Here is a 50314-nt window from a genome sequence, read left to right as displayed (position 1 = left end):
TCCGGCTGGGTAAACCGCCCGGTCACCGGGTCATAATAACGGAAAAGATTGTAGTGCAGCCCGGTTTCTCTGTCCAGATACTGTCCCTGAAAGCGCAGATTCTGCGGCACCACCAGCTTAGCGGTATGGCTTTCATACAGGGTCCCGCCCCAGCTGCTGAAACGTCCCTGCCACACCACTTCACCGTGTTCGTCGGTCAGTCGTTCCGGCAAACCGTTCAGTTCGCTGTGATACCAGCGGATCTGCCGGCTGTCACCGGTGATATCCACCCGCGCCAGCGGCTCCCAGCTGCCTTCACTGTACAGATAGCGCACGCTGCGATCCGGCGTGCGGCTGCTCTGCTCGCCCACCATCTGCAGACCCTGCCAGTGGAAAGTAATCACTTCAGCGTCAGATTCTGCCTGCCCGTGGCGATACAGTATTTTATGCGTGCGCCGGCCCAGTACATCATAGCGGTACTGTACCCGCTGGTATTCCGGGTGCCCGCTCAGCCGCACTCCGGTGACCTGATGCTCCGCGTTATAACTGAAGTGCTGTTCCGGTGCGCCCTGTTCAGCCCTGCGCCACAGCAGACGACCAAAGCCATCATACTGCTGGCGCGCGCCTTTCAGCCTGCGCAGCAGGTTATGCCACACCACCTCACCGGCGGTGTCGGTACGGTTACCCGCCGGGTCGTAATAACAACGCTCTTCCAGCCCGTCTGCAATGCGGTGAGTCAGCTGCCCCGCCGCATCATAACCAAAGCGCTGCTGACTGAAGGCTGGCGCAGGATCTCCCGGTGCCAGCGACATCAGCATCTGCTGCGCCACCTGATCGAGACGATCCCACTGATAACGGCGTTCCAGCACCGCATTCCGGCGCATTACAATACGGCCTGCCGGATCGTAGCGCGTTTCCAGCGTCAGCGGCCCCTGACTGCGACTGATTTCACGATGCAGACGGTCACGGCCATAAGCGGCAATTTCAGCCTGCTGCCCGCCATGCTGCCAGTTGTGCTGCAACAGATGCCCGCTGCCGTAACGCAGGAAACTCTGCGTGCTGCCGTCCGGCCCCTGACTTTGCTGCAGATTGCCCAGCGCATCGTACTGATACTGCCAGCTGCCGCTGTGGTTCTGCTCACTCTGCAGACTGCCCAGCGCATCCGCCGTCAGGCTCAGCTGCTCATCCCACTCCGGCTCCACGGCCTGCTGCTGCGCCGCCTGCCATTCAGCCTGCGTGGTGCGCTGAATGGTGACGCTGCGCCCGGCATACTGATAGCGGGTGACACTCTCCGCGTTGCTTTTTGTCGCCAGCCGGCCCGACAGATCATATTCCAGCCGCGAAACCAGCGGCGCCTGCGGTTCACCGTTCTGCGCCAGCGGCTGCTGTGTCACCGAGGTGACCTGACCACGCGCATTATAGCCATAACTTTCCCGCCGTCCGGCGTAATCGGTCTGCGCCAGCAGGCGTTCGCCGCTGTCCCAGGCAAAATGCCAGCTGTCATTGTTCGGGTTAATCAGCCGGGTCAGGCGGCCAAAACGATCATAATCAAAACGGGTGTGATGACCCGCCGGATCGGTCTGGCAAATCACCTGTCCGCGCACGTTGCGCCGTACTCTGCGTTCGGAAAAACCGTCAGTATTCTCACCGACCAGCTGTCCGTGCATATCGTATTCGTAGCGGGTTTCGCGGTTATCCGCACGTATAATCGCCTGAATACGCCCGGCGGCGCTCCGGCGACAGGAGGTGGTGTTGCCTTCCGCATCGGTGGTACTCAGCAGCCTGCCCGTTGCGTCATACTGCGAATGGCTGCGGTAGCCTGAACAGTCCTCAGCGCTGATCATCTGGCCGCGCTGGTTCCAGCCGAAACGGCGCGTATTGCCCGCCGCATCGGTTTCGGTAATCAAATCCCCCTGCGGGTTCCATTCCAGGCGCGTAACGCCACCCAGCGGATCGGTTACCGCCACCACATCGCCCAGTGCGTTATGCTGATAACGCCAGCAGGCGCCGCCGGCCAGCACTTCCTGTTGCGGCAGTGACCAGACCGGATGCCAGACCGTCAGCCGGGCTTCCCCCAGCGGATTATGCATGGCAGTCAGATTGCCGCGCTCATCATAGTCATATTCCCAGCGCCCGCCGTCGGGAGCGGTGACCGCCTGCAGCAGCTCGCCCTGATCCGCCCACTGATAGCGCCACTCCGCGCCATACATATCTGTCCAGGCGGTAATACGATGCTGCGCATCCCACTGATGGTGGCTGCTGCCACCGGAAAGACAGGTCACCGTCGCGTTACGCGCCAGCTCATCGCTGTCAATGATCCAGCTTTCCAGCGTCTGCTGCCGGTCGTCCACCACCTGATAACCGGTCACCCGCCAGCAGCTGCCATCCGCTGCCGGTCGCCACTGGTAATTTACTGTCAGGCCGGTCACATAGCGGTGGCTGGCCAGCATATCGCTGGCGCGATCCCAGCTGAAACGTCGGGTGGTGACGTCATCAGCGTCGGTGACGCTGACCAGCTGTCCCTGCTCATTATAGCCGTAACGTACCAGCGGATAACGCTGCCCCTGAACCCGCTGATGCACCGCCGCCAGGCGGCCATGCACCGGTTCATAGCTGAGCTCTGCCACCATTGCCTCATTATCACCGGCGACAGCAATCAGCTGGCCCGCTTCATTCCAGCTCAGATGCTGGCAGTTGTCGTGACGGTCATAGATGCGGGCAATGCGCCATTCGCCCTCACGTGTCGGATCCGGTTCATACAGCTGATGCTCACCTTCACTGGTCTGTAACACCACCACGCCCTCAGACGTGCAGTAAAGCGTCAGGCCGTCCTCAGCGAACTGAATCACATCCCCCGCACGCACCGCCCCCATCTCCAGCTCGCGACCCGCCATATCCCGCCAGCGAAAATGCAGTTCCCCGCTGGCCGCACGATAGCGAATCAGCCGGCTTTCAAACGGCAGCATCCACCCCTGGCCCAGCATTCCGGTCGCCGGATTACGGCTGTGGTAAACACGCTGCCAGTAAAGCGGGATACGATCTTCCAGTACAAAATCAAGATCTTCAGCGCCGGCAAGGATCTTGGCGCCGGTGGCGATACTGACCGGATGGAGGGTTTGCACCGCACGGGCGGCAATGCCGCCTGCCGCTTCGCCCGCCGCGGCGGAAAAGATCGGGCAGGGAATACTGCGCAGCAGCCTGCGCACCATCACCCGGTCAAAAGCGCGGCCCGCCAGTTGCAGCAGCTGTTTCAGCTCACCGCCGCCAGCCATCCCGCCGATAAACCAGGCCAGAAAGTTTTTACCGCTGCGAATATCCCGGACCACAATGCTGTCGCCACCGATACGCACCCGCGGATCGTCGCCGACCTCGATTTTTGCCTCGCAGGTGCTGCGGTCGCCATTGCGCGCGGCGGGATGACCATTAATCAGTACCTTTTTAGATCCTTCGGCGAGGAAAATCCGGCTGCTGTCCCTGTGCTTTTTGCATGACACGGTATCCCTGTCGGCTGGCGTACTCTCAGGGCTGGCAGCGGCGACCATCGGCTGAGAAAGGTCTGTCCACAGCGTGCTGAAGAAGTCAGCGACATCCGCTGCGGCGGCCTGGCTGATTTTCTCCCCCAGCGCGCTGAAAAAAGCGCCCGGGCGGGCGACGGTCGCGGCGATACCCGCCGCCATGCCGACAGCAATTTCCCATGCGGAAGGCCCCTGCTCCTGTTCAGCACCGGCGGGCGCATTAAGAAAGGCATGATCGACGGTGCCGGCGGCGCGCGCCGCCAGCCTGCCCTTAATACGCACATTGCCGGAACCACTGGTGATCACCGCATCCGGTGGCCCGGTCAGACCCAGTGCGCCGATAAGGCGCTCCACCGCCCCGCCGGCGGCATTGCCCCAGCGTTCAGGAAAACCAGTAGCGATGGCGCCAATGGTCAGGCCAATTCCCAGCGCAATACCCACGCCGCCCGCCACCATGGCGGTACTGGCAAGAAAAATCCCGGCGTAGATGGCTCCTTCCACCACCCCGCTGACAAAGTCACTCAGTAGTGAGCTGTGGATCAACGGATCATCGATTCTCGCGGCGACCTTATCTGCCATCAGTCAGACTTCCGCCATACCGGGAATAAACGCCTGCCGAATCGCCTGCCAGGCCAGACGCTGCTGCGCAGTAAACTGACCCGCGGTGCTGAAGGTTAATGCCAGTAAATGATCCTGCGCCCAGGCCACCAGCAGCTGTTGTTCCACTACCACACCCTGATTTTCAAAGCGCATCGCCACCTGCTGCGCGGGTAGCGGGCCCAGCGTGCTCTCTTCGGGTAACTGCGCGCTAAACTTTTTCATCTTGCGCTTCACTTTTTGCAATTGCTGCTGCAAAAAGGCATCCATCTGATCGGCCGTTACCTGCCAGTCGCGGGTAACCACCAGCGTTGCGCATAAACCGGCAAGACGCAGGACGGTGATACTCTGATCCTGGACGACGGCGGGCAGATGCAGCGAGCCCTCAGATAAGACATATTGCACGGGCAGGTTCATTTGCTCCCCCCGGCATCTTTACTGGCGAACACCCTGCGGACTTCTGCGGCAATTTCCTCCGGCGTTGGCGCCGGCGCCGGCGCCGCGGCTGGCTGATTGATATTCAGATCGAGTGTGCCGCCGGTGTTGATTTCACCCTGCCCGGAAGCATTGATCTGGAAGTTTCTGCACTGTAATGAAATGGTGCCATTGGGGTTCATGACCAGCAGGCTGTCACCGGTGACAAAGGTGATGCCGCTGCTGGCCGCCAGCATAACGTTGCTGTTCGATTTCAATATATAGTCAGTGCCGACCAGCTCGCTGCGGGCGTATTGCGTCTGCTGGGCGTACTGGCCGCTGACTTTGCTGGCAAAGCTTTTCTCAATGCTGATGGAGTGATTACCGCCGACAGCATGGGTTTCATCATTCTTCACCCGGGTATCCATATTGCGCTCAGCCTGCAGCCACAGCTGTTCCGCACCGCGTTTATCTTCAAAACGCAGCGCATTGGCATTGTCCGCCGTGCCGTTTTTACTGCGGCTGATAAAGCCCATCTGGGTGGCGGCGGCTGGTAATGTCCACGGCGGCATACTGGCTTCGTTATACAACCGACCGGTGATAATCGGCCGATCCGGGTCACCGTTAATAAAATCGATCACCACCTCATCACCGACGCGCGGGATCTGTACGCCGCCGAAACCCTGACCGGCCCAGGCGCTGGAGACGCGCAGCCAGCAGGAGCTGGTGTCGTCGCCTTTTGCCAGCCGGTCCCAGTGGAACTTCACCTTTACCCGGCCATATTTATCCGTCCAGATAGACTCCCCCTGCGGCCCCACCACCCGCGCGGTTTGCGGGCCGCAGGTGCGCGGCCACTCGCTGCCCTGCAGCGGACGGAAGGTGACATCCGCCGGGATCACCATAAAGTTGATCTGATAAACGCGGCTGCCATCATCACCACTGGCGTAGCTGTTCTCTTCCAGTTCGTAACTGGCGCTCACCACCAGATAGTCATCACTGTCGCTGGCAAAGGGCGGATTGCTGAGCGTAAAAGTGTACCCCGGCGCCACCCCGGGGGCGTTGCCCCGCGCATCAATGCGCTGATACTGCGTCTGCCATGCCTGCTGGCGGATACGGGCATAGTATTCGCCCTGGGCATGGTGCACGAAACGCCCCGGCCATTCGTAGTAGTCAATCTGCCCCGGCGCGGTGGACGCCGGATTCTGTCGTGCCTGAAACAGCCAGGCGTTTGGCTGGCGGAAGTCGTAGTCATCAAGGCTGTAGAGACCCGGCGTCACCTGCTCGCTGATCGCCCACTGCGTAATGCCCTCTTCCCCGATGCGGCCTGCGGACGGGGTGGCGTAATAAGGGATAACCTCATAGCCGCTGAATGGCTGCCGGGATGCGGAGTCCATCAGCACCAGCGTATGCCTGTCGGCTTCATGACGGAAAAAATAGAAAATCCCTTCCAGCTCCATTAGCCGCGAAATAAAGTTATAGCTGCTCTCCTGATACTGTACGCAGTATTCCCAGCAACGATATTCGCCGGTCAGATGGTCTTCGACCGCAACGCTATATTCGCCCAGTACGGTTTTAATAATATCCGGCACCCGCTGTTGCTGAAAAATACGCTGATTGCGATCGCGCTGCAGTGGCCATAAGTCCGACTCCATACACAGGCTATATACCGTATAACGTGTCCCGCTCAGTTCAGTGCTCTGCACATTCACCGCGGTGATTTTACCGTTAAGGTAGCGTGACGCGGCCAGCACCGGCTGGGTGGGGAGGGTCAGAGTGATCGGTTGCCCGAGCAGTGTTTTGCGATCAAGGTCCGCATTGCTGCTCAGCAGGCAGACATTCAGCGTAAACGGGCGGGACAACTCCTCGGTACCGGACAGTTTCCAGAAAAGAAGTCCTTCGGCAGGTAATTGCACAGAAATACGTTCAGGCATAGGATTCCATCCCGATAATAATTAATTCCGTTTTATTTATATGGCATATTGTTTATATATAAAAAATTAATTCAAAATATAACTATTCGCCGGAAAGTTAATTCTATTAATATTCACACCTCCGGCCACGGCACTCTTTTTATCATATTCCCCGATAAAAACGTATCACTTTATCAGCGGTTATTTTAAATACTGACAGCGGCATTCCCGCAGAGGGGTGGCGGAGTTACATCGGCCGGTCTGATCAGACCGGCCGCTGGCGGAACTAATTTTGCGTGGTCGCCAGATAAGAGAACGCACTCAGCAGACTCACAATCGTCGCCATCTTATCGGCGCGATAACCTACCGTAACAGCATCAATCCGTGTAACTGCCGGGATCAGGCAGAACAGATCGCCCAGCAGCGGTTTCGCCACCATCAGTTCCAGCTGATAAGGCGCAGCAATCCGGCGGGTTGCCGCCGCAGGCGCCTGACGCACCGCGCTGGCAGCCGCCTGACGAATGGCCTCACACGCCATTGCCGGGCTTAATGATTCGGCGCAGGTCTGGGAAATCGCCCGCTTGACGCAAACGTAATTGACCGACGGGTAGTGCTCTGCCATCCACGTCTGCAAAGTATCATCACCGCTGACCAGCCACAGCGGCGTCCCCTGCTCAGCACCGGCGGCAGCGTAAATATCGCTCTCCCCCATCACCTTGCCGTTAATCTTCACCCGGTAGAAAGCACGCCCGTTAATGGTATGCGCCAGCACGCCAGACTCTCCAGCCGCGCTGTGATAGCCAATAAACATCATGCCGTCATACTGCTGCTGCTCCAGACCTTCCACCATCGACAGAGCGCGTGGCTTGCCCTGCACCAGCCGGGCACGGCCATCAATATTTTCAGCGCGCAGATTGGTCATCGCCGCATGACTGTCGGCCACCACCACCTCAGTCGCGCCGCCGGCAAAGGCGCCATCAATGGCGGCATTGACTTCCTGCTCCATCAGTCCGCGCGCCAGCTGATACTCAGCGGTGCCCGGGCTGCACTGTTCCGGGCGCATCACCCCGGCAATACCTTCAATATCAGCAGAGATAAAAATTTTCATCGTTGATTCCTTCAGGAGAGGCGATCGAGGATATCGCGCAGCGCCGGGCGGAAGTGACCGCGGAAACCGGTCACCGCTTCAGCGCTGAGCAGAGCATCCAGCACCGCATGTTCGGTGGCATCCGCCGCTGCCGCCAGCAGCGGTTCCAGCGCGGCGTCCGCCAGCGACGCCGGTTGCGGCCGGGTGGAAAACGCCACGGCAATATCACCCGAACCGTGTCCCCAGTAGCTGCCCAGTCGCCCTAAACCGGCCCCGGCACGTTTCGCAATACGCGTTAACTGGCGTGCATCAAGCGGCGCATCGGTCGCCATAATAATGATAATTGAGCCGGCATCGCGCTGCGGCGTCAGTTCCGGCAGCAGCGGTTCAATGGCGGCGCCAAAGCGTACGCCGTCCAGCGTCAGCGCATTCAGGGCGCCAAAGTTCGCCAGCACCAGTACGCCAAGGGTGGCATCCAGCGTCGGGATCAGGCGCGAGGCGCTGCCAATCCCGCCTTTCAGGCTGAAACAGCTCATGCCGCGTCCGGCGCCGACGCTGCCGCGGGCAAATTCCGCGCTCGCCGTCTGCAACGCCTGTTGCGCCATCTCATCGCTGACCGCCAGCGCCTGAATATCATTCAGCCAGCCGTCATTGCACTCCAGCGCCAGCGGGTTCACCGTCGGTAAACTGCGTCCCAGCTCCGGATTACGGCTGATGGCATCACGCACCAGTGCGGTAAACAGGGTACCGACCGCCAGCGTGTTGCTAAGCAGAATCGGCGTCTGCAACAGACCTAATTCTGCGATCTGCACCAGCCCCACCGGCTTGGCAAAACCATTCAGTACCGCAGCGCCACACGGGAGCGGCTGACTGAACAGATTTTCACCCGGCGGCACAATGGCGGTAACGCCGGTCTGCACTTCGCCCGCATCCAGCGTGCTGTGACCAACCCGCACCCCAGGCACATCGGCCAGCGTATTCGCCGGGCCGCAGGCCATCCGCGGCTGACCGAGAGTGCGGGTTTCGCGCCAGCGTTGCAGCAGCAGATCGCGCTGCATCTGTTGAAAATCCATGACTTTTCTCAGCTATTTAATTTGGGATCGAGGGTATCACGCAGGGCATCGCCCAGCAGGTTGAAGGCCAGTACCGTCAGGAAAATCGCCGCGCCCGGAAAAACGCTGACATGCCATAACCCGGCCATCATCATATTGCGACTCATCGCCAGAATATTGCCCCACTCCGGCACGTCAGGTTCCGGCCCGAGGCCGATAAAACTCAGGCCCGCCGCGGTCAGAATGCTGGTGCCAATACGCATGGTGAAATAGACAATCACGCTCGACAGCGTACCGGGAAGAATATGGCGCAGCAGAATCACCCGATCGGGCGCCCCGGCGCAGCGTACGGCTTCCACATAGGCCGCCTGTTTTAACGACAGCGTCGAGGCGCGCACGATACGGGCAAATACCGGTACGCTGAATACCGCCACCGCAATAATCACATTATTCAGCCCCGGACCGAGGATCGCCACCACCGCAATCGCCAGCAGCATCCCCGGAAAGGCAAACAGCACATCGGAGGCGCGCATAATCAGCATATCGACCCAGCGCCCGTAATACCCCGCCAGCAGGCCAAGCACAATACCGACCAGCATACCAAGGGTTACCGACAGTACGCCGATATACAGCGAGATGCGCGCGCCATAAATAATCCGGCTCAGCACATCGCGACCGAGATCATCGGTGCCCATCCAGTGGCTGGCGGACGGAGGCGACGAGAGCGCCATCCAGTCAGGTTCCATCGGGTTCCACGGCGCCAGCCACGGCGCAAACACCGCCACCAGCAGCAGCAACAACACAAAACCCCCGGCGACCAGCGCCAGCGGATTGCGCAGCAGCGCGTGGAGAAAATCGCGTCCTGGCGAGCGAATAGCGCTCTCCCCGGTTACTGCCGGGATCACGGATTTAGTTGGCATCGTCATCATCGCTCCTGGCGCAGTCGAATCGCCGGGTTGACCACCGCATACAGCAGATCCACCAGCAGGTTAATCACAATAAACTCGAAAACAAACAGCATCACCAGCGCCTGAATCACCGGCTGGTCCTGCGACTTGATCGATTCAATCAGCAGCCAGCCCAGACCGGGCCAGTTAAATACACTCTCCACTACAATGGAGCCACCGAGCAAAAAGCCAAACTGCAGGCCAAGCATGGTGATAACCGGGATCAGCGCATTACGCATCACGTGTTTCCAGGTGACCAGTCGGTTGCGCAGCCCCTTGGCTTTGGCGGTACGCACATAGTCTTCCTGCGCCACTTCAAGAAATGCCGAGCGGGTGAAACGCGCCATTACCGCCGCCACCGATGCCCCGAGCGTCAGCGCCGGCAGAATAATATCGCTGGCTTTGTTAAAACCGCTGACCGAGAACAGACCAAAGGGCATAGCGACAAACTGCACCAGCAGCAGTCCGAGCCAGAATGGCGGCATCGAGATACCGCCAACGGCGATACTCATCAGCGTCCAGTCCTGCCATTTGCCCCGTTTGAGCGCCGCAATCACCCCGATAATCAGCCCGAGGATCACCGACCAGGCGAAACCGGCCAGCGCCAGCAGCATGGTCGGCATAAAGCCCTGGGCGATCACCTGGGTTACCGGCTGTTGCGTGCGGAAGGTAACCCCTAAGTCGCCGCGAAACAGGCCCGCCAGCCAGTGAAGATATTGTTGCGGTAACGGATCATTTAGCCCGAGGTGCACGCGCGCCGCGGCTATCGCCTCAATGCCCGCATCCGGCCCGGCGTAGATTCGCGCCGGATCGCCCGGCAATAATTTAATAAAACCAAACACCAACAGCGAGACCACCAGCAGTACCGGGATCATTTCCAACAGACGTCGGATAATATAAGCAAACATGGTGATTTCTCGTCAGCTAAACAGGGTATTGATTGTCAGGGCGACAGACATGCCGCCCGTTAACTGGCAATTATTTAAACTCCGCCTGAGTAAACAGCAGATTGCCGTCAGCCAGCATGGAGACGCCGCTCAGGTTTTTGCTTTTGCCCACCAGATTATCCGGCGTGCCGAGGAAGGCGATTGGCGCGTCTTTCCACAGCAGCTTCTGGGCTTCGGCATAGGCCAGCGCACGTTTCGCCGGATCGGCGGTTTCCAGGCCGGCGGCAATCGCTTTGTCAACCGCCGCATTGCTGTAGTAGGAGACGTTATACGAGGTTGGCACCCAGGATTCGGTGGCAAACAGTGGCCGCAACGCCCAGTCAGCATCGCCGGTAGAGGTAGACCAGCCGCCGTAATAGAGGTCGAATTCCGCCTGTTTCGGATCCTTCACGCCCCACAGTTTGGCGTTACGCGAACCGGAGTCCATTGGCGTCACGGTGACGCGAATGCCGACAGCGCCAAGCTGCTGCTTCAGGAACTGCGCCACGCGCACGGCAACGGTGGTATTAGTGCTCCACAGTTTCAGATCCAGACCGTCGCCATAACCGGCCTCTTTCAGCAGTGCCTTCGCTTTCTCCGGGTTGTAGCTGTAATCCACCTCCGTCTGTTTCTGATAGAACTGCACGCCGGACGGGATCGCCGACGTGGCTGGCGTGCCCATCCCGGCAAAACCGACCTTCAGGAACAGATCGCGATTAACCGCATAGTTCAGCGCCTGACGAACGCGGACATCGGCCAGCGGCTTATGCTGGGTATTCAGCGCCATATAATAGAGGTAGATACTCGGGTCGCGCTGGATCGCCAGCTTGCTGTCGCTCTGCACCGTGGCAATCAGATCGGCAGGCAGCGGGTAGATGGCATCAACCTGGCCTGATTTCAGCGCGGCGACGCGGGTGGCATCTTCCGGGCTTGGCGTGATGGTGACGCTATCCACTTTCGGCCAGCCCTGTTTCCAGTATTTGTCGTTTTTAATCAGCTTCACCAGTTTACCTGGCTGCCACTCAACAAATTTGAATGGACCGGTGCCCACCGGATGCAAACGCAACTGCGCCTCATCCGGATACTGTGCCAGTACCGCCGGGCTCCACATCACCGCCGACGGGTGCGCCAGGGTGTTAATAAAGGCGCCAAAAGACTGGTTAAGCTCGACTTTTAGCTGGGTTGGCGAAACCACGGTAACGGTTTTAATCATTTTATACAGACTGTTGCGCTTCAGACCTTTGGTCTGATCGGCCAGCCGATCGAGGTTAACTTTTACTGCGGCGGCATCAAATGGCGTGCCGTCCTGGAAAGTCACGCCGCTGCGCAGATTAAGCACAAATTCGGTGGCAGTTTCGTTGCTGGTGTAATCGGTGGCCAGCCATGGCGTCAGTTTCATCTGGCTGTCGAACTGGAACAGACGCTCAAAAACGCCACTCTGCACCGAGTAGCTGGCGTTATCTGAGGTATCGTGCGGATCCATCCCGGTAATATCGACATAGGCCGAAATACGCAAATCCTGTGCCTGGGCAACAGCCGCCAGACACAATGACAGCCCGAGGGCAACGGCGGTACGGCGAAGTATTGGCTTCATGGTGTCTCTCCAGAGTGTAAAGTTATGCTTGCGAAAATTCGCCTTCGGCAACCCAGTGATGCGCGGCCACCTGGCGATAACGGGTTTTGTTCACCTCAGTGCCCACTTTGCGCAGCGGTGAAGGGATTTCACTGTCATCGAAAGTGCGCAACGTACGCTTGCGCGGGTCGGCAATCGGTACCGATGACAGCAGACGTCGGGTATAAGGGTGTTGTGGGTTATTAAATACCGACTGACGCGGGCCGATTTCGACAATCTGCCCGAGGTACATCACCGCCACACGGTTGGCGATACGTTCCACCACCGCCATATCATGGGAGATAAAAATCCATGCCACGCCGGTGCTTTGCTGCAAATCCATCATCAAATTGACCACCTGCGCCTGAATCGACACATCCAGCGCGGAGACCGCCTCATCGGCGATAATCACTTGCGGCTGCAATGCCATGGCGCGGGCAATGGCGATACGCTGGCGCTGACCACCGGAAAACTCGTGCGGATAGCGCTGCGCGTGTTCCGGCAGCAGGCCAACGCTTTTCAGCAACGCCTGTACCTGCGGCGTCGCCTCTGCCAGTGACTTCACCAGTCCGTGCAGCAACAGCGGCTCGGCAATGGTAAAGCCGACGGTTAAACGCGGATTCAGTGAAGCGTAGGGGTCCTGAAACACCATCTGCATGGCGCGGCGCAATGGCTGAAACGCCTGCTCCTTGAGATGGGAAATTTCATCTCCCTGGAACAGGATGCTCTCCGCCTGGCTGTCGATTAACCGCAGCAGGGCACGTCCGGTAGTCGATTTGCCGCAGCCGCTCTCGCCGACAATCGCCAGCGTTTCGCCCGGCCACAGGCTGAAATCAATCTGTTCCACCGCATGTACCCGGTGGGTCAGTGCTGAGAACACGCCGCTGCGCACCGGGTAGTAAACGCGTAGCCCACGAATATCGAGTAACGGCGGCTGGTCATAACGGGCGGTGATCTGCTGATCCTGCTGGCTGTCGTTCTGCTGGCCCGGTAACGGGAATCGCTTCGGCCAGCGGTTGTCGCGCATATCGCCGAGACGCGGCACCGCCGCCAGCAGCGATTGGGTATAGGCATGCTGTGGCGCGGTAAAAATTTGCTCTACGCTGCCCTGCTCCACCACCTCGCCGCGGTACATCACCACCACCCGGTCAGCAACTTCCGCCACCACCCCCATATCGTGGGTGATAAACATCACCGCCATATTGGTCTGCTGCTGCAGGTCGCGCAGAATTTGCAGAATGCGCGCCTGCACGGTGACGTCCAGCGCCGTGGTAGGTTCATCGGCAATCAGCAGTTGCGGATCGCAGGCCAGCGCCTGAGCAATCATCACGCGCTGGCGCATGCCGCCTGACAGCGAGTGGGGATAGCTTTTCATCACCCGATCGACATCGGCAATACGTACCTTACGCAGCAACTCGCGCGCTTTTTTATCGGCTTCCTTGCCGTTACACAGCTGATGATCGCGTAGCGCTTCGGTAAGCTGATCGCCCACTTTCAGCACCGGATTCAGCGAGGTCATCGGCTCCTGGAAAATCATCGCCATATCGCGCCCGCGTAGCTGGCGGCGCTGTTCCGGCTCCAGATTGAGCAAATCCTGCGTCTGGCCGTTACGGCCATAAAACTGCACGCTGCCGCGCTCAACGGTGGCGGAAGGCGCCAGCAAACCCATCACCGCCAGCGAGGTGACGGATTTACCGGAGCCGCTTTCGCCAACCACCGCAACAATTTCGCCTTTATTGACGCTGAAGGAGACGCCTTTCAGCGCCAGATTGCGGCCGCTGCGTCCATGAAAACTGACGCTCAGATCGTTCACCGCCAGTACCGGCGTCGTGAAAGAACCGGAGGGCGCGGCGGTGTCAGGAGAAGTTAGCGTGATATCCGTCATCGTCACTCCGGGAAGGGGTTAAAGCCAGATATGGCCATTGTGGTAAGAGAGGAACGGCGAGCTGTCTGCCGCCAGCCAGATCGGTCCGTCAAGATCAACATGCTCTGCGGTTAGCGTCACCGGCAGCGCAGCCTCCATCGCCAGTGAAGAGCCCAGCATACAGCCGACCATCACCCGCAGATCCTGCTGCTGCGCTTCACTGACCATTGCCAGCGCTTCCGTCAGCCCGCCGCATTTGTCGAGTTTGATATTGATCATCTCGTAGCGATTACGCAGGCTGGCAATATCGCCGCGCTGATGACAACTTTCGTCGGCGCACACCGGGATCACATGCGGAAAACGCTGCAGATCGCCATCTTTGCCCGCCGGCAACGGCTGCTCGATCATCGCGATGTGGTACTGCGTCAGCGCATCGAACAGGCTGCCGAGATCGATCCCCGACCAGGCTTCGTTGGCATCAATAATCAGCGTGGCCTTCGGCGCGGCGGCACGAATAGCCGCCACTTTTTCCAGAATCGCATCGCGATCCAGCTTAATTTTCAGCAGGATGGCGCCGCGTGATACCGCATCCGCCGCCGCCGTTGCCATATTTTCCACGCTATCGAGGCTCAGGGTTTCAGCGGTGATCACCGACTGTGGCGCCGTCAGATCCAGCAGTTGCCACAGGGTTTTCTGCTGTAGCGCCGCATCCAGCCGCCAGAGCGCGCAGTCGAGCGCATTGCGGGCCGAACCGGCAGGCAGCAGCTTTTGCAGTGCGGCACGGCTCAGGCCGGCTTCGACATCAGCCTGCAGCGCGCTGAGCTGCGCACTGACGCTCTGTGCGCTTTCGTTGTAGTGCGCGGTCGGCGTACATTCGCCAAGTCCGATAAATCCCTGTTCCTCCAGCGTAACCCGCACCACCGTAACGGCGGTGCGGATGCCGCGGGAAATGGCAAAGGGTCGCGCCAGCGGCAACTCCACCACTTCAAAATGCATCCGCCGCATAATTAACCTCGCTCTTTCAGCAGCGCAGCAATATCCGCGATGCCGAAGCGTACCGGATCGGTCGCGGGCACGCCGAACTCGGCGCTAACCTGCTGGCAATAAGCGCGGGCTTCTTCTTCGCTGGCGTTGGAGGTATTGATGGCAAAACCGGCCAGCTGCACGTTATCACTGGTGACATGCGCGGCACGCAGATTGGCTTCAACGCAATCCGCCAGGCTCACCATTGGTGAATGCGGCAGATGACGCATATGTGGACGGCCCATTTCATGGCACATCACCAGCCAGTGCGGCTGTGCGCCGTGAATCAGCCCCATGCTGACGCCAGCGTAGGATGGGTGGAACAGCGAACCCTGCCCTTCAACGATATCCCAGTGGTCATCGTCGTTAGCGGGTGACAGCGCTTCCGCCGCGCCGGCGATAAAGTCAGCGATTACCGCGTCGATAGCGATACCTTCGCCCGCGACCAGGATGCCGGTCTGACCGGTGGCGCGGAAATCAGCCTTCAGGCCAATCGCGCGCATCGCCGCTTCCAGCGCCAGCGAGGTGTACATCTTGCCGACCGAGCAGTCGGTGCCAACCGTCAGCACGCGCTTACCGCTGCGTTTTTTGCCGCTGCCGACCGACAGTTTCGGACGCATATGGCGAATATCGAATAACTCAACGTTATGGGCTTTGGCCAGCGCCACCAGTTCCGGCTCATCAACCAGACGGTGATGCAGACCGCTGGCGACGTTCATTCCGGCTTCCAGCGCGGCACGCACTGAACCCAGCCAGTGTTCCGGCAGGTATCCCCCGGCATTAGCAGTGCCCAGCACCAGCGTTTTCGCGCCGCGGGCTTTTGCCGTGGCGATATCCAGCTCGTCAAGACCCAGGGTGACGGTACAGCCTGGCAGGCGCATTTCGCCGACACACTGCTCCGGACGCCACACCTGAATGCCGCGCGCGGTTTTCGCTGCCAGCGGATCGGTGACGTCGCCAAGGAATAATAAATAGGGTTGTGGGATCAGCATGATGTTTCTCCAGTTTAGGCTGATCCGACTATTTCATTTCTTAGAGGAATTGACGAATGCTTGTTTAGCGCAAGGGTATAACTTCAGGCTATGGGCGGAAGGTGAGGCAGGAGATGACCAATTCTTTGCTTGTGGTAAGATTGAAACAGGTAATGATGAAATCTGGAGCAATGATGAAACCGTCAGAGGTGTTAACGCAAAATCGACAGCTGATACTGGATATCATCTCCCGTTATCCGGTTACTAACCCGCGCGTTTTCGGCTCAGTTGCGAAGGGAACTGACACCGAAGCCAGCGATCTGGATCTCCTTGTTGATACCCTACCTGAGACCGACCTGTTTCATATGGGCGGGCTTTATGTGGAGCTGCATGATGCACTGGGTATCGAACTGGACGTCCGCAGCCCGGGGGATATTTCTCCGCTCTTTCGAACCCAGGTACTTGCAGAAGCGCGCCCGTTATGAGCCAACCTCAGCTGGACGATCTGAAAAACCAGATCCTTACTGCATCCCGTAAGTGCAGATTCTATGTCAGAGAGAATGGAGCAGATTGACTTTAACTGCGACAACATGACGCAGGATGCCGTACTGATGAACTTCATTGTTATCGGGGAAGCAGTAACAAAAATAATAAATAATTATCCTGATTTTATTAAGGCCAACAGCCACATCCCATGGCAACAGATTCGTGGTTTACGCAATCAGGTAGCCCATGGTTATTTTGATGTTGATTTGGGAACCATATGGAACACGATCCAGAATCGGCTACCAGAATTAATTCAGCATCTGGAAAACGCCAGGTGAATCCACCGCTGGCTCAGAGAGCCTGTTAAAACTGACACCCCGGACACCAGTAAAATGGCCGTGATGAGCGGGTGCCTTTCTCAATAGTGCTGCCGCAGCGGACACAGGGCTTGCCGCTGCGATGGAACACCTTAAAACAAAAAATGGCGCCGTGATGGCGGTTCTCATCGACGTCGCCGCGCGTCTGGTACGAGTGACGCGGGATCGCCAGCAGTGCCTCGGCCAGGATAGCCAGCTGCTGCTGCGTCAGATCCTGCGCTTTATGCTGTGGCAACAGCTGCGCCTGCCAGAGAATTTCCGCCCGCAGATAGTTCCCTAACCCGGCGAGAAACGCCTGATCCAGTAGCAAACCGCTAAACTGACGCCGGCGAAAGCGCGGTGATAACAGGCGCTCAGTCACCCCGGCCACCGTCAAACGCCTGTCCAGCACATCGGGCCCGACGCGCTGCAAAAAAGGGTGCGCCGCGAGGGTTTCACTGTTCAGCAGCGCAATATCTGAGGCGCTATAGAGCAATACCGCCCGATCCGCCGTCGCCAGCCGCACCCGCAATACGCGGTGAGTGTGCGGCGTTTCATCAGGCGCCACCACGCGCCAGACGCCATATAACTGGTTATGGCTGTACAGCGTCTGGCCGTTAGAGAAGTGCGTCAACAGCGCTTTGCCACGGGTTTCAATCGCCGTTACCCGCTCACCCAGCAGCGCCGGTTCACAGGCTTTCAGTTGCGCAAAGGCAAACCAGACGTCGGTTAATGGTTTCCCCAATATCGCCTGCTCCAGCTGGTCTGCCGCCCGCCGGATCTCCGGACCTTCTGGCATCGTGACTCCCTACAATCCTTTAATGCATTAGTGAACCCGTGCAGCCAATAAACCGCGGGCATTTACTCTATCTCATGCAATAGACGGTGCATATTATCTAATAAAAAATCGCAGTATCAGATAACCTTTAACGGATAGGCTGACAGTCATTTTAAGTTACGACGACCAGAGCTACGCGGCTCGCTGCGTACGAATCCGGTGATGGTTGTGTTCAGACGCCTCGGGTTCAAGATACTTTCAGCAAGGGCTATGCAAGGAAAGATAATCACCGTTCTGTTTTATATCCATGGGAAATATTGACTAAAATATCCGGCCGCCGCTCGTTATCGAAAAACAAACCAGCGCTGGCGAAATCGCTATATGCTGTTTGAATACCGGGATTGTTAACTATATATTGGGGTTTTCCCCACGCACGTGGGGGTGTTTCCCCGCCGGCATTGGTCACATTCGGAGCTGCAAAGTTTTCCCCACCCATATGGGGAAAACTCCCGCTAATTAATGTGTCGCGCCGCCCACCAGGCGCAGATCCTGTTGGGTGCGTAACGCGATGGTAATCGCCATCTCCAGCGCCAGCACCACCGCCGCGCACGACATACTTGGCACACCCGGTAACTTCGCCGCCTGCTCCGGCAGATACGGAATATGAATAAAACCGCCACGCACCTCGCCGCCCTGCTGTGCCAGCCGGTGCAGCAGACCGTACATCACATGGTTACAAACATAGGTGCCGGCCGTTTGCGAGACTGAAGCCGGAATACCCGCCTCACGGATACCCTCCACCAGCGCTTTAATCGGCAACGTCGAGAAGTAAGCCGCCGGTCCTGCGACAACAATCGGCTGATCAATCGGTTGATGGCCCTGATTATCGGCAATCCGCGCATCGTCAACATTAATGCCAATACGTTCGATGCTGATATCGGCACGCCCACCGGCCTGCCCTACCGCAATCACCAGCTGCGGATCCAGCTCGTCGATAGCCGCATAGAGCGCCGTTAGCGCGTCGCCAAATACGCAGGGCAACTGGCGGGCGACCACTTTCGCCCCGCCCACGCTGTGCCCATGTAGCTGGCGTACCGCTTCCCATGACGGATTAACCTGCTCGCCACCAAAAGGTTCAAACCCGGTGATTAATACCGTTTTCATGCCTGCCTCACAAGAACATCAGGAAGTACAGAAGGAACACATTTACAATTAACAATAGCACGCCGGTCGGCAGCTGGGCCTTGATCACCGCATTGCGGTCCGGCAGCTCCAGCAGGGCGGCCGGAACGATATTAAAGTTAGCCGCCATCGGCGTCATCAGCGTGCCGCAATAACCGGAGAACATCCCAATCGCCGCCATCACCGCCGGATTGCCGCCATGCTGCAATACCAGAATCGGAATGCCGATACCGGCGGTCACAATCGGAAAAGCGGCAAAAGCGTTGCCCATCACCATCGTCAGCAACGCCATACCAATGGTATAGGTGACTACCGCCACAAAGCGGTTATCAACCGCCAGATAGCTTTCCGTCAGATGGGAAATTGCCGTGCCGACGCCAGCGGTGGTAAACAGCAGGCCAAGGGTGGCGAGGATTTGCGGCAGAATAAACGCCCAGCCAATGGAATCCAGCAGTCGGCGGGCTTCCTGCAGCGACTGCGCCGGTGACTCACGCGTCAGCTTCAGCGCAATCAGCCAGCCCACCAGGCAGCCGACGGTCATGGAAAACAGCGTGATAAGCGTGGAATGATTGCCGCTGCCAAACACCGCCTGTTGCAACCCCGGGAGATTGTTAAACGCCAGTACGCCGATCACCGTCACCACCGGAATCGATAATGCCGGCAGAAACAGCCGATTACCAAGACGCGTGGCACTCTCTTTGCGCTGCTGTTCGCTGCGCTGATGGTAGCTACCCAGTTTTACGCCGCCAAGGCCGGCGATCAGCGCCATCACTACCACCAGTGCCCCGACCACAATATTCAGGCTGCGCTGTCCAGCCGCCGTGGAGCCGGCGAACTGGCTCATCAGCTGGTAGGCCCAGTCGCCGACCAGGAAGATCAGGCCATATAGCGCCCAGAACAGGCCGGTAGTTAAACGACGCGGGTTGGCTTTATCACGCCATGACATCATCCCCACGATCAGCAGGATCACCCCCGCCAGCCAGAAAAGATATTGTTGTTGAAACATTATATCTCTCCCTTCGCCTGTAAGGACCGGCTATTAATCGCTGCCAGTTCCGCCGCAAGGGTTTTATCCAGCCGACGCAGGCGCACCGCATGAATAATAAACGCACAGATTGCCGTCGGAATTCCCCACAGCGCAATATGTAACGGTTCCGTCTGAATACCGCCGGACTCCAGCATAAAGTTGTGCATAAAGATAATGGCGCCAAAGGCGACAAATATATCTTCGCCAAAGAACAGACCGACATTATCAGTCGCGGCGGACATGGCACGCAGCCGGTAGCGCACCGGTGGCGGCAATTCGCCATAGCGGCTTTCCGCCGCCCCTTCCGCCATGGGCGCCAGCAGTGGCCGCACCATCTGCGGATGGCCGCCAAGACTGGTCAGGCCCAGCGCGGCGGTCAGCTCACGCAGCAACAGATAGACAATCAGTAAACGTCCGGCAGTGGCGCTTTTAATCCGGGCAATCCACCCTTGCGCGCGTTCTTTCAGACCATGACGCTCTACCAGACCAATTACCGCCAGCGGCAGTAACAGAATTAACGCCAGGTTGCGGGTATTCAGAAAGCCGGAACCGAGCTTTTCGAGAATGGTTGCAAGCGGCATACTGGCGGCAATACCGGTAATAATACCGGAGGCGATCACCACCAGTACCGGATTAAAGCGCAGTAAGAAACCGATAATAATCGCCGCAATACCAATGAGCGGCCAGAGATTAACAGCATTTTCCATAGTGACTCCCCCGGGATGATACAAAATCTCCGGCCGGACGGCCGGAGAGAATAAATAATGGCTAAAACGGAATTACTGGCTGGTGACGTTAATATGCCGGGCGGCAAACGCCGCGCGCAGCTGGCGGGCAAACTCCAGCGCATGGGCGCCGTCGCCATGCAGACAAACACTGTCCGCACGTACCGCCACCTCTTCACCGCTGATACTGCGGACTTTACCGTACTGCACCATACTCAGCGTCTGCGCAATAGCCTGCTGGTCGCTGTCGATCAGCGCTCCCGGCTGGCTGCGCGGCACCAGGCTGCCATCGGCCTGATAGCCACGATCGGCAAACACCTCCTGCCGGGTGGTCAGTCCGAGATGTTCGGCGGCGCGAATCGATTCGCTATTCGCCAGCCCGACCAGAATCAGCGCCGGATCGACCGCCTTTACCGCGCGCGCAATGGCGTCAGCCAGCTGTGGATCGCGCGCCGCCTGGTTGTAGAGCATACCGTGCGGCTTCACATGCCGCAGGATGCCGCCTTCGCTTTCCGTCAGCGCCTTGAGCGCCCCGATCTGATAGATCACCTGCGCATAGACCGTTTCCGGCGGCAGCTGCATCGCGCTACGGCCAAAGTTCTCCCGGTCAGGGAAAGCGGGATGGGCGCCAATGGCGACGCCAAACTCCAGCGCCCAGCGCACTGACTGCAACATGGTTTGCGCATCACCGGCGTGAAAGCCGCAGGCGATATTGGCGGAAGTCACCAGTTGCAGCAGCTGACGGTCGCTGCCGCCGCCTTCGCCGAGATCGGCGTTGAGATCAACTTTCATCTTCTAATCCCCATACCATTTGATCGATAGCGCGCTGCTGCTGCTGTTTTGCCAGCAGCGCTTCATCCAGCGTGCAATGGACAAAATGCAGCGGCTCGCCGAGGCGCACCTGAGCCAGATGGAAGAGATCGGCCTCAATCACGCAGGCAATACGCGGATAACCGCCGGTGGTTTGCGCATCGGACATCAGTACAATCGGCTGGCCATTGGGTGGCACCTGCACCACTCCCGGCAGCAAGCCGTGCGACAGCAGATCGCGCTGGCTGTTACGGGTTAATACCCGCCCCTGCAGACGATAACCCATACGATTACTCTGCGGACTCAGTTTCCACGTGCTGCGCCAGAAAGCTTCCTGCGCCTCACGGCTGAATTCATGATACTCCGGGCCTGGCAGCGCGCGGACACGATTGCCCCACAACAGCTGACGCACCCCAGCCTGGCGGTGGAACTGACGCGTCGGGGTGGCCAATGGCAACTGATCGCCATCTTCTACCCGGCGTCCATACTGGCCGCCAAAACCGGCTTTCAGATCGGTACTTAATGAGCCCAGCAGCGGCGGCAGATCGAAACCACCATCCAGCGCCAGATAGCTGCGCATACCGCGCTTCGGCATACCCAGCGTCAGTCGCTGTCCGGCTTTTACCGCGGTACGCCAGCCGGTCCATACCGGTTTGCCGTCAATCTGGGCGCCGCAGCCGGCGCCGGTCAGGGCGATCCAGCCGTCACGACCAAATTCGGCGCTAAACTGACCCAGCGTAATTTCCAGTACCGCACTATCCTGCGGATTACCGACCAGCAAATTGGCGGTTTTCATCGCCGGAAGATCCAGCGCGCCGCTGAGACCGATACCGTACTGACGCCAGCCAAAGCGACCGGCGTCCTGAATCGAAGTGCTCATTCCGGCACGAATAATTGTCAGCACACGCCCTCCTTCTGTGGCACAAAACGAATGCTGTCGCCCGGGCGCAGCAAGGTTGGCGGCTCATGTTGCGGATTAAACAGCGGGATATCACTACGGCCAATCAGCTGCCAGCCCCCTGGCGTGGCTAACGGATAGATACCGGTCTGACTGCCGCCAATCGCCACCGATCCCGCCGGAACCACCAGCCGCGGCTCAGCACGACGCGGCGTATGCAGGCGCGCATCCAGCCCGCCAAGATAGGGAAAGCCCGGCTGGAAACCAATAAAATAGACCACGTAATCAACGGAGGCATGTAACTCCACTACCTGCTGCGGCGTCATCTGGCTATGGCGCGCCACCTCTTCCAGATCGGGACCGGCGGCACCGCCATAAATTACCGGGATCGCCACCTGCCGCGATACCGGCAGCATCGCCTCGCTCTCTTCCCACCAGCGCTGTAAACGCTCAATCGCATCCAGCGCGGTTTGTTGCGGGTTAGCTAACACCAGCGTCAGATTGTTCATTCCCGGAATGGTTTCAACGATTTGCGGATTGCTTTTCAGACGTTCGCTCAGTCCCCATATCCGTTGCTGACTGACGAGGGAAACCGGGGGATCCAACTCAAGCACTACAGCGCGTTCCCCTAACAGGTAACAGCGTGCTCGTTGCAATATGCACCTCCTGACAGACTAAAATGTCAATACCCCACCGCCGGACGTACCACTACGCCAGTAAGGTCGGGTATAAGCTTATTCATTTAAGACAAACAGTTATGCTTAACAACGCATTAAGTGTCAATCACTTTGCACCCCCGGCAGGCGTTGCGCGGGGGCGACGGCAGGAGAATCAGGCAGGATTGTCGATATCAATAAAGGTGACGTCGAGGCCATAGCTTTCCGCTAACCATTCACCTAATGCGCGGATCCCGGCGCGTTCAGTGGCATGGTGACCGGCAGCAAAAAAGTGCATGCCATTTTCCCGCGCGCTGTGGATGGTTTTTTCCGAAACTTCACCGCTGATAAAGGCGTCAACGCCAAACTCTGCCGCGTCATCGATAAAACTCTGACCGCCACCGGTACACCAGGCCAGCCGACGAATATGTTTCGGAGCATTATCACTACAGTGCAACGGCGTGCGTCCCAGCTTCTGGCTAATGCGCTGCGCCAGCTGATCGCCGGTCAGCACATCTTCCAGCTCGCCCCACAGCAGCAGCGGGGCAATCTCGCCACGCACCTCAATATCCAGCTGTTTCGCCAGCAGGACGTTATTACCCAGCTGCGGATGGGCGTCCAGCGGCAGATGCCAGCCATAGAGATTAATATCATTGGCCAGCAGCGCTTTCAGACGATTGCGCTTCATGCCTTTAATCACCGGGGATTCACTTTTCCAGAAGTAGCCATGGTGTACCAGCACCGCGTCCGCCTGCAGACGCACCGCCTCATCAAGCAGCGCCTGGCAGGCGGTGACGCCGGTAATAATTTTCTTAACCTCAGCGCGCCCTTCTACCTGCAAGCCGTTCGGAGCGTAATCGCTAAAGGCAGCGGTATTCAGCTGCTGGTTAATAATATGTTCCAGTTCAAAGTTGCGCATGGTAGTACCCGCCTATTTTCGTGCTGCCTCAAAGGCTTCCAGTGTCCTCTTACGTGCTTCCTTATGGTCTACCATTGGCTGCGGATAATCGAGTATTTGCTGATTTTTCTTTGCCCATAGCTGGGGCTGATGGATACCCTCGTCCGGTATATCACGCAATTCCGGCAGCCAGTGACGAATAAACTCTCCTTGCGGATCAAAACGTTCGCCCTGGGTGGTGGGATTGAAAATACGAAAATAGGGGGCGGCGTCAGTACCGGTTGAGGCTGCCCATTGCCAGCCGCCATTATTCGCCGCCAGATCGCCATCAATCAGCTGCGACATAAAGTAACGTTCACCTGCGCGCCAGTCGATCAGCAGATCCTTAACCAGAAAACTGGCGGTGATCATACGCAGACGATTATGCATCCAGCCAAGGGCATTCAGCTGGCGCATCGCCGCATCAACAATCGGATAGCCGGTTTTACCCTGCTGCCAGGCCTGCAATTGCTCGTCAGCCGGCCGCCACTGCACCTTGCGTGTCCAGGCGGTAAACGGCTGATAGCGACACAGCGCCGGATAGGCCACCAGCAGGTGACGATAGAACTCACGCCAGATCAGCTCATTCAGCCAGACAAAACTGTGATCCCCGCTCAGCGCCTGCGGATGCTGTTTCAGCAACCGCTGCAGGCACTGACGCGGCGATAACACGCCGGTCGCCAGATACACCGACAGGCGACTGGTGCCGTCCACTGCCGGAATATCGCGCCGTGCCGGATAATCGCTCACCGGCTGCTGGCAGAAATGACGCAGCTGTTTAATCGCCGCCTGCTCACCGGCGGGAAACAGCTGTTGATCAAAGGGCTGACGCGGATAGTCAAAGGGTTCCAGCGGCGACAGATGTTGCAGCGGCGCGCCATCACGCGCCGCTGGCGCCGGCAGGCACTCCGGCACCCCCTGTTGCAGCCGTTTGACCAACGCTTTGCTGAACGGGGTAAAGACTTTATACATTTCGCGATTACCGGTCTGCACGCTGCCTGGCGGCAACAGCAGGCTGTCATCAAACCCCTGCACCACCACGTCCTGCCAGAACAGCGCTTTTTCGACTAAGGCATCGCGCTGTTGTTCATTGACTTCGTACTGGTAGTTATAGAACAGATGGTCCACCTGATGCTGCAGACAGAAAGCGGTAATCCACGCCACCGAAGTGGTAAAATCGTCGCACTGATGATAGTGCAGCGGGATACCGCGTTGCGCCAGTTCCTGCTGTAATAATTGCAAATTTTCATAGATAAACGCCGCCTGACGCGGCGCCATCTGATGTTGCCGCCACTGCTGCGGCGTGGCAATAAACAGGGCGATGACTTTTGCCTGCCGGTCACGGCAGGCGGCATATAACGCAGTATTATCATTGATGCGCAAATCATTACGCAGCCAGACCAGATGGGTGGCCATAAAACTCCTGTAGGATTAATAACCGTAGCGCAGACGCAGTGCTTCCGGGTAAGGCTCGAAATAGCGCTGTTGCGTCAGATAAGCATCCGGGTATTCAGCCATATAGTGTTTAAGTAAGGTGACCGGAGCCAGCAACGGCTGTATACCCTGACGATACCGATCGATCAGCGATGCCAGCTCCTGGCGCTGCGGCGATGATAGCTGGCGGCGGAAATAGCCCTGCACATGCATCAGCACATTGGTATGGTTACGCCGGGTGGCCGGATGCGCCAGCAAATTCATCAGCCGCTGACGGTACTCGACCGCATAGTCGGCCAGCGAATCCCACTGATCGATGGCGGCGACAAAACGCCCCAGCGCCCGATATTCCGCCTGCGAATGGGCCAGCAGCAGCAGTTTGTAACGGCTGTGAAACTCCATCAGACTAAAGCGGGTTAAGCCGGCTTTGCACAGCTGGTTAAACTCATACAGCGTATACACCCGCGCGACAAAATTTTCCCGCAGCGCATCATCATGCAGCCGCCCGTCCTCTTCCACCGGCAGCCAGGGAATCTGGCGCATCAGTTCACGGGTAAAAAGGCCAACCCCCGCTTTGCGATTGTTATTGGTGACGGATTCATACACCCGCACCCGCTCCATCCCGCAACTGGGTGATTTGGCGCAGACGATATAGCCACACAGATGATGCAGCTGGCTGACTTTATCTGCGGAGAAGTTTTCCATCTGGCGGGTAACATCTTCCCCGCCCTCTTTACTGAAACAGAGCGCCACCTGGTCCTGCGGAGCTTTCACCAGCCGTAATGCCGGACGCGGCGTTGCCAGACCAATCGCCATTTCCGGGCAGATCGGTTCAAAGCGTACAAAGGGAGCGAGCTGGTCGGTGGCGAAGGCAAAGCGTTTGTGACCACCATCAAAGCGGACATTATCCCCGAGTAAACAGGCACTGATACCAACCGGAATTTTCTCGCTCATAGTTGTACACCTTTAAGAATCTTGTATAGGTTTTCAGTGTAGCTGAAACAAATCAGATTGGCTCTAAAAAGGATCATCACAACCGGTTTTATTTCACAAAGTGTGATCGGTTGTACCGCTGGCGGCCAAATCGATCGCCATCATCGCCGTCTGGCGCAGGCTGGCCCGGGGCAACGACGAGAGAGAAAAACAGAGAAGGGTCAGCGCGCGGGAACCAGGCGCAACAGCAAAGAGAGAAGAGAAAACCGTCAGAAAGGGAAGATCACCGTCATACCGCCGCACGCCTGCCATGCAATGGCTGGCATGCGGCAGCGATGATTACCAGAATGCGCCACCGGCCGCTTCTGATTGTGCCAGCCACACCGGCTGGTTACTGGTTTTGCTCCAGTAACGGTGCAACCAGCTGTAAAAACGCGCACGATCCTGGCGGAATAACATCACTGGCAACGCCAGTAAGCCAATCACCAGCGCCGCCGTGCGACGCAGGATAATTTTAAGCCATGAATAGTTATGATACATGCCCCACGCCCTCCGAAAGTTGTTTGCTGCAGATTAAGGTAAAACAGATTGCTGTATGTAATCTGAACACTATCTTACCGCCGGATTGGTAATTTTACTACTGATCCGACCACTTCCGGCGCAAAAAAACGCATTTTTTAGCCAATTTCTGTAACCGGGTTACATCATTGTTAATTAGTACCGGCAGAATTGTTAACAGCCATTTTTACACTTTCTTTATACCCCTCACCGCTTTCTATACAGCTTCTTTGCGCGTCGATGATTAACCTGCTGCTATCTGAATAACACCTCTGGAGGTGTCGTGTGAGTATTGCGATTGTCGCAGGCATTGTGCTGGTTGCGTTGCTGACGGGCTATCTGATTTATGCCCTGATTTATGCGGAGGCCTTCTGATGGCCGCATCAACAACTATCTTACTGTTTAGCTTTGTGCTGCTGTTGCTGCTGCTGGCACAGCCACTGGGCAAAAGCATGGCAAAACTGGTGGACGGCGATCCCGGACCACTGCGCGCCGGTTTTGAACGTCGTCTGTGGTGGTTGTGCGGTATTCGCCAGAAAGAGATGGGCTGGCTCAGCTATTTCCGGGCGATTATGGCCATTAATCTGCTCGGCGTGCTGGTGCTGTTCGCCATTCTGATGCTGCAAAATGTCCTGCCGCTCAATCCGCAACAGTTCCCGGCGCTGAGCTGGCATCTGGCGCTGAACACCGCCATCAGTTTTGTCACCAACACCAACTGGCAGGCCTACAGCGGGGAAAATACCCTCAGCTACTTCAGCCAGATGGTCGGCCTGACAGTACAAAACTTTCTCTCTGCCGCCAGCGGCATCGCGGTAGCCTTTGCGCTGATCCGTGCCTTCTCCCGCCATAGCGTGCAGACCCTTGGCAACGCCTGGCAGGATCTGCTGCGCATCACCCTCTATCTGCTGCTGCCGCTGTCATTGCTGCTGGCGCTGTTTTTTGTCAGCCAGGGCGTACTGCAAAACTTTAATGACTATCAAAGCGTGCAGACGCTGGCCGGTCACAGCCAGACCTTGCCGATGGGGCCGATTGCTTCGCAAGAAGCGATCAAACTGCTGGGTACCAACGGCGGCGGCTTCCTTGGCGTTAACTCAGCACATCCGTTTGAAAACCCGAATGCTCTGAGCAATTTCGCGCAGATGCTGGCGATCCTGCTGATCCCGGCGGCCCTCTGTTTCACCTTTGGTGAAGCGGTACGCGATCGTCGTCAGGGACATGCGCTGCTGGCGGCGATGACCCTGATGTTTATTCTCGCCGCCATCGTGGTGATCTGGGCCGAGCTGAACGGCAATCCGCATCTGCTGACGGCCGGCGCCGACAGCGCCTTTAATCTGGAAGGGAAAGAGACGCGCTTCGGCGTGCTTAACTCCGCGCTGTATGCGGTGGTAACCACCGCGGCATCCTGTGGCGCGGTCAATGCCATGCACGACTCCTTTACCGCGCTCGGCGGCATGGTGCCAATGTTACTGATGCAGATTGGCGAAGTGATATTTGGCGGTGTCGGCTCCGGTCTGTACGGCATGATCCTGTTTGTGCTGCTGGCGGTATTTATCGCCGGACTGATGATTGGCCGTTCGCCGGAGTATCTCGGTAAAAAAATTGAAATCCGCGAAATGAAAATGACCGCGCTGGCGATTCTGGTCACCCCCAGCCTGGTATTGATTGGCACCGCGCTGGCGATCGCCACCGATGCCGGACGCGCCGGTATTCTCAATCCGGGTACGCACGGGTTCAGTGAAGTGCTGTATGCCCTCTCCTCGGCCGCGAATAACAACGGCAGCGCTTTTGCCGGACTCAGCGTCAATACGCCGTTCTGGAATCTGTTGCTGGCATTTGCCATGTTTATCGGCCGCTTTGGCATCATTCTGCCGGTACTGGCGATTGCCGGTTCGCTGGTGGAGAAAAAAGCGCAGCCGGCGGGGGCTGGCACCCTGCCCAGCCACGGCATGCTGTTTATTGGCCTGCTGACCGGTACCGTACTACTGGTTGCCGCCCTGACGTTTGTCCCGGCGCTGGCGATTGGCCCGGTGGCGGAACATCTTCAATTACTGACTCACTGAGTGCCGGAGTAGATAATGACTCGCAAGCAACAACCTTTATTTGATGCGGCAATAACGCAACAGGCGTTAGTCGATGCGCTGAAAAAATGCGATCCGCGCGTGCAGTGGCGTAATCCGGTGATGTTCGTAGTGTACCTTGGCTCGATTCTCACCAGCGGCATCGCCCTGGCGATGGCCCTTGGTTACAGCAGCGGCAGCGCCGGTTTTACCGCCGCTATCGCCATCTGGCTGTGGTTTACCGTGCTGTTTGCTAACTTTGCCGAAGCCATTGCCGAGGGCCGCAGTAAAGCCCAGGCAAATTCGCTGAAAGGGATGAAAAAAACCAGCTGGGCGAACAAGCTGTCTGAAGCACGTTATGATGCGCCGACAGAACGCGTACCGGCCGAGTCGCTGCGCAAAGGCGATATTGTGCTGGCATCAGCCGGTGACACCATTCCCTGTGACGGTGAAGTAATTGAAGGCGGCGCCTCGGTCGATGAAAGCGCCATTACCGGTGAGTCGGCGCCGGTGATCCGTGAATCCGGCGGTGATTTCGCCTCGGTGACCGGCGGTACCCGGGTGCTGTCGGACTGGCTGGTCATTCAGTGCAGCGCCAACCCCGGGGAAACCTTCCTTGATCGCATGATTGCCATGGTGGAGGGCGCCAAACGCCGTAAAACCCCGAGCGAAATTTCGCTGACCATCCTGCTGGTAGCGCTGACGCTGGTATTTCTGTTTGCCACCGCCACCCTCTACCCATTCGCCCTGTATGGCGGCGAAGCAATAAGCGTCACGGTACTGGTCGCGTTGCTGGTCTGCCTGATCCCGACCACCATTGGCGGCCTGCTCTCAGCGATTGGCGTCGCCGGGATGAGCCGGATGCTGGCCGCCAATGTGATTGCCACCAGCGGTCGCGCGGTGGAAGCCGCGGGTGACATCAATGTGCTGCTGCTGGATAAAACCGGCACCATTACCCTCGGCAATCGTCAGGCGTCGGAGTTTATGCCGGCGCCGGGCGTGGATGAGCAGCATCTGGCGGATGTGGCCCAGCTGGCTTCGCTGGCGGATGAAACGCCGGAAGGCCGCAGTATTGTGGTGCTGGCGAAGCAACGCTTTAACCTGCGCGAGCGCGACCTGCATGCGCTGGATGCCACTTTTGTTCCGTTCTCCGCGCAAACCCGTATGAGCGGGGTGAATATCCAGCAGCGCATGATCCGTAAAGGCGCGGTGGACGCCATTAAACGCCATGTTGAAGCCAACGGCGGCAAGTTTCAGCCAGAAGTGATGACGCTGGTGGAACAGGTGGCACGCACCGGCGGTACGCCGCTGGTGGTAGCGGAAGGCAATGTGGCGCTGGGTGTGGTGGCATTAAAAGATATCGTCAAAGGCGGCATAAAAGAGCGTTTCGCCGAGCTGCGCACCATGGGGATTAAAACCGTGATGATCACCGGTGATAACCCGCTAACCGCCGCGGCGATTGCCGCCGAAGCCGGGGTCGATGACTTTCTTTCCGAAGCCACCCCGGAAGCCAAACTGGCGCTGATCCGTCAGTATCAGTCGGAAGGGCGACTGGTGGCGATGACCGGCGACGGGACTAACGACGCTCCGGCGCTGGCGCAGGCTGATGTGGCGGTGGCGATGAACTCCGGTACCCAGGCGGCAAAAGAGGCGGGAAATATGGTCGATCTCGACTCCAACCCCACCAAGCTGATTGAAGTGGTGCATATCGGTAAACAGATGCTGATGACCCGCGGTTCACTGACCACCTTCAGTATCGCCAATGACGTGGCGAAATACTTTGCCATTATTCCGGCGGCGTTTGCCGTCACCTGGCCGCAGCTGAATGCGCTGAATATTATGCATCTGCACTCACCGGCCTCGGCGATCCTGTCGGCGGTGATCTTTAACGCGCTGGTGATTGTGTTTCTGATCCCGCTGGCGCTAAAAGGCGTCAGCTATCGTCCACTCAGCGCCGCCTCACTGCTGCGCCGCAATCTGTGGATCTATGGCGCCGGCGGCATTGTGGTGCCGTTTATCGGCATCAAAGTTATCGACTTGCTGTTAACCGTTACCGATCTGGTTTAAGGAACTACTATGTCTGTTTTACGTCCGGCGTTACTGGTGTTTATTTTGCTGTCACTGATTACCGGTCTGGCTTATCCGTTATTAGTGACCGGTCTGTCGCAGGCGCTTTTTCCGACGCAGGCCAATGGTTCGCTGATCAGTATCGCCGGTAAAGTGCGCGGTTCAGAACTGATTGGTCAGGCGTTTGACAGTGCGGCAGATTTTCAGGGCCGCCCTTCCGCTACCGCTGATAGCGCCTATAACGCGCTGGCGTCGGCGGGCAGCAATCTGGCGGCCAGTAATCCGGCGCTGGATAAGTTACTTGCGGAACGGGTAACGGCGCTGCGCACGGCCAACCCCCAGGCTGCGCCGCAGGTGCCGGTGGATCTGGTGACCGCGTCCGCCAGCGGTCTGGATCCGGATATTTCGCCGGCCGCCGCTTACTGGCAGGCGCCGCGGGTGGCGACAGCCCGCGGTCTGCCGCTGGAACAGGTTAATGCGCTGATTACGCGCCAGATTAAGACGCCACTGGTGAAATTTACTGGCGAACCGACGGTGAATGTCCTTATGCTGAATCTGGCGTTACAGCAACAGCATGGCAGCCATTAATCCGACCGGCGGCATTTATGCCGCCGCCAGCAAACCAAAGGACCTGCAATGAACGACGAGCTACAGCGTCCGTCACCGGAAAAGCTGTTGCAGCAGATTGCCGCCGCCCCGCGCGGCAAGCTCAAGATTTTTTTCGGCGCCTGTGCCGGCGTCGGTAAAACCTATGCCATGTTGCAGGAGGGACGCCGCCTGCGCGAGCAGGGTCTCGACGTGCTGATTGGCGTGGTGGAAACCCACGGACGGCGTGAAACTGCCGCGTTGCTCGACGGTCTTAGCCGGCTGCCCATGAAGCGCTATAGCCAGAAGGGTCGCCAGTATCAGGAGTTTGACCTCGACGCGGCCCTCGCCCGGGCGCCGGCCATTATCCTGATGGATGAGCTGGCGCACAGTAATGTTAGCGGCGCGCGCCACCCGAAACGCTGGCAGGATGTCGAAGAGTTGCTGAATGCCGGAATCGATGTACTGACCACGGTGAATGTGCAGCATCTGGAAAGCCTGAATGACGTGGTCAGCAGCATCACCGGCATTCTGGTGCGCGAAACCGTCCCCGACCCGATTTTTGACCTTGCCGATGAGATTGTGCTGGTTGATCTGACCCCCGATGACCTGCGTCAGCGGCTGGCGGAAGGCAAAGTGTATATTGCCGGGCAGGCGGAACGCGCTATTGAGCACTTTTTCCGTAAGGGCAACCTGATCGCCCTGCGCGAACTGGCGCTGCGGCGTACCGCCGATCGCGTCGACGACCAGATGCGCGTCTGGCGCGACACCAAGGGGCGGGAGAAAGTCTGGCATACCCGTGATGCCATTCTGCTGTGTATTGGCAAAAGCGCCGGTAATGAGAAGCTGGTACGAACCGCCGCACGCCTTGCCGCCAAACTGGATGCCCCGTGGCATGCGGTGTATGTCGAAACCCCGCGGCTGCATAAATTACCCGGCGATCAGCGCAGGCGCATTCTGCAGGCGCTGAAACTGGCGCAGGATCTCGGCGCCGAAACCGCCACCCTGTCCGATACCCATGAAGAGATCTCGGTACTGCGTTACGCGCGCGAACACGACCTCGGTAAAATCGTTATTGGCCGCCGCCCGGAGCAGCGCTGGAAACGCGACGGTTTCGCCAACCGGCTGGGCAAACTGGGGCCGGATCTCGACCTGATTATCGTGGCGCGCGACGAGCCGGATGCACCGCTACCGCCGCGCCAGCTGAGCGCGAAAAGCGCGGCGGAAAAATGGCGTAAACCGGCGGAAGGCTGTGCGCTGGCCATCGCGCTCTGTGCGCTGATTACCGTCGGCGCAGACTGGCTATTCCCACATGTGGCCGATGCCAACCTGGTGATGCTGTATCTGCTTGGCGTGGTGATTGTCGCCTTACTGTATGGCCGCTGGCCGTCGGTGCTGGCTTCACTGGTTAACGTCGCCAGCTTTGACCTGTTTTTTATCGCTCCGCGCGGCACGCTGGCGGTCTCCGACCTTGAGTATCTGCTGACCTTTGCCATTATGCTGGCGGTCGGCATTATTATTGGCAACCTGACCGCCGGTATGCGCTATCAGGCGCGGGTGGCGCGCTATCGCGAGGGGCGCGTACGCCAGCTGTATGAGATGTCGAAGGCGTTAAGCCGCACGCGCAATTCGCAGGATATTATCGCCGTCAGCCAGCACTTTATTGATAACAGCTTCCGTGCCAACAGCGAGCTGCTGCTGCCTGACGCCGACGGCCAGTTGCCGCAGCCGCATCAGGCGGATCCGGCTATCGCCCGCTGGAGTTTTGATAACGGCCAGCCTGCCGGCGCCGGTACCGATACCCTGCCCGGCGTGCCTTATCAAATTCTGCCGCTTACCATGCAGGAGAAAACCTGGGGGGTACTGATTATCCAGCCTTCCAGCCTGCGTCAGCTGATGATCCCGGAACAGCAACGGCTGATTGAGACCTTTATGGTGCTGATTGCCACCGCCCTTGAACGGCTGGCGCTGACGCAGTCCGAAGAGCAGGCGCGCTTCTCCGCCGAAAGTGAACAGCTACGCAACTCGCTCCTGGCGGCACTCTCCCATGACTTACGTACGCCGCTGACGGTACTGTTCGGCATGGCTGAAATTTTGACGCTGGATTTAGCCGCCGATAACTCACCGCACGCACCGCAGGCCAACCAGATTCGCCAGCATATTATTAACACCACCCGGCTGGTAAATAATCTGCTGGATATGGCGCGCATTCAGTCAGGGGGATTTGTGCTGCGCAAAGAGTGGCTGACGATGGAGGAGATTATTGGCAGTACACTCAATGCCATGGCGCCGCTGCTGAATGAACGGCATATTGCGATCGATCTGCCCGATGAACTGCTGCTGGTACAGGTAGATGGCCCGTTAATCGAACGCGTTCTGACCAATTTGCTGGAGAATGCTCTGAAATATGCCGGTAGCGCGGCACAGATTGGCATTCGCGCGCGGCGGCAGGATAATACGCTGGATATTGAGGTCTGGGATAATGGTCCGGGGATTTTACGCGGGCAGGAAAAGCAGATTTTTGATAAATTTACCCGAGGCAACAAAGAGTCAGCGATTCCGGGCGTAGGTCTGGGTCTGGCGATCTGTCAGGCGATAGTGACCCTGCATCAGGGAGAAATTGTTGCTGAGAACCGGCCATCCGGCGGCGCCAGTTTCCATGTGCGTCTGCCGCAGGATGCGCTGCCTGCATGGGATCCCGAACAGCCAGAGGAAATGTGACAACAGTCCTGATTGTCGAAGATGAAAAAGAGATCCGCCGCTTCCTGCGCATCGCACTGGAGGGGGAATCCTTACGCGTATTTGACAGTGAAACCCTGCAGCGCGGATTAATCGAAGCCGCCACGCGCAAACCGGACCTGGTGATCCTCGATCTCGGCCTGCCTGACGGCGACGGCATCGATTTTATCCGCGACGTGCGCCAGTGGAGCGCCATGCCGATTGTGGTGCTGTCCGCGCGCAGCGATGAGCAGGATAAAATTGATGCCCTTGATGCCGGCGCCGATGACTTTCTCTCCAAGCCGTTCGGCGTGGGTGAATTGCTGGCGCGGGTGCGCGTTGCCTTGCGCCGCCATACCCCGGCGCAAGCCCAGGCATCAGTGATCGACTTCGCCGCGGTGACGGTGGATATCGCCGCCCGCCGCGTGACGCGTGACGGGCAGGAGCTGCATCTGACGCCCATTGAGTTTCGCCTGCTGGTGATTTTGCTGAATAACCCGGGCAAAGTGCTTACCCAGCGCCAGTTACTGAATCAGGTGTGGGGCCCCAATGCGGTGGAACACAGCCACTACCTGCGCATCTATATGGGCCATTTGCGCCAGAAGCTGGAAGTAGAACCGGCGCAGCCGAAACATCTGCTTACCGAGACCGGGATTGGTTACCGGTTTATGCCCTAGCCGCCAGCCTGCCCGATAAAAAAAAGGGCGCTGATTGCTCAGCGCCCCTGATGATCACCACGCCGTATCAGGCGTTTTTCAGCACTTCGCTGACAATCTCTACCGCTTCTTTCTCAATCTGCTGACGATGCTCAGCGCCGAGGAAGCTTTCACAATAGATTTTGTAGGCGTCTTCCGTTCCTGACGGACGGGCGGCGAACCAGCCGTTTTTCGTCATCACTTTCAGGCCGCCAATAGATGCACCGTTACCTGGCGCCGCCGTCAGACGCGCGGTAATCGGGTCACCGGCGAGGGTATCCGCGCTGACCATTTCTGGTGACAGCTTAGACAGCGCCGCTTTCTGTGCCGATGTGGCGGATGCCTGCAGACGGTTATAGCTTGGCGCGCCAAAGCGTTGCGCCAGCTCATCGTAGTGCTGCTGCGGGTTTTTGCCGGTAACGGCGGTAATTTCTGCCGCCAGCAGACACATAATGATGCCGTCTTTATCGGTGGACCATGGCGTACCGTCAAAACGCAGGAACGATGCCCCGGCGCTCTCTTCGCCGCCGAAACCGAAACTGCCATCAAACAGGCCGTCAACAAACCATTTAAAGCCTACCGGAACTTCCACCAGCTTACGGTCAATGTCGCTCACCACGCGGTCAATCATCGCACTGGAGACCAGGGTTTTGCCGACGGCAACCTCTTTGCCCCACTGCGGACGATGCTGGAACAGATAGTTGATCGCGACCGCCAGGTAGTGGTTCGGATTCATCAGACCCGCCGGGGTAACAATACCGTGGCGGTCGTAATCCGGATCGTTGGCAAACGCCAGATCGAACTTATCACGCAGCGCCAGCAGACCCGCCATTGCCGATTCAGACGAGCAATCCATCCGGATCACGCCATCTTTATCCAGATGCATAAAGCGGAAAGTCTGATCAACCGCATCGTTGACAATCGTCAGATCCAGCTGATAGAACTCCGCAATCCGCTGCCAGTAGGCAATGCCGGAGCCGCCAAGCGGATCGACGCCAATCTTCAGGCCGGCTTTCTGAATCGCCGCAATATCCACCACCTGCGCCAGACCTTCAATATAAGGCTGGATCAGATCCTGCTGCCGGATATGGCCGCTCGACCAGGCTTGATCCAGCGACAGACGTTTGACCTCTTTCAGACCACCCTGAATCAGCTGGTTAGCGCGGTCTTCCACCACTTTGGTGACATTGGTATCTGCCGGGCCGCCATTAGGCGGGTTGTATTTGATGCCGCCATCTTCAGGCGGGTTATGGGACGGCGTAATAACAATACCGTCAGCCTGCGCGCCCGCTTGCTTATTGTGTTCCAGAATCGCGTTAGAGATCGCCGGCGTTGGCGTATAGCCATTATCCTGCTGCACGATCACATCGACGCCGTTTGCCGCCAGCACTTCCAGCACCGAAATAATCGCCGGTTCGGAGAGTGCGTGGGTGTCTTTACCGACATAGCACGGCCCGGTGATGCCATTTTTTTTGCGCTCTTCGGCAATCGCCTGAGCAATCGCCAGAATATGCGCCTCGTTAAAGCTGTGACGTGCTGAGCTGCCACGATGGCCCGAAGTGCCAAATTTCACCGCATGTTCTGCATTCGCCAGATCCGGCTGCAGGACATAATACTGGGATGTTAATTGTGCAACATTAATCAAATCGCTTTGCTGGGCGGGTTGCCCGGCACGGGGGTGATTGGCCATTGGCGCTTCTCCCTGACGCTTCTGTTAGATGGTGCCGCAAACCTTCTCTGTCAGCTCCGCGGGGAGCTGCATCGACAGCATAATGTGTTCGATCATGCTGCATTTGCGACCTGTATTAGTATTGGTTATCACCCAATACGGCGTGCCCGGCACATGTTTCGGCTTGGTATGGGTGCCATTCTGTATCAGGACTTGTTGATTACCGGCAAAGTAGACGCGAGTACGACCATGCAGTGATTCGGTCGCTTCGGCAAACGCTTGTGGATCGAGTGAATATAAGGTCGACAAAATCAACATAAAGCGGTTAACCGCCCGCTTCTGTTCCGCATATTCATCAGAAAGCAGCAGCTCACGCACCGCGCGTACCCGATCCTGCGGACGTGATTCGGTTTGCACCGCCACGGCTTCTTTCCCAGGCTGCGCTTGCGGTGCCACAGCCGCCACCGGCGCACTCTGCCCGGCGGTAAACTTCAACATACGCCGCAAAATATCAGATGCGCTTTCACCAATGTGCTGGGTATGGCTGGCGATATAGCGGTAGAGCTCTTCGTCGACTTCAATCGTTTTCATCTTTATCCGTACGGTTATTACGTGTTGCAGAACCGGGGTATGTTTATCCAGATACGTAAAAAAATCACCTGATAAAATTGTGACCCGGATCTAACATTAAGGATTATAAAGTTAAATCTTACGGCAGTGTAGCGCCAGCAACCTTTGCAGGCAAAAGTAAGAATATGCCGTAAAAAGTTCATTGATCGCGCGGTGCTTTCATCCGGCAAGAAAGCCGAAATCCATGATAACCTAAGCTTTCGTTTCCACTGTAAGAACTTTGCCATGAATTTGAATGCTCGCCTGCAAACTGAACAATCTTCCGCTAATGCCACGCCGGTTCTGCTTATCCACGGCCTGTTCGGCAGTCTTGATAATCTCGGCGGACTGGCGCGCGGCCTGAAATCCGATCGCCCGGTATTGCAGGTTGACGTGCGTAATCATGGTCTGTCGCCGCGCAGTAACCAGATGAACTACCCGGCGATGGCGCAGGATATGCTGGACACGCTGGATGCTGCCGGGATTGATAAAGTGGCGATTATTGGTCATTCGATGGGCGGAAAAATCGCCATGACCCTCAGCGCGCTGGCGCCAGAGCGTATCGAACAGCTGGTGTTAATCGATATTGCGCCGGTGGATTACCAGACACGCCGTCATGATACCATCTTTGCCGCGATTAACGCCGTCACCGCTGCTGGCGTCAGCCTGCGCGCCGAGGCAGCGGAGGTGATGCGCAGTTATCTGGCGGAAGAGGGCATTATCCAGTTCCTGCTGAAATCCTTTCAGGAGGGCGAATGGCGTTTTAACGTGCCGGTGCTGTGGGACAATTACACCACCATTTCCGGCTGGGAAACCGTTCCTGCATGGCCGCATCCGGCGCTGTTTATCCGGGGCGAGCTCTCCCCTTATCTCGACGATATCCATCGTCAGGCGGTAATCGATCAGTTCCCGCAGGCACGCGCTCATGTGATTGCCGGCGCCGGACACTGGGTACATGCTGAAAAACCTGATGCGGTTTTGCGCGCAATTCGCCGCTTTTTTGCGCTTTAAAAGCAAATAGTTGCCGCCACAGTGAAATGATTGTCGCGACGACTTTCACTGGGGTATGATGGCGCGCTAAAATTTTGCCGCCGTTGGCAACACCGACCATTGGCTTGCCGCGGGCAAGATAATCAGCCTGGCGGGACGGTGTTATTTTCGACGGCAAACCGGCCCGTTTAGTCAGAACCCGCGTGGCGATTTCAGACGCTGACGCTCATTCAGTATCATGATTCTATGGCAAAAGAAAACACCGACCGCACGACGATCGATCTGTTCGCAGACGAACGCCGCCCGGGACGACCAAAAACCAATCCGCTGACGCGTGATGAACAGCTGCGCATTAATAAACGCAATCAGCTAAAACGCGACAAAGTTCGTGGGCTACGTCGCGTCGAGCTGAAAATGAACAGCGACGCGGTTGATGCGCTCAACCAGATGGCTGAACAGCGTAATATCAGCCGCAGCGAGCTGATTGAAGAGATGATTCTGGCGCAACTCCACGTCACCGGCTGATCGTCCGGCGCAGAAAAGTGGCGATAAACCGAGGCGTTGAACGCACAAAGCGACAAATCCGGCGGCATTTCAAGTTCCGCGCCCCGGTACTGTCTGCTATCATTGCCAGTAACTGTGTATCTGTAGCATTCACCATATCAATAAGTTTCAAGAGGTTATTAAGCTCATGGCAATCGTAGGCATTTTCTTTGGCAGCGATACTGGCAATACGGAAAACATTGCAAAGATGATCCAAAAGCAACTGGGGAAAGACGTTGCTGAGGTTCATGATATTGCCAAGTCTGCCAAAGAAGATCTTGAGGCTTTTGATATTCTGCTGCTTGGTATCCCGACCTGGTACTATGGCGAAGCCCAGTGCGACTGGGATGACTTTTTCCCGACGCTGGAAGAGATCGACTTCAACGGTAAACTGGTTGCGCTGTTTGGTTGTGGCGATCAGGAAGACTATGCCGAATACTTCTGCGATGCGATGGGCACCATTCGCGATATCATTGAGCCGAATGGCGCAGTGATTGTCGGCCACTGGCCGGTTGCAGGTTATCACTTCGAAGCTTCCAAAGGGCTGGCGGATGATGACCACTTCCTCGGCCTGGCGATTGATGAAGATCGTCAACCCGAACTGACCAGCGAACGGGTTGAAAAGTGGGTGAAGCAAATTTTTGATGAACTTCAGCTGAAAGAAATCATCGAAGCTTAGTATGACTGACGCAATGTGGGTGCTGGCTCACATTGAGTCAGCGGTTTTTCCTATAGAAATAATAGATACATGTTTGTAACTTTTACCGGCAAATCTGTACAATACCCCCATCGGTCACACTGCTATTGCCGTTTTCGAAGCATAGTGAAGGGGTTAGCACAGTATCTATCACAGGACAGACTCCGAGGCATGGACTTCTCACGGACGTAACTCATTACATCCTTCAGTTGTTGCACGCTCTCCATGCCGTTTTCATTTCGAAGCACGAGTTCTATAATGAGACGCAATAAGTTTTCGCGTTGACCGATGTTCAGGGCTTTTCAGCCACATTGTGACTAGCAAAGTAACAGGACAATATCCGCATGACTGACAACAACACCGCATTAAAGAAGGCCGGCCTGAAAGTCACGCTTCCCCGACTGAAAATTCTGGAAGTGCTTCAGGAACCTGAGGGCCATCACGTCAGTGCGGAAGACTTGTACAAGCGCCTGATTGATATGGGCGAAGAGATTGGTCTGGCGACAGTTTACCGCGTCCTGAACCAATTTGATGATGCGGGGATCGTTACCCGTCATAATTTCGAAGGCGGCAAGTCTGTTTTCGAACTTACGCAGCAACATCACCACGATCACCTGATTTGCCTCGACTGTGGCAAAGTGATTGAATTCAGTGATGAATCGATTGAAACCCGTCAGCGTGAAATCGCAACACGCCACGGTATTAAACTGACTAACCACAGTCTGTACCTGTATGGTCACTGTGCGCTGGGCGATTGCCGCGAAGACGAAACGCTCCACGACAAATAAATTATGCTATGCAGTAACTAATGACAAAACCGGTGAAACTTCACCGGTTTTTTTATGCCGCTAATCCATCGCCTGTGGCGCCTGCAGCTTCTCCACCCGGCTGTAACGCCCGCCATCGGCACTGGCGCTGCGCAACCACACTTCACTGCCGACGCGCGGCGGCAACTGCGGATCATAACGCTGCCATTGTTTACCGCCGTCGGTTGAAAACTCGATCCTGATGCCCGGCAGCGCGCTGTTTGCCTCCAGCACCCGATGATAAATGCGCCCTCCCGGCAGCGGCAGACGCCAGGCAATACCCTGCTTATCCAGTTTAGCCAGCTCACGCTGCCCGAGCAGATTAGCAAAACGTTGCCAGTCCTGACGCAACGCCGCGGTATCGACCCAGTGAGTTTTACCCTGCTGGTATTCGCGTCCGGGCTGATAGTCCAGTTCCCAGCCGGCACGATGCCAGCCACGCTCGGCAACCGACAGCAACCGCGGGAAAATCATCGCCTCCATCTGCCGATCGCTGCGTACCGTTTCGCTCCACAGCTGTGCGGAAATCCCCTGCGCCCCCGGCCACGGCTTAGCGGATTTGGCGCTAAAGCGGTTACCGTCACGATCGACCGAGGTTTCAGCATTTTGCGCCAGGTTATCCGGCGCGAAACTGAACATCTTACGCTCATCATTAAAGCGCGTTCCCCAGTAATAACCGGGCTCCAGCGGGTTCACTTCGTACGGGAAATCCATATACAGATAGTCAGGACTGGAAACCACCACCTCATAGCCCTTCTTCGCCCAGTCATTAACGCTGTCGAAACCGCCCCAGTACAGGGTATCCCAGAAATTCACCGTCACCTGCGGAGTGGCAAACGCACTGGCGTGAGCGACCGTTTTCAGCCCATCCTGCCATGCCTGCATATGATGAATCCCCTGCGCCTGCGCTAAACGGCTGACCTCAATAGCGAACCAGCCGGGCAAATCGGCAATGCTGGCCACCCGGCCCTGTTGCACCATACGCTGACAGACCGGCGAGCGCGCCCAGGGGTGATCCTCCTGCTGCCGATTGATTATCCCCTTCCCCGCTTCCGGGTGGCGACGGTCGGTATAACCTGGCCCCAGACGAATGTTCTGCGCCTCATCGCCGCCAAAGTGCCAGCGGGTTAATGGCTGCCCGGCCGCCTGATGCATGGCGCGGAATTCACCGATCACCTTAGCCACAAAACGTTTTGATGAATCCAGGCAGGGGTTCAGGTAGCTGGTGCGATCATAAAACTGCACCGAAGTGGTATTCGAGCTGTCGTCCGCATCCAGCAGCCGATACTCCGCCGCCTCAGCGGCTTTGCCCTGGCGCATTAAGCGCTGGTAGCGTGCTTCCATGGCGATCACCGCAGCGCGCGCATGGGCTGGCATATCCACTTCGGGGATCACCTCAATCAGCCGCGCGGCGGCATATTGCAGAATATCGATATAATCGGCCCGGCTGAAATAGCCGCTGCCGCTATTGTCGCTGTCGGGGCCGGAACCGAGCTGCGGCAGCAGACAGCGCTGTTCAGACGGATCGTGACAACGACGCCCTGCCACCGCGGTCAGTTCCGGCAACCCGGCGATTTCGATACGCCAGCCTTCATCATCCGTCAGGTGAAAATGCAGTTTATTCATTTTCCATGCCGCCATCTGATCCAGCAGACGTTTAACCGCGGCCTTACTGTGGAAATTGCGCGCCACATCCAGCGCCACGCCGCGATAAGCGAAACGCGGCGCGTCGCTGGCCTCAAGGGCGGCGATCTTTTTATCGCCATCAGCCGGCAGCAGTGAAAGGATCGACATCAGACCATAGAACACCCCTGCCGGATCATAGCCCGTCACCCGCGCCCCGGAGCGCGCGATAACTAAGCGGTAAGCGCCCGAGCGCGCCAGTGCGCCGCGAAAACCCGCGCGATCGATAGCGGTAGCGACCGGATAACCGTCGGCGCGCGGCTCAACCCCGGCGCGGGCAAAATGCTGGCGGATAACCGCCGCTTTATCCGCCGACAGGGATAACAGATCGAGCGCGACCCCGGCCTGCAAATCAACATCTTCCGCGCCTACCGTCAGTTGCAGCGGCGTCGGCGTAATCTGCCCACGTAAGCTGGCCGCCGCGAGTGTTTTAATATCGCGATTTTTTTCAAAACGAGTTTGCGCATTCATCAGCACATTTTTATCTTCCGCGGTGCGCTGCCACTGCGCGCCGAAGGGCGCGACAAAACGCGTCAGATCCTCACTGTCGGTACTGGCGATCACCCTGATGGCGGCATCCCCCGCGCTAACGTACCAGCGCGGCATGACATCGCTGACCGCCAGTTGCCAGTACTCATTGATAATCGGGATGCTGACCGTCTCCCCGGCGGCAAAGCCGGTAAATTTCTCCGTCGGCTGCAGTTTATGCAGATCGCCGATAATATGGCTAATACGGAACTGGTCACTCTCAACTTTTAGTATCGGGCGAATGCTACTGAGATAAATAGCCCAGTTCTGGCTGCTCAGCGCCGGGCCGGGATTGGTCAGGCGGATAAGCGCGCGGTTGCAGGCAGCCCAGTCAGCGCCCAGAGCGGCGCAGTCAACGCCATGCTGCGCCGCATGGTTATCCGTCACCTGGTAGCTAACGCCGAACTGGCTGATTTGATCGGCCAGCTGTTGCTCACTGGCCATACAGCCGCCGCCCGCCAGCCCGCTTAAGGCGGCCAGCACTATCCCTGTTCTGTGTCGTTTCACGTGCATACTCCTGTTATTACGTGCGGGTTAAAAAATCGTGAAGGGAGCCATCACGATAAACTTCACATCTTTCTCATCCTGAAAGATATTGCCGTAGCCGCCGCTGTAGCTGGGCAGCGTGCTGTGGTTGTTATATTGGGTGTAATGCAGTTTAAACCGGGTGCCTTTGGCGCCGCCCTGCGGGATGGTATACAGCAGATCGACACTCCAGGCCGACTCTTTCAGCCGCTGATTCTGGTCCCATTGCGGACTGGTGGCGGGCCTGGCGTCCCAACCCCAGGCCAGAGAACCACCCAGTTGCCAGTCCGGCAGTTGCCAGCCTTTCAGGTCATACAGCACGCCGGCAAACAGCGCCTTTTCCCCATTGGCATTCCAGTCTGAACGCGCATCCCACCAGATATCGAGCCGGCCGTTGGAGCTGGCATAGCCCGGCGTCATCCGCTGCAGAAAATAGCCCTGATTGCCTTGCGCTTTCACCCAGCTGCCTTCAAGGCGAAAATCGAACGGGCCGTGGCGATAACCCAGCGTCAGTGCCTGCAACCACGCCAGACCGTCGTAAATATCGTTCAGATTGCCGGCGCCGCCCTGTTGTTTATCCCTGGCGCCATAGAACTGATAGCTGGTACGCAGATCGTTACCCGCCAGCGGAAACCCATACGAGACTTTGGCAAAATATTGATCGATATAGCTGGCCGACTGCCCAAAGGCGCCCTCCAGCATCAGATTATTTTTGAAATCGTATTTAGCGCCGAGCGAATGCAGCCAGGCAATCTCACTGTGGCCATCGGCCTGGCGGAAGCGGTACAGATGCTGATACCACGGCGCTTTATAGGCATCGGCCCATAGCCAGGAGAGCGAGAAGGCGCCGCTGTCGCCATAATCCTCGCTGACCCCGATTTCCGCACCGCGATAAGTTCCCGGCAGAAAGCTCCAGTGCGGAGCCAGTAACGTCTGACCCGCCGGTTGCAGATAGCCGCCGCGCATCCACCAGCCGTGGTGCTTTAGCTTAACTGCCGCCTGGTAAAAGCTCAGGCCGCCTTTATCACCACTCCAGCGTTCATCCCAGCGGGTTTTCGCCTTGCTAAAGCCAATTTCATCCGGGGCGGCCGGGCCGCTGCTGGCCAGTTCCGCCGCGCCGTAAACCCCCAGATCGAGCCCGGCGATATCAGCAGCATAGCCGGATTTAAAATCGAGGCTGCCGTTAGCGGTGGAGTGATGAAGGTTATTTTGATACTCACCATCGCTGCCGGGATCGAGGTTTTTACGATCGCGCTGACGTTGCCAGTAATAAATCCCGCCGGTTAACGACGCATCGTCAATAAACCCTTCGGCTCGGGTCTCTGCAGAGATCACCAGCAGCGGCGTAGCGGTGATACAGGCGCTGGCAAACACCAGCGCTTTGCGCATTTCCATTGGCACAGACATAAAATTCCCTTTTATATTATTACGGTTAATAATTAACGTTGCATATAAAACAGCCTCCCTGTTTTGCCATCACCATACTATTTTCGCCGCAGGGAATTAGCAATAGATCATCGCAACCAGCATCAGGAAATATGATCATCGCCACAGCACCAGTGGATATAAAAATGGTTAAACATAAAAAACCATAAATTGTTATTTTAAATTAAAGTAGCATATTAAGAAAATCGCTTAATGAGTCGCAGACAATTAGCAACCCCTGGATAGTGAAAAGTAACAACAGGTATGGGCGTTTATTTATAGAGCCCCCGCCAATGGAATAATATTATCAATTCACCTCAATGAGTGATAACTGCATCATCCTGACCTCAACTTTCTGCTGCTATTTTTCTCACTTATCACCCTCTTATTTAAGGATCGATCGTATGGATACAACCCAACGCTCACTTTCGCTGGTGCCGGCAAATAGCATTACCCTACCTGGCGTGCAGCAAGAGCCGGCAATAGCGCCAGTTGTGCCCTTTACGTCAGTGGGTAATACTCCTGTTGCCCCCGGCAGTGACTATTCTGCTGCCAGCAGCCGAACCTTCCCGCAGAGGGCAGCACCTCAGCCGTTACCGCCCTTTACGGTAGCCGCCGGCAACCGACGAGAGCATCCGCCACAGCGGCCAGACGGGCAAATAACCGCAGCGGTATGCGCCAATACACCACCACTGTCGGTTGTGGTCAGAAATATTGAACCGGCACCGTCAGCAACAGGTAGCCCAATTGACCGGCGGCCAAGAAATACTCAGCCGGGCCCACGGCATATATTGGCGACAAATAACGCCTGCAGCCAAAATAGCATGCGGTCGCAAATGCACGCGGCCTTCAAGTTGCAGAGCGAGATCGAGGCGTGTCTCCAATTTGATCCCTGCCAGATAAGTAATAATCATACCGATATTATTGCCATGCCGTTACAAACCAGCGTTCGTAAAAAAAAAGCGGCGGGTAAAGCCAGGCAGAAGACGACGCCTGACAACCAACAAACCACGGGCGCCGCCAGCAAGGAATGGGGCCTGGCGGAGCAACAGAGCTACGCCAGCGCCCAGCGTACCAGCGCCGAAGAGCGCGCCCATGCTGAACTGGACCCTGACAGCAGTGTCAGCATAGAAGAATGCCTCTCCGCTAAATATTTTGCCGTTATCGAAAATGATCCTTTCCTCGCCGACACCCACTACTCCGACTGTCTGCTATTTTCGCTGGTACAGCATATGACCGGCGACTATGACCAGCAAAGCCAGCAAAACCGCCGGCTGGTGGCAGAGTATCGCCAGATGCTGGTGGAGCAGGGCTGGTCAGAGCCGAAGGTGCCCGGCGGTTTTGGTCCGGATGGCTATATGGCGCCCGCCAGCGCCTCGACGCTGGCATTAGTAAAAGCGATAAATGAGAAATTACAACGGGAGGGGGAATTACCGCTCAGGATCATCTTCCATGAGTATTCACGTACGGTGGACGGCGCGGTAAAAGAGTTTCTCAGTGCGACAGGTGCAGCCAATGGTAGCGGACGCGTAGTGCATATTCAGAATGCGGACGGACAGCACTATGAAGCATTGCTCCAGCGTAATGTCGGCGCGCAGAGTTTTAAACAACCAACCACGAAGCAGCCAGAGAAGAACGCCAAATCGTCACAGCCGCGAGCCGCAGCGACCAGCGCACAATCAACGGTGGTGGCGGCTAAACATGGCAGGGCGGCGCCACTGACTCTGACCGCTAAGCAGAAAGAGGCCATCAATAGGTGTGAGGTGGACTTCTCGCTGGTTCTCTCCTGCATTACGACATTGCCGGTGATCAGACAAACCGCCGGGGAGTCGGACACGGTGTTTGCCAGCGGAATCGCGGTAACCAAACACCGGCCGGTGGATAGCGTTAGCGAAGCGATTATTCTTTCCCGGCAGGGGGAGGAGTGGGTGGTAAGGCTAAGGGAAGCAGGGAAAACCACCAGGTTGCGCGCCATTAGCCAGCCTATGCTGCCGGCCGGCATCCTGGAAAAACTGCCGCAAAACTTGCTGGCGGTTACCGATGCCAGCGCCATTTGCGCCATGTTTGCACCAGAAACCATCATCTATATAAAAACCGGACTGGATAGATATATTGCGTTTTTCAAGGTGGCGCATACGCAAAGCTCACTGGCTGCGCGCCAGAAATGCGCCGAAATAGCGGTCGAATTTCAGGCACTACCCCACGGAAGCAGTATTGTCAGGAGAAGTTTTTTCCAGGCGGCAATCGACCATTTAATCAAGCAGCCAGCAGAAATATGCAATATTATTCCGATCATAATCGATAATCTTGGCTGCCCTGCCCCCGAGATGCTGAAAATAATCACCGCCAGCATGGCCGGGACGTTCCGCAGCGATCCGGGACAAATCATTCGTACCAGCGCTTATTTATACTACCTGGCGAAAAGGTTACCGGCAGATCAATCCGCTATGCTCGACGAGGCGGTCAAACAGATGCTCGCCGCACTTTTGCACCGGGATGGGCCCATTTCACCACATAACCTCTTTAAGGAGATTGGAAAAACTATTTACGCTGACTTATGGCAGCAGCCGATTGAAAATGAAATAACGAAAAAGGAGGTAATGTTTTATTACACCCGTTTTATAACTGCCATTCAACAGTCCGAATTCAGTCAAATAGAGCAGTATTGTGCCAGCGAAGCATTATGGCCTTTGGCCATCATTTCCTGCACGGATGATGAATTGGTTAAGTTATACTGGCCAAAATATCGGGCAGAAATGAATTCTTTTACCCTGCATATAAATGGTCCTGAGGAAAAAGATAAACTCGGAATCGATGACAGACTACTGTGCATGTTAATAAATAATATCTACTCCGCCCCGGAGATATGGGCACCCTATGCCATCAGTCGTTTTTACAAGTTTATTGCCGCGGCAGGTGAAGATGGCAACATGCCTTTAGCCACGCTATCGCTAATCGAAGCGGCCAATATGATCATCTCGCCACCCTATGCCAGGCAGTTATTAAACAATATCTTCAAAAAAAACTTAAAGGGCGCCAATATCATCCGCGGCATGACCATCCTGATGACTAACACCTTATTTTCTGAGGAGAGCAGAGCTGAGATCTATAAGAACACCGATGAGAATGCTATTGATATCTTTGTTAAACACTGGATTCAATATAAAAACCTTGGTCTGCCAACTAACCGTATCAGTAAAGGTCAATGCCTTGCATTAGATAATAACTCTCTGGTGGTAATTAATGAACAGGATGTGAGTAAAGTCAACGGCAGGAAATTATTTACCCGAGAAGCAAATCAGACGCTGATGCAGTATGACATTCTTGAAAGGATGGTGTTTTCCAGTGATGAATACCTGCCCCTTTTCAGAGAAATATTATTATCGCTACCAAAAATTAAAAATAAAACCGCAGTAATGGTAAAGATAATCGATGCCAATATGCAGGGTGATAGCAACCGCAAAGATCGCATTCATGAACTGAATATGCGCCTACAGAGAATAGTAGAAAATGTGGTGCCGGCATTAAAAAAACAGCGAGATATCACACTCTGGCAACCTTTAGTCGAAAATATATTATCGATACAGATTATGCTACTGGGTCTGATCAGTGGAGATGGCGCGGTGAAACTGAGCGAAAACGTGAGCCACAATCTGGCATCCATCGAAAGTTCGGATAGTATGACGACGCCATTAATTATTTTACAAAGAAAGATAAAAAAAGATCATCTCAAAAAAGAACTGGTTATCAAAGAAATGGCCAGAAACAAACGACGGGGAAACGCCCTGCCCGTCGGGGAACCAGGCATCAAAGAAGTCTATATTGAGGATGTGGTTTATCTGGATATTATCAGCCGGGCAGTGGAGAAATCTTGCGTAAATAACCCGAATGCCGATGGGCAGTATCTGCGAACCATGATATTTAATAATGCGCAATATATATTAGAAAACATTGATAAGTTATTTATATCAGTTGCACAAATCTCAACCAACCTTTCCTGTACTCTGAGCGGATTTGAAGCATTTGTTAATATCGCCATCAGAGAGATGGAAATACCGCCACAAATCAGAGCATCGTCGATAGCCAGTAAACCAGCCGGTGCGCTGAATAAAATACAGCTTGAGGCATTTTCGTCATTTATCCGGTCAAAACCTATCGCCTGGGATATTATCGATAAAGCCTATACGGCAAAAGCCGGCTCCCCGGTCAATATCGACTGGATAATAAACCCCGAAAGCTTTCTCAGCGCATCCCCGGAAGTACAGGTACTGATGCTGAATTTCATACTGGCACGACTGCCGAATGACACCAGAGGATATCTTCATAGGTATTTGGCTGCCATCAGTTCCCGGATAGCGTCAGAAGCGAAAGAGGTAATCCTTCTGGAAAATACCCTGATCCGTATTTGTAACTTTCTACAGAGCAAATATATGACCTCTTTTGCCGAACTGATCGAACCCATTTTGAGTTTAAGTCAGTCGCTGAAGGGGAAAAAGCAGATGCTTGCCGTCAGCAGCCCACTGAAAAACTCGTTAAAATCGATGCTGAATGCGGTTCAGGAAGCCAACCCGGCGCAATATACTACCCTGTCGGAACAGTATAAGGAGTTGCTGGCACCGGATACCCCGGAAACCACTCAGCAGCCTGGCCCGCTATTCTTCCAGGATAGCACTTCCCGGAACGCCAGTAGCAGTGAGTCAAGCTGGCGTTCCGACAGCCGTTCAACTTCAAATTCAAATTCATCTAAACCGACTAAAAGAAGAAATACCACCGGAACCGATTCAACCAGTGAAAGTAAATCGCTGCACAACATTCAGCCATCGCAGAAAACAAAAACCATCACCGCACCCACCCTCTATGTGGGTAACAACTGGGCTGAATTAAATGCCACTGCTGACCAGAGTCAGGCGCTGCAGCAGGCGCTGAGGTTAATGTTATCAGATAGCCGTGCGCACGAGTTAAGGCTGCATAAATATAAGCATTCCGCAATGTTGAGTATCGATATCAAACCCAGAGATATTCAGGATATTACCGCCAGCTGGGAAGGCCGCAGTGATTGCCGGGGTATGCTGCTGAAAGGGAGTAATAACCGCTATCTTTTACTGAAAGTCGGCACCCATGCCCAGGCCATTGCCGAAGCTAAAAATTATCAGAAGGCAAGCAAACCGATGGTCGACGCCATGATCGACAATCTCAGTGCACAGTACCAAAAACTGGATCTCAACCCGGCAACCGGACAGTTAGAAATGGTTGAGCACGATGCTGCTGCCGGCCATGGGTAATTTCCCGCAGGGATAAGTATAAGGATATCGTTTATGGATGGCACCAACCGCACTACCAGCCTGGTTCCGCTCAGTAAAAATCATTGCGTCGCACTGCCGCTGGCCGACCGGCAATCCGCGCCACTGCCGTGCTGCTCTGCCGCTAATGTTCCGCAACGGTTAACCCTGGTTTTTCCGCCAGCCGCTATTGCTGCCCCGCCGCTGCCCGGCCCGGCCCCGGCCGCCAGCGGCAGACAGCCAGAATCAGTCCCTTTCCGGCCGCCAGCCGCTCAGATTAGCCACCCGGTTTGCGCTGCCACGCCGCAACTGCCGCAGCAGATAAGGCATATCGCTAATACTGACGTCACGGCGCCATTCACCGCCAGCCCTGCCGATAGCAACTACCCGCGGCATAAGCTGGCCCACAATAACCGCCGGCAGCCGCAGATAAGCCAGCAAAGTTTAATGCAAGCCTGTATCCAGACTCAGCTTGACCAACTGCTCAGGCTGGATCCCGATCAGATACCGGCAACGTTTAAAAATACGCTGGTGCTGATGGCAGAAACCGCGCGTGATAAAAACCAGCCGCAGTTCGATGCCGCCCGGGAGCAGCACTATGCGATGGCGCAGGCCACCACGGCGGAGCAGCGCAGCCAGGCCAGGCTGGAGCCCGAAGCCGGTGTGGCAAAAGAGGAACAGATCGCCGCTCACCATTTTACCGTCATCGAAAATGATCCCTTTGCTTCCGGCTCCGGCTATGCCGACTGCCTGCTGTTTGC

At 56.6% G+C, this 50314-nt stretch carries 41 protein-coding genes; 14 read left to right on the top strand and 27 right to left on the bottom strand.

The genetic code is table 11. The features are described 5' to 3' along the window. The 11 genes from JWF83_RS13855 to dgcN form a co-directional block, all read right to left on the bottom strand. The coding region (locus JWF83_RS13855; protein WP_413649434.1) for a DUF6531 domain-containing protein at positions 1-4073 on the bottom strand (4073 nt) is incomplete at its 3' end. Between the two features lie 3 nt (positions 4074-4076). Next, on the bottom strand, positions 4077-4508 hold the full coding sequence (locus tag JWF83_RS13850; protein WP_413649433.1) for a DcrB-related protein: 432 nt from the start codon (positions 4506-4508) through the stop codon (positions 4077-4079). Then, positions 4505-6436: a type VI secretion system Vgr family protein gene (locus JWF83_RS13845; protein ID WP_413649432.1), complete on the bottom strand. Its 1932-nt coding sequence runs from the start codon at positions 6434-6436 to the stop codon at positions 4505-4507. Before JWF83_RS13845 ends, JWF83_RS13850 begins: the two co-directional genes overlap by 4 nt. A gap of 265 nt (positions 6437-6701) precedes the next feature. Beyond that, positions 6702-7523 carry a M55 family metallopeptidase gene (locus JWF83_RS13840; protein WP_413650868.1) on the bottom strand — a complete coding sequence of 274 codons (822 nt, stop codon included), beginning with the start codon at positions 7521-7523 and terminating at the stop codon, positions 6702-6704. Positions 7524-7534: 11 nt separating this feature from the next. Beyond that, positions 7535-8575 (bottom strand): P1 family peptidase, encoded by a 1041-nt coding sequence (locus JWF83_RS13835; protein WP_413650867.1) that lies wholly within the window; start codon positions 8573-8575, stop codon positions 7535-7537. A gap of 8 nt (positions 8576-8583) precedes the next feature. Further along, positions 8584-9480, bottom strand: a complete 897-nt coding sequence (locus JWF83_RS13830; RefSeq protein ID WP_413650865.1) for an ABC transporter permease subunit — start codon at positions 9478-9480, stop codon at positions 8584-8586. Next, positions 9480-10409 (bottom strand): ABC transporter permease, encoded by a 930-nt coding sequence (locus JWF83_RS13825; RefSeq protein ID WP_413650864.1) that lies wholly within the window; start codon positions 10407-10409, stop codon positions 9480-9482. Before JWF83_RS13825 ends, JWF83_RS13830 begins: the two co-directional genes overlap by 1 nt. Before the next feature lie 70 nt (positions 10410-10479). Next, positions 10480-12021, bottom strand: coding sequence for a glutathione ABC transporter substrate-binding protein (locus tag JWF83_RS13820; RefSeq protein WP_413650862.1), 1542 nt, complete (start codon positions 12019-12021; stop codon positions 10480-10482). A 22-nt stretch (positions 12022-12043) separates the two neighbouring features. After that, positions 12044-13924 carry an ABC transporter ATP-binding protein gene (locus tag JWF83_RS13815; protein WP_413650861.1) on the bottom strand — a complete coding sequence of 627 codons (1881 nt, stop codon included), beginning with the start codon at positions 13922-13924 and terminating at the stop codon, positions 12044-12046. Between the two features lie 18 nt (positions 13925-13942). Then, positions 13943-14908 (bottom strand): N-acetyl-D-Glu racemase DgcA, encoded by a 966-nt coding sequence (gene dgcA, locus JWF83_RS13810; protein WP_413650860.1) that lies wholly within the window; start codon positions 14906-14908, stop codon positions 13943-13945. Positions 14909-14910: 2 nt separating this feature from the next. Continuing rightward, positions 14911-15918: an N-acetyltransferase DgcN gene (dgcN, locus tag JWF83_RS13805; RefSeq protein ID WP_413650858.1), complete on the bottom strand. Its 1008-nt coding sequence runs from the start codon at positions 15916-15918 to the stop codon at positions 14911-14913. A gap of 113 nt (positions 15919-16031) precedes the next feature. Between dgcN and JWF83_RS13800 the strand changes: the two genes are divergently transcribed. Together JWF83_RS13800 and JWF83_RS13795 are read left to right on the top strand one after the other, a co-directional pair. Further along, positions 16032-16382 (top strand): nucleotidyltransferase family protein, encoded by a 351-nt coding sequence (locus tag JWF83_RS13800; RefSeq protein ID WP_413650857.1) that lies wholly within the window; start codon positions 16032-16034, stop codon positions 16380-16382. Positions 16383-16445: 63 nt separating this feature from the next. Then, the gene (locus JWF83_RS13795; RefSeq protein WP_413650856.1) at positions 16446-16721 is read left to right on the top strand and encodes a DUF86 domain-containing protein; all 276 of its coding nucleotides are present in this window, start codon (positions 16446-16448) and stop codon (positions 16719-16721) included. A gap of 25 nt (positions 16722-16746) precedes the next feature. Here JWF83_RS13795 and nei read toward each other — a convergent pair whose 3' ends face one another. From nei to JWF83_RS13735, 12 genes are all read right to left on the bottom strand, one after another. Then, a complete protein-coding gene (gene nei, locus JWF83_RS13790; RefSeq protein WP_413650855.1) occupies positions 16747-17538 on the bottom strand; it encodes an endonuclease VIII in 792 nt (263 codons plus the stop codon). 265 nt (positions 17539-17803) lie between these two features. Then, positions 17804-18013 (bottom strand): hypothetical protein, encoded by a 210-nt coding sequence (locus tag JWF83_RS13785; RefSeq protein WP_413650854.1) that lies wholly within the window; start codon positions 18011-18013, stop codon positions 17804-17806. A gap of 20 nt (positions 18014-18033) precedes the next feature. Next, on the bottom strand, positions 18034-18681 hold the full coding sequence (pcp, locus tag JWF83_RS13780; RefSeq protein WP_413650852.1) for a pyroglutamyl-peptidase I: 648 nt from the start codon (positions 18679-18681) through the stop codon (positions 18034-18036). Positions 18682-18688: 7 nt separating this feature from the next. Further along, entirely contained in the window at positions 18689-19708 is a 1020-nt protein-coding gene (locus tag JWF83_RS13775; protein WP_413650870.1) for a DUF979 domain-containing protein, read from the bottom strand. Then, positions 19705-20433 carry a DUF969 domain-containing protein gene (locus JWF83_RS13770; RefSeq protein WP_413650851.1) on the bottom strand — a complete coding sequence of 243 codons (729 nt, stop codon included), beginning with the start codon at positions 20431-20433 and terminating at the stop codon, positions 19705-19707. The genes JWF83_RS13775 and JWF83_RS13770 overlap by 4 nt, the downstream gene beginning before the upstream one ends. 72 nt (positions 20434-20505) lie before the next feature. Further along, positions 20506-21243 (bottom strand): 5-oxoprolinase subunit PxpA, encoded by a 738-nt coding sequence (gene pxpA, locus JWF83_RS13765; protein ID WP_413650850.1) that lies wholly within the window; start codon positions 21241-21243, stop codon positions 20506-20508. Then, positions 21233-22165, bottom strand: a complete 933-nt coding sequence (gene pxpC, locus JWF83_RS13760) for a 5-oxoprolinase subunit PxpC (protein ID WP_413650849.1) — start codon at positions 22163-22165, stop codon at positions 21233-21235. The genes pxpA and pxpC overlap by 11 nt, the downstream gene beginning before the upstream one ends. Continuing rightward, the gene (gene pxpB / locus JWF83_RS13755) at positions 22159-22815 is read right to left on the bottom strand and encodes a 5-oxoprolinase subunit PxpB (RefSeq protein ID WP_413650847.1); all 657 of its coding nucleotides are present in this window, start codon (positions 22813-22815) and stop codon (positions 22159-22161) included. Before pxpB ends, pxpC begins: the two co-directional genes overlap by 7 nt. A 175-nt stretch (positions 22816-22990) precedes the next feature. Beyond that, the gene (locus JWF83_RS13750) at positions 22991-23734 is read right to left on the bottom strand and encodes a type 2 GTP cyclohydrolase I (RefSeq protein WP_413650846.1); all 744 of its coding nucleotides are present in this window, start codon (positions 23732-23734) and stop codon (positions 22991-22993) included. 12 nt (positions 23735-23746) lie between these two features. After that, complete coding sequence (gene phrB, locus JWF83_RS13745) at positions 23747-25168, bottom strand: deoxyribodipyrimidine photo-lyase (protein WP_413650845.1); 1422 nt, start codon at positions 25166-25168, stop codon at positions 23747-23749. 15 nt (positions 25169-25183) lie between these two features. After that, positions 25184-26140, bottom strand: a complete 957-nt coding sequence (locus tag JWF83_RS13740; RefSeq protein ID WP_413650844.1) for a YbgA family protein — start codon at positions 26138-26140, stop codon at positions 25184-25186. Between the two features lie 318 nt (positions 26141-26458). Then, complete coding sequence (locus JWF83_RS13735; protein WP_413650843.1) at positions 26459-26659, bottom strand: YbfA family protein; 201 nt, start codon at positions 26657-26659, stop codon at positions 26459-26461. 303 nt (positions 26660-26962) lie between these two features. Here JWF83_RS13735 and kdpF point away from each other — a divergent pair, with 303 nt between their 5' ends. From kdpF to kdpE, 6 genes are read left to right on the top strand one after another with little or no spacing between them, the layout of a single operon-like run. Beyond that, positions 26963-27052 carry a K(+)-transporting ATPase subunit F gene (gene kdpF / locus JWF83_RS13730; protein WP_413650842.1) on the top strand — a complete coding sequence of 30 codons (90 nt, stop codon included), beginning with the start codon at positions 26963-26965 and terminating at the stop codon, positions 27050-27052. Continuing rightward, the gene (kdpA, locus tag JWF83_RS13725) at positions 27052-28737 is read left to right on the top strand and encodes a potassium-transporting ATPase subunit KdpA (protein WP_413650841.1); all 1686 of its coding nucleotides are present in this window, start codon (positions 27052-27054) and stop codon (positions 28735-28737) included. Before kdpF ends, kdpA begins: the two co-directional genes overlap by 1 nt. 15 nt (positions 28738-28752) lie before the next feature. Beyond that, complete coding sequence (gene kdpB / locus JWF83_RS13720) at positions 28753-30801, top strand: potassium-transporting ATPase subunit KdpB (RefSeq protein WP_413650839.1); 2049 nt, start codon at positions 28753-28755, stop codon at positions 30799-30801. Between the two features lie 9 nt (positions 30802-30810). Then, positions 30811-31389 carry a potassium-transporting ATPase subunit KdpC gene (kdpC, locus tag JWF83_RS13715; protein WP_413650837.1) on the top strand — a complete coding sequence of 193 codons (579 nt, stop codon included), beginning with the start codon at positions 30811-30813 and terminating at the stop codon, positions 31387-31389. Positions 31390-31437: 48 nt separating this feature from the next. Further along, positions 31438-34107, top strand: coding sequence for a two-component system sensor histidine kinase KdpD (gene kdpD / locus JWF83_RS13710; RefSeq protein WP_413650835.1), 2670 nt, complete (start codon positions 31438-31440; stop codon positions 34105-34107). Next, positions 34104-34781 carry a two-component system response regulator KdpE gene (gene kdpE / locus JWF83_RS13705; protein WP_413650833.1) on the top strand — a complete coding sequence of 226 codons (678 nt, stop codon included), beginning with the start codon at positions 34104-34106 and terminating at the stop codon, positions 34779-34781. Before kdpD ends, kdpE begins: the two co-directional genes overlap by 4 nt. A 67-nt stretch (positions 34782-34848) precedes the next feature. Here the strand turns inward: kdpE and pgm are convergent, their stop codons facing one another. Together pgm and seqA are read right to left on the bottom strand one after the other, a co-directional pair. Further along, positions 34849-36489 (bottom strand): phosphoglucomutase (alpha-D-glucose-1,6-bisphosphate-dependent), encoded by a 1641-nt coding sequence (gene pgm, locus JWF83_RS13700; RefSeq protein ID WP_413650832.1) that lies wholly within the window; start codon positions 36487-36489, stop codon positions 34849-34851. Positions 36490-36513: 24 nt separating this feature from the next. After that, positions 36514-37059, bottom strand: coding sequence for a replication initiation negative regulator SeqA (seqA, locus tag JWF83_RS13695; protein ID WP_413650831.1), 546 nt, complete (start codon positions 37057-37059; stop codon positions 36514-36516). A gap of 264 nt (positions 37060-37323) precedes the next feature. Here seqA and ybfF point away from each other — a divergent pair, with 264 nt between their 5' ends. The 4 genes from ybfF (at position 37324) to fur (ending at position 40095) form a co-directional block, all read left to right on the top strand. Next, the gene (gene ybfF / locus JWF83_RS13690) at positions 37324-38088 is read left to right on the top strand and encodes an esterase (protein WP_413650830.1); all 765 of its coding nucleotides are present in this window, start codon (positions 37324-37326) and stop codon (positions 38086-38088) included. Positions 38089-38313: 225 nt separating this feature from the next. Next, a complete protein-coding gene (gene ybfE / locus JWF83_RS13685) occupies positions 38314-38592 on the top strand; it encodes a LexA regulated protein (RefSeq protein WP_413650829.1) in 279 nt (92 codons plus the stop codon). A 166-nt stretch (positions 38593-38758) separates the two neighbouring features. Next, a complete protein-coding gene (gene fldA / locus JWF83_RS13680; RefSeq protein WP_413650827.1) occupies positions 38759-39289 on the top strand; it encodes a flavodoxin FldA in 531 nt (176 codons plus the stop codon). Between the two features lie 362 nt (positions 39290-39651). Next, positions 39652-40095 (top strand): ferric iron uptake transcriptional regulator, encoded by a 444-nt coding sequence (gene fur, locus JWF83_RS13675; RefSeq protein ID WP_154325211.1) that lies wholly within the window; start codon positions 39652-39654, stop codon positions 40093-40095. A 60-nt stretch (positions 40096-40155) separates the two neighbouring features. Here the strand turns inward: fur and JWF83_RS13670 are convergent, their stop codons facing one another. Both JWF83_RS13670 and chiP read right to left on the bottom strand, forming a co-directional pair. Then, entirely contained in the window at positions 40156-42837 is a 2682-nt protein-coding gene (locus JWF83_RS13670; protein WP_413650826.1) for a beta-N-acetylhexosaminidase, read from the bottom strand. A gap of 21 nt (positions 42838-42858) precedes the next feature. Then, positions 42859-44238 carry a chitoporin ChiP gene (gene chiP, locus JWF83_RS13665; RefSeq protein WP_413650869.1) on the bottom strand — a complete coding sequence of 460 codons (1380 nt, stop codon included), beginning with the start codon at positions 44236-44238 and terminating at the stop codon, positions 42859-42861. 1505 nt (positions 44239-45743) lie between these two features. Here chiP and JWF83_RS13660 point away from each other — a divergent pair. Then, the gene (locus JWF83_RS13660) at positions 45744-49556 is read left to right on the top strand and encodes a hypothetical protein (RefSeq protein WP_413650825.1); all 3813 of its coding nucleotides are present in this window, start codon (positions 45744-45746) and stop codon (positions 49554-49556) included. A gap of 33 nt (positions 49557-49589) precedes the next feature. Beyond that, the coding region (locus JWF83_RS13655; protein WP_413650823.1) for a hypothetical protein at positions 49590-50314 on the top strand (725 nt) is incomplete at its 3' end.

Source organism: Pantoea sp. B65, assembly GCF_047308185.1.
Taxonomy (GTDB): domain Bacteria; phylum Pseudomonadota; class Gammaproteobacteria; order Enterobacterales; family Enterobacteriaceae; genus Erwinia.
Note: the sequence above shows the minus strand (reverse complement) of the source record. Positions and strands in the feature narration are given on the sequence as shown.

Coding starts and splice junctions, on each gene's coding strand:
- JWF83_RS13850 (WP_413649433.1), bottom strand. CDS start 4,508: ATGAACCTGCCCGTGCAATATGTCTTATCTGAGGGCTCGCTGCATCTG.
- JWF83_RS13845 (WP_413649432.1), bottom strand. CDS start 6,436: ATGCCTGAACGTATTTCTGTGCAATTACCTGCCGAAGGACTTCTTTTC.
- JWF83_RS13840 (WP_413650868.1), bottom strand. CDS start 7,523: ATGAAAATTTTTATCTCTGCTGATATTGAAGGTATTGCCGGGGTGATG.
- JWF83_RS13835 (WP_413650867.1), bottom strand. CDS start 8,575: ATGGATTTTCAACAGATGCAGCGCGATCTGCTGCTGCAACGCTGGCGC.
- JWF83_RS13830 (WP_413650865.1), bottom strand. CDS start 9,480: ATGACGATGCCAACTAAATCCGTGATCCCGGCAGTAACCGGGGAGAGC.
- JWF83_RS13825 (WP_413650864.1), bottom strand. CDS start 10,409: ATGTTTGCTTATATTATCCGACGTCTGTTGGAAATGATCCCGGTACTG.
- JWF83_RS13820 (WP_413650862.1), bottom strand. CDS start 12,021: ATGAAGCCAATACTTCGCCGTACCGCCGTTGCCCTCGGGCTGTCATTG.
- JWF83_RS13815 (WP_413650861.1), bottom strand. CDS start 13,924: ATGACGGATATCACGCTAACTTCTCCTGACACCGCCGCGCCCTCCGGT.
- dgcA (WP_413650860.1), bottom strand. CDS start 14,908: ATGCGGCGGATGCATTTTGAAGTGGTGGAGTTGCCGCTGGCGCGACCC.
- dgcN (WP_413650858.1), bottom strand. CDS start 15,918: ATGCTGATCCCACAACCCTATTTATTATTCCTTGGCGACGTCACCGAT.
- JWF83_RS13800 (WP_413650857.1), top strand. CDS start 16,032: ATGACCAATTCTTTGCTTGTGGTAAGATTGAAACAGGTAATGATGAAA.
- JWF83_RS13795 (WP_413650856.1), top strand. CDS start 16,446: ATGTCAGAGAGAATGGAGCAGATTGACTTTAACTGCGACAACATGACG.
- nei (WP_413650855.1), bottom strand. CDS start 17,538: ATGCCAGAAGGTCCGGAGATCCGGCGGGCGGCAGACCAGCTGGAGCAG.
- JWF83_RS13785 (WP_413650854.1), bottom strand. CDS start 18,013: ATGGGTGGGGAAAACTTTGCAGCTCCGAATGTGACCAATGCCGGCGGG.
- pcp (WP_413650852.1), bottom strand. CDS start 18,681: ATGAAAACGGTATTAATCACCGGGTTTGAACCTTTTGGTGGCGAGCAG.
- JWF83_RS13770 (WP_413650851.1), bottom strand. CDS start 20,433: ATGGAAAATGCTGTTAATCTCTGGCCGCTCATTGGTATTGCGGCGATT.
- pxpA (WP_413650850.1), bottom strand. CDS start 21,243: ATGAAAGTTGATCTCAACGCCGATCTCGGCGAAGGCGGCGGCAGCGAC.
- JWF83_RS13750 (WP_413650846.1), bottom strand. CDS start 23,734: ATGCGCAACTTTGAACTGGAACATATTATTAACCAGCAGCTGAATACC.
- phrB (WP_413650845.1), bottom strand. CDS start 25,168: ATGGCCACCCATCTGGTCTGGCTGCGTAATGATTTGCGCATCAATGAT.
- JWF83_RS13740 (WP_413650844.1), bottom strand. CDS start 26,140: ATGAGCGAGAAAATTCCGGTTGGTATCAGTGCCTGTTTACTCGGGGAT.
- JWF83_RS13735 (WP_413650843.1), bottom strand. CDS start 26,659: ATGTATCATAACTATTCATGGCTTAAAATTATCCTGCGTCGCACGGCG.
- kdpA (WP_413650841.1), top strand. CDS start 27,052: ATGGCCGCATCAACAACTATCTTACTGTTTAGCTTTGTGCTGCTGTTG.
- kdpB (WP_413650839.1), top strand. CDS start 28,753: ATGACTCGCAAGCAACAACCTTTATTTGATGCGGCAATAACGCAACAG.
- kdpC (WP_413650837.1), top strand. CDS start 30,811: ATGTCTGTTTTACGTCCGGCGTTACTGGTGTTTATTTTGCTGTCACTG.
- kdpD (WP_413650835.1), top strand. CDS start 31,438: ATGAACGACGAGCTACAGCGTCCGTCACCGGAAAAGCTGTTGCAGCAG.
- pgm (WP_413650832.1), bottom strand. CDS start 36,489: ATGGCCAATCACCCCCGTGCCGGGCAACCCGCCCAGCAAAGCGATTTG.
- seqA (WP_413650831.1), bottom strand. CDS start 37,059: ATGAAAACGATTGAAGTCGACGAAGAGCTCTACCGCTATATCGCCAGC.
- ybfF (WP_413650830.1), top strand. CDS start 37,324: ATGAATTTGAATGCTCGCCTGCAAACTGAACAATCTTCCGCTAATGCC.
- ybfE (WP_413650829.1), top strand. CDS start 38,314: ATGGCAAAAGAAAACACCGACCGCACGACGATCGATCTGTTCGCAGAC.
- fldA (WP_413650827.1), top strand. CDS start 38,759: ATGGCAATCGTAGGCATTTTCTTTGGCAGCGATACTGGCAATACGGAA.
- fur (WP_154325211.1), top strand. CDS start 39,652: ATGACTGACAACAACACCGCATTAAAGAAGGCCGGCCTGAAAGTCACG.
- JWF83_RS13670 (WP_413650826.1), bottom strand. CDS start 42,837: ATGCACGTGAAACGACACAGAACAGGGATAGTGCTGGCCGCCTTAAGC.
- chiP (WP_413650869.1), bottom strand. CDS start 44,238: ATGCGCAAAGCGCTGGTGTTTGCCAGCGCCTGTATCACCGCTACGCCG.